Raw genomic sequence first — 57,671 nt, forward strand, 5'->3', positions numbered from 1 at the left:
AGGCAGGCATCCGGGCCGGCGACGTCGTGACGCGCTTCAACGACCTCGCCATCAGCGACCCGAACCAGCTCACGGCAGCGGTGCGTGAACAGGCGGCCGGCTCAACGGTCAAGATCACCATCCAGCGGAACGGCCGCGAACAGCAGCTGGACGTGACGCTCGGCGCAGCCGCAGAGCAGTAGCGCTGGCAAACCGTGCCGTCACCGCACACGACAGCTACTCCGTGGAACGCTCCGTCCTGAGCAACAACGCCCAGGTCGGCGTTAACGGGGCGGCATCGGGCCGCCCCTATATGGTTAGCTAGGAGCTACCCGTATCCCGGGCGTTCCGCGGCCATGACCTCACCCGGCTGGCTATCCACAAGCATGGAAGGCTGCTGTAAATACAGTGGAAGAGACATTGAAGATCATCGTCCTGGTCAAGCATGTGCCGGACGCGCAGTTTGACCGGCACCTCAGCGGCGAGGGCCACACCACGGACCGCGATGAGAGCATTCTGTCCGAGCTGGATGAATATGCACTGGAAGCCGCCCTGCAGCTCACCGAGGCGCGCGGCGGAAGCAAGGCGGGCAACAAGGTCATCGCCCTCAGCATGGGCCCGGCCGGCGCCGTGAACGCCATCAAGAAGTCCCTCCAGATCGGCGCGTCCGAGGGCGTCCACCTCACGGACGACGCACTCGCGGGTTCGGACGCTGCCGCCACCTCGCTGGCGCTCGCGGCCGCGATCCGCCGCATCGGCGCGGACGGCCCGGTGGACCTGGTCCTGACCGGCATGGCATCCACCGACGGCGAAACGTCACTCGTTCCGGCCCAGCTCGCCGAGCGCCTCGGGCTGCCCCAGGTGACCTTCGCGTCTTCCCTGGACGTTGACTCGGGACGCATCACGGCCCGCCGCGACGCCGACACGCACTCGGAGACGGTCGAAGCCCCCCTGCCGGCAGTGGTGTCGGTGACGGACCAGATCAACGAGCCGCGCTACCCCAACTTCAAGGGCATCATCGCGGCCAAGCGCAAGAGCATCACCACGCTGTCGCTGGCGGACGTTGGAGTCGATCCCTCCCAGGTGGGCCACGCCGGATCCTGGACCACGGTGACCTCGGCCGAGGAACGCCCGCCGCGCACCGCAGGGACGATCATCACGGACGAAGGCGACGCCGGCATCAAGCTGGTTGACTTCCTGGCCGCCCAGAAGCTGCTCTAAGAGGGATCACACAACATGGCAAACGTACTGGTATTCATTGACAACCCGGGCCAGGCTCTGAAGAAGAGCAGCCTTGAACTCCTCACCATCGCGCGCTCCCTGGGGGAGACGGCCGTGGCTCTCAACGGCGAACTGCACGACGGCGTCGCAGCCGCCCTCGGTGCGCACGGGGCCGTTGCCGTCTACCGGCCCTCCGCGCAGGACCTTGATGACTATCTCGTGGCGCCCAAGGCCGCTTACCTGGCTGAGGCCGTGAACGCGTCCGGAGCCACCACCGTCCTCGTGGAAAATTCACCCGAGGGCAAGGAAATCGCCGCGAGGCTGGGCGTCCGGCTGGGCGCGGGCGTCATCACCGACGTCGTTGCGGTCGACGCTGACGGCACCGCCCACAAATCGGTGCTGGCCGGCTCGTACAACACCGCGGCCAAGGCGACCACCCCGCACACCGTGCTGACTGTCAAGGCGAACAGCGTGACGCCGGAGCCGGCCGCGGCGCCCAGCGTCCCGGAAACGGTGACGGTTGACGTGCCTGCCGACGCAACCGCTTCGGCAGCGCGCATCACGGCCCGGGAGCCGAAGGCCGCCAGCGGCCGCCCGGACCTCACCGATGCGCGGATCGTGGTGGCCGGCGGACGCGGTCTCGACGGCGACTTCGGCCCGGTCGAGGAGCTGGCAGACGCGCTGGGTGCGGCCGTCGGCGCATCGCGTGCGGCAACGGACGCCGGCTGGATCAGCCACGATGCCCAGGTGGGCCAGACCGGCAAGACCGTCTCTCCGCAGCTGTACATTTCGGCAGGCATCTCAGGCGCCATCCAGCAGAAGGCCGGCATGCAGACGGCGAAGGTGATCGTGGCCGTGAACAAGGACGCGGAATCGCCCGTCTTTGAAATCGCTGACTTCGGCATCGTCGGTGACCTCTTCCAGGTCCTGCCGCAGGCGACGGAAGAAATCAAGAAGCGCAAGGGCTGAGTCCTTGACCTCCCATGCTGCTCCAGCACAGAGCCCGTTCAACCCGGACAAGCACCGGGTTGAGCGGGTGCTCTGTTTCGCAGCCCATCCGGACGACATCGACTTTGGCGCTGCCGGGACCATCGCCGCGTGGACGGCGGCCGGCGTCGAGGTGAGCTACTGCATCATGACCGACGGCGATGCCGGCGGTTTCGATCCGGCCCACCGGGCCGAAATCATCGCCATGAGGGCCGCAGAGCAGGAGCGTGCCGCCGCTCTCGTCGGCGTCACCGACATCCACTACCTCCATGAGCGGGACGGGTTCCTGGAACCGAACCACCAGGTGATGTGGGGAGTGGTGAAGCTGATCCGAGAAATCCGCCCCGACGTCGTGCTTTCCATGCATCCGGAACGCAACTGGAACCGCATCCAGAAGAGCCACCCGGACCACCTGGCGGTCGGGGAAGCGGTGACCCGGGCCGTCTACCCGGCCGTGGAAAACCCCTACGCGTATCCGGAGCTCGCCGAATCCGGCCTGCAGGCCTACAAAGTGCCGTGGCTGTGGCTCTATGCCGGGCCGGAGGAACGCGAAAACCACTTCATCGACGTCACGGAGCATGTGGACAGCAAGCTCGCGGCGATCCACGTCCATGTCAGCCAGCACCCCGACGTCGAGGCCATGGAAGCAGCCGTGCGGAACGGAATGCGCGTGAACGCGCGGCGCGCGGGCTTCCCGGACGGGCGGAGCGCGGAGGCGTTCCACGTCGTAACAATCAACGGGCCGGGCACGATCGCCGGCTTCTAGGATTGCCTCAATGTAATGCCTGCCATATGCTTGCCTCTGTTTAAATCATATTTATTCAGGAAGGCAGACTTTGATGGCGAAGACTGCACAGCAGCCGGTTCTGGTGATCATGGGCGTCTCAGGATCCGGAAAATCGACAGTGGCCGGCGTTGTTGCCGGCAGGCTCGGATGGGATCTCGCCGAAGGCGACGACCTGCACCCGGAGCGGAACGTGGCCAAGATGCAGGCGGGGGAGCCGCTGACCGACGAGGACCGGTGGCCCTGGCTGGAAACCATTGCGGACTGGATCCGGCAACACACCGAATCAGGGACTCCGGGCGTCATTACATGCTCGGCACTTAAGAAGCGGTACCGCGACATTCTTCGCGGCGAGAACGTGGTGTTCGTTTTTCTCCAGGGCAGCAAGGACAATATCTCGGGCAGGCTTGCCTCCCGGCACGGACACTTCATGCCTCCGGCCCTGCTCGAATCGCAGTTCGAGGCACTGGAAGAGCCCACCGAGGATGAGAACTACATCTCCCTGTGCGTCTCTGCCACTCCGGCCGAAGAGGCCCAGGAAATCATTGAACGACTGAATCTCGCAGCCGCCACCGCCGCTCCGGATCAGAACTAGGAATTCATCTTGAACTCTCGCATTGCAACGCAGCTTCCTGCTGCCGTCGAAGGCTGGACAGGCCACGACACCCAGCTGCTGGTCGTGGCTGGCCTCGGCATTGCCCTCATCGTGGTGCTGATCGCCAAGCTCAAGCTGCACCCGTTCCTCGCGCTCGTGCTGGGCTCGGCCTTCGTGGGCCTGGCATCCGGCGTGGAACTGCCCAAGATCATCACCAACTTCGAAGAAGGGGTGGGCGGCGTCCTCAAGGAGGTCGGGCTGCTGATCGCCCTGGGCGCCATGCTGGGCAAGCTCCTGGCAGACTCCGGCGGGGCCAACCGGGTGGTGGACACCCTGCTCGAGAAGGCAAGCGGCAACAAGGTGGTCTGGTCCATCACGCTCGTGGCCGTGATCATCGGGTTGCCGATGTTCTTCGAGATCGGCCTGGTGCTGCTGCTCCCCGTGGTGGTGCTGGTTACGCAGCGCTCCCGCATGCCCTTGATGCGCATTGCCATTCCCGCGCTGGCCGGCCTGTCCGTGCTCCATGGCCTCGTGCCTCCGCACCCGGGCCCGTTGATCGCCATTAGCGCCGTCAAGGCCGAGCTTGGCACCACGCTGGCACTGGGCCTGCTGGTGGCCATTCCCACCGTCATCATCTGCGGGCCGCTGTTTTCCAGGCTGGCCGCCAAATGGGTGCCCGTCGGCGCGCCGGCGGTTGCAGGCGGCATCGACACGGAACACGGCGCGGACACGACCGGCGTCAAGCGCCAGCCCACGTTCCTCGTCACGCTGCTGACCATCATCTTCCCGGTCGTGCTGATGCTCGCCAAGGCGGTCGTGGACATCGTCTGGCCGGACGTCCAAACGGCGCCGCCGGTCCGGATCTTCTTCGACTTCGCCGGCCAGCCACTCGTGGCCATGACCCTCGCAGTGCTCCTGGCCATCCTCACCTTCGGCTACGCCGTGGGCTTCACCGGAAACCGGATCACGTCCAAGATCGGCGCGAGCCTCGGGCCCATCGCGGCCATCCTGCTCATTGTGGGCGCGGGCGGCGGCTTCAAGCAGACCCTGATCGGCGCGGGCGTAGGCGATGCCGTCAAGAAGTGGGCCGAAGGCACCAACATGTCGGTGCTGGTCCTCGGCTTCATCGTGGCCGTTGCGCTGCGGCTGGCCACCGGCTCCGCGACGGTGGCCACGGTCACGGCGGCCGGAATCGTCGCACCGCTGGCCGGCTCGCTGAGTCCCACCCACGCCGCACTGCTGGCACTGGCGATCGGCGCAGGGTCGCTGTTCCTCTCGCACGTCAACGACGCGGGGTTCTGGCTGGTCAAGGAGCTCTTCGGCCTGACCGTGGGCCAGACGTTCAAGACGTGGTCCGTCATGGAAACGCTGATCTCGGTGGTCGGCTTCGGCTTCGTGATGCTGTTGTCGCTGGTGATTTAGCGGACGTGTAGCGTGCCGCCGTGCCTCAGCCCGCTGCCGGGCTGAGGCGTGAAGCCGCGTAGACCTTGATTCCCTCCAGCAGGTAGGAGGCAAGGCCTGCGCGGCTTTTGTCGTAGAAGGCGGTGAACCGCGGGTCCTCGGCGTACATCCGGCCCAGGCCCACATAGCTCTGGGCATCGGGCGTCCAGCTCACGCAGATCCACCGGTAATGGCGTTCGACGGCGGCCTGCACCCGCGCGTCGTCGGCCGGGAGGCCGGCGTCGAGGCAGTCGGCGAGCTCCTGGTTGATCGCCTCGGCTTCAGCCAGAAAGTTACGCTTTTCGGCATCGCTCATTGCCGCGTGCCGGGCCTTGCTGTCCTCCACGGCCTTGTCGCCCCACCGCTGGCGGGCCTCGTCCTCGTACGGGTTGCTGTCGAAATCCTTGAATATGTCTTCGCCGGACATGGCTTCTCCTTGCTCCAGTGCCGAAATGGTTGCTTCGACGGTCCGGGCCATCCGGTCCAGCCGGTCGCGTTCGGCCAGCAGCCACTTCCGGTGCACGCCAAGTGCATCCAGCTGGTTAGTCTGGCCGTCCAGAACCTCGCCGATGGTTTCGAGCCCCAGGCCAAGTTCACGAAGAAGCAGGATCCGCTGCAGGCGCAACAGCTCGGTCCGCGTGTAATAGCGGTAGCCGTTGTGCCCCGTGTATGCGGGCGCCAGCAGCCCCAGCTGGTGATAGTGCCGCAGGGTCCTGGAAGAGACCCTGCTCAGCTTCGCCAGTTCGGCGATGGACCAGCTGGGGACTTCTTCCTGCTTCATGACTCCAGCGTAGAAGTTGACGTTACGTCAACGTCAAGTGTTCAGGCGTTAAGCGTCGCGGATGCCACCGTGGGAAGCGTGGGGGCTGTGGAACCGCCGGCGGGCTCCACGGTGATCCCGAGCGCGGCGGCCGAATGGATGCCCTTGACCACGGCGGGCTTCGACAATGCCTCCGCATCCATCAGGCCCTGCGACACAGGCGATGTGCCGTCCTTCGGAATGAGCCACATCTGGTACACCTTGCCCTCGGGAGGAGGCGGGACATCCTTCATGCGGACTACCAACGCGTCCTTCGACGGCGCTATGGACACTATGGCTGTCCCTCCGCCGCTGACCTCGACGGTGGCCTGGCGCACGTCCTGCGCCTGGAGCACCTGCGTCAGCGGATCGTTCTGGTTGGCCACATAAGCGCCGACCCCAACGCCTCCGAGCGCGATGACGGCAGCAGCCGCAACGCCGATCAGCCAGTTCCGCATGCCGGCGGACCGGCGTCGGACATCCCGGCGTTCACGGGCCGCGGAAAGCTGATCGGTCACGGGCGGCACAGCCGCCGGTCCGGCAGGTGCGTCCTTCCTGACATTCGCCGGATGCGCCGGAAGCTGGGCCACGATGCGGTCGAACAGGTCTGCCGGCGGCTCCTCCTCGGCAGTGAACGTGGCGGCCAGTGTTTCCCTGGCCTGGCGGACGCGCTCGTAGAAGGCCTGGCGCTCTGCCTCCGGAGCAGCGTTGATATAGGCCTCGATGGCTTCGCGTTCCGCGTCACTCACGGCATCCAGCGCGTAGACTTCGGCGAGCTCGACGGCGCGGCCCGCCGCCAGGTCAGCGGAAATGTCGGCAGCGAAGGCACGGGGCAGCTGGCGGCCGTGTGCATCATTCGTATCGGTCATTTCAGCTCACCCCCAGACAGGTCTTCAATCGGATCAGTCCGTCGCGGATGCGGGACTTGATGGTGGGTACGGCCGCGTTGAGCTTTTCAGCGACTTCGCGGTAGGTGAGGCCGCCGTAATAGGCGAGCCGAACGGATTCCTGCTGGGTCTCGGTCAAGGTCTCGAGGCAGCGCACCACGGCCTCGGCCTCCAGCCTGCTGCCGACCTCATCGGACACGGAATCGTGGTCTATGTCCTGGCTGCTGGCACCGTACTTGGCCTCACGGTCAGTCGATGACTGCGACGACCTGACCTTGTCCACGGCGCGGCGGTGCGAGATGGTCATGAGCCATGCCAGCGGGCTGCCGCTGGCCGGATCGAATTTGGCGGCGTTCTGCCAGACCTGCAGGAACACCTCCTGCGTCGTGTCCTCGCTCAGTTCCGGATCGATCAGCACCCTGCGGGCCATGCCGAACACGCGGCGCGACGTGAGCTGGTAGAACTCGGCAAAGGACGCCTGGTCGCCGCCGGCAATCCGCGCGAGCAACGCTGCAAGCTGGCGGTTAAGGTCGACGGCGGCGCCGGGCGGCGCTGGGGCGCCAAAGTTCGGCGCATTGGGAGTTTCCATCACAGTCAAGCATAGGTCGCCGGAAGACAATGGCTGAGCACCCGAGCCGGAGACGGCACCGTCGTTCCGGGCAAAACGTAGTGCCGTCCTGCCCGCATTTACTCGTTTCACCTGCCGCTCCTCATTCCCGGGGATTTGCTCAGGAGTGATTCGGCGCCGGAGCGCGTCCGGATGGCTGGTGCGGTCAGGCAATTACGACGGCACGCCTACTTAGGCACGGTTACTGGGGCATGCGCCCGGGACCTCCCGGTCAGAGCTGGGCGCCGGCGAAGCCCTGCTGGCGCCAGGCCTCGTACACAGCGATCGATGCGGCGTTGGCCAGATTCAGGGAACGCAGCGACGGCAGCATGGGGAGCCGGACCCTGGACGTGACATGGGGATCGTACTTCAACTGTTCCGGCAGGCCCACCGACTCCGGGCCGAAGAGAAGGACGTCCCCTGGCCGGTAGGAAACGTCCGCGTAGGACACCTCGCCGTCGGAAGTGAAGGCGAAGACCCTCTCGGGCTGCAGGGCTTCCCAGGCGGCCTCAATGTCACGATGGACCGTCACCACCGCGAGGTCGTGGTAGTCCAGGCCGGCGCGGCGCAGCTTGGCGTCGGAGAAGTCGAAGCCCAGCGGTTCCACCAGGTGGAGCTCGGCACCGGTGATGGCGGCAAGGCGGATGGCGTTGCCGGTATTGCCGGGGATTTCAGGGGTGTGGAAGAGGATGCGGAACACGGTTCCATCCTATCGCCGGGGAAAATGCCGTCGGACGCACGTCCGTCAGTGCATGCCCCTGAGCAGCCTGGCCAGCACGGGCACATTGACGGTATTGGGCGCCGGGCCCCCGGCCAGGAACTGTTTGAGGCCCCTCGCCAGCCCCGCTGCATTGACCACCTGCACCACGTCCGATGCGCCACGGGACCGGCGGTGGTGATCGATGACCGGTTCATGCAGGTTGCCGTCCGGGCTATGGACCACGGTCCATCCGGTCACATTCAGTTCCGGAAAAATGTCCTGCATGCGCCTGACCACAGGGGCGAGCTGCGGGGGAGCGATGGACCTGCCGCCGTGGTTCAGTGTGTTGCCGTCCCACGCGTAGGCACCCTTGGGCAGGAGCATGGATCCGATCAGCGCCAGCCGGTAGCCGGAGAGCAGGGCGTGGTCGATGTGGCTGTTGTCGGCAGGTGACTGGAGTCCATTGATCAGGCGGGCCGCCGGGATGGCCGGGAGAACCTGCCGGTCGATCAGCTGAACGGTACGCATCTCGCGCTGGATCCTGGCTTCCGCACCGAAGATGCCGCGTTTCCTGGGCATCCCATGGATCTGTTGGCTGGCCAGACCGAGCGGGATCAGCGGCACGGTGCCCGGAACGTCAAAGGGCGGCACATAGACCGGTGCGTCACCCGAGGTATTCCGGGGAGTCCCGGGCCGGTGGATCGTGGCGGAGGCATGGCTGCCGGCGGCCGGAGCGTCGAAGTGCGCCTCGTCGGCGCCCGCCGGGTTCCGGTGGCGCGGCCCGCCCGCATAGGAGCGGTCGTAGGCTGCCCGTCGCCGGGGGTCGATCAGCGTTTCGTAGGCCAACGTGACCTGCCGGAAGGTTGCGGCGTCGCCGCCGTGATCGGGGTGGGAGGCGCGGGCGGCCCGGCGGTAGGCCACCTTGATCTCCTTTTCCGTGGCAGTCACGGCGACGCGGAGTACCTCGTAATGGGAACTGCTGCCCTCGGTCAAGCACGGTCCTTCGGTTGTCGTTGCCAGCGCAGTCTTGCAGCCTGTCTGCCCAGCATATCGGCCGGTTCGCCGGGCTAGTCAGACAACGTCCGGGGTCGTGCCCCGGGTTCCCGGTGCGTGGCTGCCGGAGTGCGGATGAAGGCACCGTCGAATGGATTCCATGCGTCCTGATCGCAGGAGTGCTCCCCGGCCCGGCCGGCACGCCGTGTGCCAGGCGATCAGGCGGGGCAGGCCGGACGTCTAGACTTTTCCGGAGACCGGGTCCGGCCTGGCCGGGTGTCCAGTGGGTGCCTAACGGGCGTCCCGGTTGCTGCCCGGCGTCAAAACGTCCGGAAGTCCAGTAGTTCCGTGAGCCTAGTAGTGAGGTGTGTATGCCAGCCCCAACCCGGAGTGGAATCCGCCGTTGCGGGCTGCAGGCCGTGGCCGCAGCGGCGGCTGTGGCGTTCCTCGGAGGTTGCAGCGTGGGGATACCCGATCCGGCTGTCCCGGCCACGGTGCCTTCCACCCGGCAGCCCGCCACTCCCACCATCACTCCGGGCCACGACGCCGCGGCGGTCGCCGCCCGCAATATGTCTTTTTCCGCCGGGACCATGCTCGCCCGCGGCGTTCCCGTGGGTCTGTCGGAGGGCCTGGCGGATGCGCCGGGGTGGAGGCGGTCGGGGAGCAACGCAGGCGGCACAAACCTCTATCTGAAGTCCGACGGCTGCCAGGCTGCGGCGAAAGTCCGCGTGAACCAGTGGCCGCTGGTCAAGGCTGATGACCGGGAATCCACGGCCGGGCTGTTCGCCTACCTCGACCCGACCATTCTGCCTAAATATCTCAAACCTGCGGCGCTGCGCTGGGGCGGGGAACCGGACAAGCACGGGCCGACGGTGGACGTCCTTGTCCTTGAGCGGGCGGCCCGGCCCGCGGGCAGGGCCGCCGTTGTGCTGGCAAGGGTTTTCGGAACGGCCGGTTCCTCCGTGTATGTATCGGTCTCATGCCCGTCGGCTCCGGCGCTCGCCGCCGCAAGGGCCGACGTCGAGCGCTGGCTGACCGTCGTTCCGCCGCCGGATTAGCGGCACGCGCCGGCCGGCGCATGCCGGCCGTTGTCCGCATGTTGGGGCTGCGCTGCCGTTACCGTTTTGCCGCTGTGGCGAGCCGGTTGAGGGCCAGTGCGCCCACGAGCAGTCCGAAGTCCCGCAGGGCTACGTCGTAGAAATTGCCGAGGATCAACAGGTTCACAATGATCCCGAACAGCCAGGCTGCGACGACCAGTGAACCGATCCGCGGGCGGAACGCGACCAGCAGTCCGGCGAGTATTTCGATAACGCCGACGGCGTACATGATGGTCTGCCCGGGCAGCGGCACCACGGACGTCACGACCGGCGCGAGGTAGCTTGTCCAGTCCGTGAGCACGTTGGTGAACTTGTCCAGGCCGAACAGGACGGGGGCCACCGTGAAGACGGTGCGGAGGAGAAGGAACGCCTGCCGGACCGTTTCCGGAGCCAGTGTTTCCGTGCGTCCGCGTTCCTTCAATGCTGTGGTTTTCATGATTGCTCCTTCTAAAAGTGGATATCTTGATTTTAGACCTCGCAGGGCTTCTTTAGCAACGAATCTTGTTTTTAGAGATACGCTTGAGTCATGACCCGTCAACCGAGCACCAGGCTTTCGTGGGCAGGCCGCCTCGCCGCCCTCGCGTCTCTGGGGGATGACACCCGGCGGCGGCTCTTCGAATTCGTCGCTGCATCGGCCTCCGCGGTGGGACGCGACGACGCCGCGGAAGCCTTGGACCTGCCGAGAAGCACCGCGTCGTTCCACCTGGACAGGCTGGTCCGCGAGGGTCTGCTTGCCGTTGAGTTCAGAAAGCTTGGCGGGAAAGGCGGCCCGGGCTCGGGCCGGCCGGCGAAGCTTTACCGCCCGGCGCTGGAGGAAGTGGGGGCGTCGGTCCCGGAGCGGAGCTATGACCTGGCCGGCGAGCTCATGGCCTCCGCAATCGAAGAATCGATGTCCGGCGGGGGGCCTGTCCGGGAAGCGCTGGTCGCCACGTCCTACTCCCGCGGCCGCGCTTCTGCCGGCGGGGGAGGGTCATTCGAGGACCTGCTCACCGGGATCGGGTACAGGCCCGCGCCGGACGGCAACGGCGGACTCGTCCTGATGAACTGTCCCTTCCACCGGCTGGCGGACGGGCACGCAGACGTGGTGTGCGCGATGAACGGCGCCTTCCTGAGCGGGGCCGCCGCGGCCTGCGGCGTGCCTGAAGACAAGGTGGAAGAGGACAGGACCGCCGGACGCTGCTGCGCCCGGATCCGCCCGTAGCTGTGCTCAGGCCACGGCTGTCTGCTCAGGCCATGGCCGGCTGCCGTGTTCGGCGCTTCGTGCCCGTGAGGAGCACACCGGAGCTGACCAGCTATCCGCCCAGTATTTTGCGGGGTGGTGACCGGAATGCCCAGGAGCACGGTGATCACCGCCGTGAAGACCACTATGGAGGCATTGCGGCAGGCGGGCGCAGTGGCAGCCGAGGGGAGAAATAGCCGCGGGTAGAATTTGGCCGCGGGTAGAATTTTAACCGTGCCTGCTTACCTGGATCATGCCGCCACCACGCCCATCGCCGCCGAGGCCCTGGCCGCGCTGACGCGTGAACTGGCGCGGACCGGAAACCCGTCGTCCCTCCACGGTGCGGGCCGACGCGCGCGGCGGTCCGTGGAGGACTCGCGGGAGATCATTGCCTCGGCGGCAGGGGCTCATCCGTCGGAGGTCATCTTCACCTCAGGCGGCACCGAGGCGGACAACCTCGCAGTCAAGGGTCTCTATTGGTCCCGGCGGGGCGAGGATCCGCGCCGGCGGCGCATCCTGTGCACCGCCGTCGAACACCATGCCGTTCTGGACACGGTCGAATGGCTGGAACGCCACGAGGGGGCCGAGGTGTCCTGGCTTCCGGTGGACCCGGAAGGCGTGCTGGACCTCGAGGCGTTTCAGGCCGAGCTGCTCCGGGATCCCGGGTCGATTGCCCTGGTCACCGTCATGTGGGCCAACAACGAGGTGGGCAGCATCCAGCCCATCCGGCAGGTCGTCGAGCTTTCCCGCGCGGCGGGTGTGCCCGTGCACTCCGATGCCGTGCAGGCGTTCGGGTCGGTTGCTGTGGACTTCAGGGCTTCCGGGCTGGACGCGATGTCCATTTCCGGCCATAAGATCGGCGGCCCCGTAGGCGTCGGGGCCCTCATCCTGGGACGCACGGTGAAGCTCACCCCCGTCCAGCACGGCGGGGGCCAGGAGCGCGACGTCCGTTCCGGCACGCTGGACACCGCGTCCATCGCTGCCTTTGCCGCCGCGGCCGAAGCCGCCGCCAAAAACCTCCCGGCGGAGTCCGCCCGGATCGCCGGCCTGCGGGACCGTCTCATCGCGGGGGTGCAGGAAGCCGTGCCCGCCGCCGTGCTGCGCGGAGCGCGCGGGCCCGGCAGATTGCCCGGAAATGCGCACTTCACCTTCCCCGGGTGTGAGGGTGATTCCCTGCTCTTCCTCCTGGACCTCGCCGGCGTCGAATCGTCCACGGGCTCCGCCTGCACGGCCGGTGTTCCGCGCCCGTCGCATGTCCTCCTGGCCATGGGACTGGATGAGGAAACTGCCCGCGGCGCCCAGCGTTTCACCCTGGGGCACCCGTCATCGGATGAGGACGTGGACGCGCTGCTTGCGGCCCTCCCCGGAGCATATGCCCGCGCCCGGCAGGCAGGAATGGCCGGCCATGAGTCCTCCATCCAGACTGCCGCCACCGTTGCCCGTCAGGGTTCGGGAATCAGCTGATCAAACGGGACTGCCGCATCCGCCAGGGTGGCCGCGGCCACTTCTGAGCGGGCCGAGATAAGGGCCTTGATGGTTTTCTGTGCGCCTGGCTTGCCGGAGCGCGGCCAGTTGACGTTCATCCCCGCCACCACACGCCCGTCCCGCCGCCAGAAGGCGACGAACTCCTTCGCTTCGAGGGAGCCGCGGATGACGGGAGCAGATCCCGCCGCGAGTGTGGGGAAACCTGAATACTCCATGCTGACGTCGAACTGGTCGGTGTAGAAGTAGGGAATGGCGTCCAGGGCGGCTTCCTGGCCGAGCATGGCCTTGCCCGCCACCTTGCCGCCGTTCAGCGCGTTGGCCCAGTGTTCGCTGCGGTGGTGCTCACCCGTGAACGGATGAAGCGCGTTGGCGACGTCGCCCGCCGCGAAAATATCCGGGGCGCTGGTCCGCAGTGAGGCGTCGGTGAGGACGCCGTTCCGGATCTCGAGGCCGGCCGAACTGGCCAGGGCGGTGTCCGGAACCACGCCCACAGCGATGACCACGACGTCGGCCGGCAGCTGCTCGCCCGAATCGGTCAGCACACCGGTGGCCCTGCCTGCCTGCCCCGTAATCTCCCGGGCGGACGCCGGCAGCCGGAATTGAACGCCGTTGTCCTCGTGCAGGGACCGGAAGAACCTGCCCAGGTCCGGACCGATCGCCCCGCCGAGCGGAACTTCCTCGAGCCCCAGCAGGGTTACTTCGTTGCCGTAGGTGCTCGCGGCCGCCGCCAGTTCCATTCCTATCCAGCCGGAGCCGATGAGGACCACCTTCCGGCCGCCGGCCGCGAGCTGCCCGCGCAGGCGGCGGCTGTCATCCAGCGTGCGGAACGTCGTGACGCCGTCGAGCCCGCTGCCGGGCAAGGGAATCTGCCGGGGCGTCGCCCCGGTGGCGAGCAGCAGGGCCCCGTACTGTTGCGACGTCCCGTCGGCGTAGCGGACCATATGGGCGGCAGGATCGACGTCTGTCACCGGAGTACCGAGGCGCAGGCCGACGTTGTTGTCGGCGTACCAGGTCTCCGGAACTACCTCGACGGCGTCCTCACCGGCTTTTCCCAGCAGGTATTCCTTGGAGAGCGGGGGCCTGATGTAGGGATGATGCGGTTCGGCTGCGGCGACGGTGATATTCCCCTGGAACCCTTCAGTGCGCAGCGTGCGCGCCGCGGTGGCGCCCGCCAGGCCTCCACCGGCGATGATGATGCTCTCAGGAGTCATGACCTGCTCGATTCGTCCGGTGGCCGCGAGCGGCCGCGTTCTAAAACCAGTACGTTTGACTTTAGAAGGGGGCAGTCGGCACGGTCAAGGGCATTTAGGGCCTGATTCGGCCGGGCGCTAGAATATACGGGCAAGCGGTGTGTCATCTGACGTGCGTGTCATCAGGGGTATGAACAGAGCTCCACACTGCGTTTCAGAATCCGGCGTTGCGAATCGCCGGCCGTGCCGCCATCAGACTACAGAAAGCCGAAATGCGAGTTCTAGCAGCCATGAGCGGCGGAGTCGACTCCGCCGTCGCCGCCGCCCGCGCCGTCGAGGCGGGGCACGACGTCGTCGGCGTTCACCTGGCGCTGTCCCGGATGCCGGGCACCCTGCGCACGGGCAGCCGGGGCTGCTGCACCATCGAGGACTCGCGCGACGCATGGCGCGCCTGCGACGTTCTGGGAATCCCTTACTACGTGTGGGACTTTTCCGAGCGGTTCAAGGAAGACGTGGTCCAGGACTTTATCGATGAGTACGCTGCCGGCCGGACGCCGAACCCCTGCATGCGCTGCAATGAGCGCATCAAGTTCGCGGCGCTCCTGGAGAAAGCCATCGCCCTGGGCTTCGACGCCGTCTGCACCGGCCACTACGCGAAGGTGATCAAGGACGCCGACGGCAACCCCGAGCTGCATCGCGCCGCCGACTGGGCCAAGGACCAGAGCTACGTCCTTGGCGTGCTGACCCATGAGCAGCTGAGGCATTCGATGTTCCCCCTCGCGGACACCCCCTCCAAGGCCGAGGTCCGGGCCGAAGCGGAACGGCGCGGCCTGTCCGTCGCCAACAAGCCGGACAGCCATGACATCTGCTTCATCCCGGACGGGGACACCGCCGGCTGGCTCGCCGAGAAAATCGAGATGACCACCGGCGACATCGTTGACGAAACCGGGTCCAAGGTCGGCGAGCACCCGGGGGCCAACGCCTTCACCGTTGGCCAGCGCCGCGGCCTCAAGCTCGGCCGGCCGGCTGCCGACGGCAAGCCCAGGTTCGTGCTGGAAATCCGGCCGAAGGAAAACAAGGTGGTGGTCGGGCCGGAGGCGCTGCTCGCCATCGACGAGATCCGCGGCATCAAGGTTTCCTGGGCAGGGCTGCCCATCGCCGAGGTGGGCACGGGGGCGGAGTTTGACTGCTACGCGCAGGTGCGCGCCCATGGCGATCCCGTCCCCGCGACGGCGCGCATCGAACGGATTGCCGATGACGCCGGAGTGCTTCGCGACAGCCTCGTGGTGACGCTGACGGATCCACTGCGCGGAGTCTCGCCCGGACAGACGGTGGTCCTGTACCAGGGCAGCCGTGTCCTGGGCCAAGCCACCATCGACGCCGCGCGTTCCCTGCAGCGCGCTGAGCTGTAGTAAGGCGCACCCCTGAATTGACCTGAGTTTCGGACCACGTAACGGCCGGCGGATTCCCGCCGGCCGTTTTTCGTACCCGCGAGTAGGTCCGAAACATTTCCTAGGCCCCAATATGGTAAATTTTGTGTCTCATCTCACAAGATGCCACGTTTCACCGGGCAACCGTCTGGTTCAATCAAGGCATCAGGACAGCGTGCCGCCCGCACGATACATGCCGGGCCGCGCGCGCACTCATCGAACAGAAAGTTCACAGATGGCAATGAACAAAAAGGCCTTGCAGGGCGCTATCGCGTTCGCAGGCATTTCCGCTTTCGCACTGACTGCCTGCACGGGCCCCTCCGGCGGCGGCGGAACATCCACCGGCAGCGCTGGCGGTGGCACCATCACGTACGGCACCACCGACAAGGTGGTTACTCTCGATCCGGCCGGTTCCTACGACGCCGGCTCCTTCATGCTCATGAACCAGATCTATCCGTTCCTCATGAACTCCAAGCCCGGATCTGCGGAGGCCAGCCCCGACATCGCCGAATCTGCGTCCTTTACGAGCCCCACGGAGTACACCGTCAAGCTCAAGCCGGGCCTTAAGTTTGCCAACGGCCACGCGCTCACGTCCTCGGACGTCAAGTTCTCCATCGACCGCGTGGTCAAGATCGCCGACCCCAACGGCCCGGCTTCGCTGCTCTCGAACCTGAAATCGGTCGCGGCCAAGGATGATTCCACGGTCGTCTTTACGCTTAAAGCGGCCAACGACCAGGTCTTCCCGAGCGTGCTCGGTACCAACACCGGCCCCATCATCGATGAAGAGGTCTTTCCGGCGAACAAGATCATGGGCGATGACGACATCGTCAAGGGCAAGCCCTTCGCGGGTCAGTACACGATCGAGAGCTACAAGAAGAACGAGCTCGTCAGCCTCAAGGCCAACCCGGACTACCAGGGGCTGCTCGGCAAACCCGCCAATGACGGCGCAAGCATCAAGTACTACGCCGACTCCAACAACCTGAAGCTGGACGTGCAGCAGGGCAACATCGACGTCGCCGGCAGGGTCCTGACGGCAACTGACGTAGCGGACCTCGAGAAAGACGCGAAGGTCAAGGTCCACAAGGGCCCGGGTGGCGAGCTGCGCTACATCGTGTTCAACTTCGACACCATGCCCTTCGGCGCAAAGTCCGCCGACGCCGATCCCAAGAAGGCCCTCGCAGTGCGCCAGGCCATGGCCAACATTGTGGACCGCGACGCCATCGCCACCCAGGTCTACAAGGGCACCTACCTGCCGGCGTACTCCGTCGTTCCGGATGGACTGCCGGGTGCGGCCCAGCCGCTCAAGGAAATGTACGGCGACGGCAACGGCAAGCCCGATGTTGAAAAGGCCAAGAAGGCATTCGCCGACGCCGGAATTTCCGGCACCGTCACCATCAAACTGCAGTACAACCCGGACCACTACGGCAAGTCCTCCGGCGATGAGTACGCCATGATCAAGGAACAGCTCGAGAAGTCCGGCCTGTTCAAGGTGGAGCTGCAGTCCACGGAGTGGGTCACCTACTCCAAGGCACGCACCGCGGACGCCTACCCGGTCTACCAGCTTGGCTGGTTCCCGGACTACTCCGACGCGGACAACTACCTGACGCCGTTCTTTATCCCGGGCAACTTCCTCAAGAACCACTACGAGAACCCGTCTGTCACTGACATCATCAAGAAGGAACTGGTCACAGCTGACAAGACCGAGCGCGAAAAGCTTCTCGGTGACGCGCAGTCGGCCGTCGCCAAGGACCTTTCGACGTTGCCGTTGCTGCAGGGCGCCCAGCTGATGGTGGCCGGCGCGGATGTCAAGGGCGTGGAACGAACGCTGGACCCGTCGTTCAAGACGCGTCTCGGTGTGATCTCCAAGTAGGACCTGACCCCATCAGGTCCTGTCCGGCTTAGGAGGCGGGACGCCTAGCCGGCGTCCCGCCTCTTCTGCTGGATGCACAGTAGATCCGGGGAGGCCCGTTGCCCCCGGAAACGTCAACTTTAGGCAGTAATGACAACTCTGATTGAGGCGCCGCCAACCGACGCCGACGGCCTTCTGCCGTCAAAGAAAAAGAAGTCCGGTGGGGGACTGGGCGAGTACATCATGATCAGGTTCCTTCTGATCTTTCCAACCATTTTCATCCTGGTCACCATGGTGTTCTTCCTGATGAGGATCACCGGTGATCCCATCACGGCCGCCATGGGCGGCCGGCTCCCCCCGGAGCAACTGCAGGAGCGGATCCACGCTGCGGGCTACGACCGCCCGCTCCTGATCCAATACTTCGAATACCTGGCCCAGCTCGCCACCGGGAATTTCGGAACCACCCTCTCTGACAACCGCAAGGTGACGGAGATGCTCGCCACCTATGGTTCGGCCACCCTTGAACTGACGATCAACGCCCTGATTGTGGCGCTCCTGGTCGGCATACCCTTCGGCATGATTGCTGCGCACCGCCGCGACCACCTGCCCGACGCCGTGCTGCGCGTGTTCGCGATCCTCTGCTACGCCACGCCGGTATTCTTCGCGGGCCTGCTGCTCAAACTGACGTTCTCAGTGTGGCTCGGCTGGCTTCCGGTGGCGGGGCGGGCCAAGACGTCCAGCGAACTGGCACTGACAGCCCTGCAGGCACCCACCGGCATCTATTGGCTCGATGCAATCCGCAGCGGCAATATGGCCGCTCTGGGCGACGTGATGGCGCATGCCGTCTTGCCCGCGACTGCCCTGGGACTCCTGACGGCCGGCATCTTCCTCCGGCTGGTCAGGACCAACGTGATCGGCACGCTCGGCCGGGACTACATCGAGGCAGGGCGGTCCCGCGGGGTCAGCGAGTTCCGACTCGTCACCAAACACGCCTATAAGCCTGCGCTCATCCCCATCATCACCGTGATGGGTCTCCAGATCGCCGTGATGCTCGGCGGCGCAGTGCTGACGGAAAAGACCTTCGAATGGCAGGGCCTGGGCTTCCAGCTGGCCAACTACCTGACAGCCCGCGACTTTGTTGCGGTCCAGGGCATCGTGGTGCTCCTGGCTGTCATCGTGGCCGTCACCAACTTCATCGTGGACATCGTGGCCGCGCTGATCGATCCCCGCGTGAGGTACTGACATGAGCACGAATGTTCCGGTGGAAACCACCGTGGATCACAGGGCGCCGCTGTTCAAGCGGCTCCCCGTCATTTCGCATTTCAACAAGAGTGTGGGGTTGCAGCGGGGGATGCTCGTCATTGGCCTCGTCCTGACCGGGACGTTCCTGTTGACCGCCATCTTTGCACCGCTGATTGCCCCCTACGGATATGCCCAGCTTTCCGACGCCGACGGCAGCTTCCCCACGCAGGAGCCGCCCGGCGGCAAGCATCTTTGGGGCACTACCGTCGGCGGTTACGATGTCCTTTCCCGGGTCGTGTGGGGTTCCCAGACGGCTGTCCTCGTGATCGTCGTGGCCGTAGTGCTGTCCATCTTCGCCGGCGTCATCCTGGGTTTGGTGAGCGGCTACATGGGCGGCTGGCTGGACCGCATCCTCGTCGTCGTCGCGGACGCCATTTATGCCTTCCCGTCGCTGCTGGTGGCCATTGTTATGGCCATCGTCATCAGCGGCGGCCAGTCGAGCCTCTTCGGCGGCGTCCTGGCTGCCGCCATCTCCATCACCGTGGTGTTCATCCCCCAGTACTTCCGGGTCATCCGGGCCGAGACCATCCGGCTTAAGGCTGAGCCCTTCGTCGAATCGGCCAAGGTGGTGGGCGCATCGAGTATCCGCATCATGAGCAGGCACATTTATGGGAACGCCACGCGGACGCTTCCGCTGATCTTCACGCTGAATGCCTCCGAAGCAATCCTGACCCTTGCCGGCCTTGGCTTCCTGGGATTCGGCATCGAACCCTCTTCGGCCGCTGAATGGGGCTTCGACCTCAATAAGGCCCTGGCGGACACAACCTCCGGCATCTGGTGGACAGGTGTATTCCCCGGTCTCGCGATCGTCTGGACCGTGCTGGGCCTCACCCTGGTGGGCGAGAGCATCAACGACCTGAACGATCCGCGCCTTCGCGGCCGCAAGAAGGCTGCCTCCGGCAAGGGCGGACCGGATTCGACCGCCGCTGCCCAGGCAGCCGTCGCAGCAGAAGTGAGAGGCTCATGACCGTTAATATCGACAGGAGAGGCACCGGCGCAGGCCCGGTCCTCGACATTAGCCACCTCGAGGTCACCTTCGCCACAGACGCCGGCGATGTGTATGCCGTCAAGGACGTCAGCCTCGAGGTCAACCCCGGAGAGGTCCTCGCCATCGTGGGCGAATCCGGCTCCGGCAAGACAGTCACCGCGAAGACCATCCTCGGCCTGCTGCCCGAAACGGCCACCCGCCGCGGAGCTGTGCTGATCAACGGAAACAACGTCATCAGCGTCAGTGCCAGGGAGCTCCGGCAGATCCGGGGACGGGACGTGGCAATGGTCTTCCAGGAGCCGTCCACGGCCCTGAACCCGGTATTCACCGTCGGCTGGCAGATCGCCGAAGGCATCCGGGCGCATGCAGGCGGTCCCGGCGGCAAGCGGGTCTCCGCCAGGGACGCGAAGGCCAGGGCCATCGAAGCCCTCCGCAAGGTGGGGATTCCGGATCCGGAAACGCGGGTCAACTACTACCCCCACCAGTTCTCCGGAGGGCAGAAGCAGCGCGTGGTCATCGCCGCTGCCCTCGCGCTGAATCCGGGCCTCATCGTGGCGGATGAACCCACCACGGCCCTGGATGTCACTGTCCAGGCCGAGATCCTGGAGCTCCTGCGGGATCTGCGGGACAAGTACGGGACTTCCATCGTGCTGATCACGCACAACATGGGAGTCGTGGCCGATCTCGCGGACCGCGTCGTGGTGATGTACCAGGGCGACGTCGTGGAGGAGGCGTCGGTAAAGACCCTGTTTGCCGAACCGCGGCAGGACTACACCAAGAAGCTGCTGGCGGCCGTCCCTCACCTCGGCCGAAATTCGGCCTCGGCAGGGATGACTGAACGGGCCCACCAAGCCGGCAAGGTATTGGTGGAGGCCAAAGGCCTGACCATCGAGTACCCGGGCCGGCTGGGCAGCCCCGCCTTCAAGGCCGTGGACGGGGTCAGCTTCACGGTGTCCGAGGGTGAGGTCTTTGGCCTCGTGGGCGAATCAGGGTCCGGCAAAACCACCATCGGCCGTGCCATTGCGGGGCTCAACCGCACAACCGGCGGAAGCCTCAGCGTGCTGGGCTACGAGATGCTCAACCTTAAGGAGCGGACCTTCAAACCGCTCCGCAAGGACATTGGATTCGTGTTCCAGGACCCGGCAGCGTCGTTCAATCCCCAGCTGACCATCGGGGACTGTGTGGCGGAGCCGCTGATCATCCACACAAAACCGTCGCCGGCGCAGGTCCGCAAGCGCGTAGGCGAGTTGCTCGAATCGGTGCAGTTGCCGGCGTCGTACGCTGACCGCTTTCCGCACGAGCTGTCCGGCGGGCAGCGCCAGCGAGCATCGCTGGCACGGGCCCTGATCCTCAACCCGAAGCTGCTGATCGCCGACGAGCCAACCTCCGCGCTGGACGTTTCGGTGCAGGCGAAGGTGCTGGAGCTGTTCAAGGAAATCCAGCAGGAGTTCGGGTTTGCGGCCCTGTTCATCAGCCACGACCTGGCTGTGGTGGACATGCTTTCGCACTGGGTGGGCGTGCTGTACAAAGGCAAGCTGGTTGAACAGGGGATCGGCCATCACGTCATGGGCGCGCCCCGGCACGACTACACCAAGCGACTCATCGCGTCGCTCCCGGTCCCGGATCCGGCCGAGCAGGCCAAGCGCAGGGAGGGCCACCGCGCCCTCCTGGGCATCTAGCCGCAGCTCCGGTAGAACAGGCCTGCCCATCCGCCACCCGTGGCGGATGGGCAGGCCTGTCTGCGTTCAGGTGATTGTGCGCAGCTTATTCGGAGACCACCTTGATGTTGAACACGCGGCCGCCCTGCCGAAGGAAGATGCGGAGCCACAGCGGAAGCCACATCTCCATCCCCCCGCGCCGCTTCGAGGGGACCCAGGTCCCTGATGTGTTCCGGCCGCCAGCCGAATTCCCGCAGGAGCCCGGCCACCACTTCCTTGGCCCCGGCGTCGTCGCCGGCCATGAACACGTCATGGTCGCCGCCGGCCAGGCGGTCCGGAGCCACCATGACGTCGGCCCGCATGGTGTTCAGGGCCGTGACCACGCGGGCCGTGGGGAAGGACCGCTGGATGGTTTCCGCGAGGCTGTCCGTATTCGAGATGGCGAGCGACGGCGGGAAGCCCGCCGAATGGTCCAGCGGATTCGCCACATCAATGAGCACCTTGCCGTCCAGGTTCCTCGTGCTGGCGGCGGCCAGCACTTCCAGCGATACGGCTCCGGGAGTCGCGTTGATGATCACTTCGCCGTCCGCGGCGGCGTCGAAGAACGTGGCGGCCTTCGCATGTGGGCCGGCGCCGGCGGCCCACTCCACCGCCGCCTCGGTGGGTGGCACTCCGGGACCCGATGGTGACATGGTGGCCCGTCTGGACCAGTTTTCCGGCCAGGGTCCTGCCCACCGGGCCGGTGCCAAGAACTGCAATCCTCATGTCCAACCTCCATCACTGGTCTGTTATGTAACGCTTACATTGTCCGCCCCTCCGGCGCAGTGGCGGATGCCCGGACCCGGCCGTGCGGACCCTGACATCGGCCGCTTAACACCGGCGGAGTTTCCGGCAGTGCCCATAGACTGGATCCATGACCGAGCTAAACCATGATCTGCCTGACACCGACTCCTACGACCCGGCCGCGAGTTCCCTCGCCGGGCACGTGGATCCTTCAGTGATGGCCGAGCTGCTGTCGATCCGGTCGAGCATCGACAACATCGATGCAACGCTCGTGTACCTCCTGGCGGAACGGTTCAAAGCGACCCAGAAGGTGGGCTTCCTTAAGGCGGCACACCGGCTTCCGGCGGGTGATCCCGGGCGTGAGACCGCCCAGATCGCCAGGCTGCGGCGGCTCGCCGAGGATGCACAGCTGGACCCCGCCTTCGCGGAAAAGTTCCTGAACTTCATCATCGGCGAGGTGATCCGGCACCACGAGGCGATCGCCGAGGACCACAACGCAGCCGGCGGCAACCACAGGCCCGACGGCGGCGGCGCGTCAGCCGGAGCCGCAGCAGGCCCGTCCGCAGCTGGCCCATCCGCCTCGTTCAGCGCCTAAGCCGTGACTGAAGCAGCAACGTCACCGCAACGGCAGGTGACCGCCACCGCCCTCGGGCCATGGCCCGGGCAGGACCCGGTCGAAGCCACCAGGATCATCCGCGGGGAACTTGGCAGCCCGCATCTTCCGTTCCTTGCCGAGCTCCCCGGCCGGGGAGTGGGCGCGGACGCCATCGGCCGGACGGCGTCCCTGCTCGTGGAGATGGCAGTGGATGTCCAGCCCCATGGCTGGCGCATCGTCGACCGGCCCGGGCGTGACCTCATCCGGGCCAGGTCGGCGCTTTCCACGGATATCAACGTGCTCGCCGATGTCGCCGGAGAAGAGGACGGCCAGGCTGCCGCTGAATTCAAGGTCCAGCTGCGGGGGCCGCTGAGCCTGGCCGCCGGACTGCACCTCCACAACGGCGAACGGGCCCTGATCGACTACGGTGCACGCCGCGACATTGCAGCCTCCCTTGCCGCCGGCGTTGGCGAGCACCTCACCCGTGTGTCCGCTGCCGTGCCGGGTGCACGGCTCGTGGTGCAGCTCGACGAACCGGACATCGCCTCCGTCCTGGCCGGCACCATTCCCACCTCCAGCGGCTACCGGACGCTGCGGTCCGTCGCCGGGCAGGAAGTGACGGAGCTGTGGCGCGTGGTGATTGACGCCGTCCGCGACGCCGGGGCCACCGAGATCGTCGTCGCCGTCCCGGAGATTGAGGCCCCGTTCGACAGGATCCTGGCGGCCGGCGCTGACGGCATTGCCGTTCCGCTGAAGGCGCTGACATCCCGCCAGTGGGAACAGTTGGCCGAAGCGGTTGAAGCCGGCAAGAGGGTCTGGGCCGGCGCCCTGCGCGTGGACAACCCTGCTGCCGAGCTGCCCAGGGTCGCCGACGTCGTGGATACGGTACGGCGCCCCTGGCAGCAGCTGGGGTTGCCGTTGGCGGCGCTGGGGACGCTCCGGATCACGCCGTCAGGTGGGCTTGAGGAGCACACGCCCAAGGCCGCGACGGCGGTGCTCACGCGCCTGACGCAGGCGGCCGACGGCCTGAACCAGCTGGCGCTCGGCTGAGGCGTCAGGTCCGTTGTTCCCAGCGGTCCGGCCTGGCATGCGACGGGAGGAAGCCTGGCGCCGAACTCCCGCCCTGATACGACTCCAGCCGGTAATCGAAGTGCCCGGCATAGACCAGGACCAGCCCGACCTGCGGCTGGATCACCTTCACCTGGATCCGGTGCCTGCCGTGCGCTCCTTCTGAGGGGTCCCACCACTGCTCGGCATAGGCTTTGGCATCGAGACGCGCCGGCAGCTGCACGCGCAGCGGCCCCAGGAACAGGCGGGACGCCTCGGAGACCCCCCGGAGCCGGCCCTCCGCCGTCGCGCTCAGGTTCAGGTCGGTGACCAGCCGTCGGTACCTGCCCACATAGTCCACGAGCCGCGCCGCTCCGGAGGGATCGCCGGGGCCGGCGGTGCGCACGCTGGTGGTGTCCTGGAAAATCCGGGTGCGGCCGGGAAAGAAGATCTGCCGGCGGGCGGTCAGGCTCGAGCGGCCGAACGGGTCCAGATGCGCATGGTTTTCGATCCGGAAGGGCACGCCCTCGCCGTACTCCGGAAAGAACGCCTCCTCGTTGGCGGTCAACCCCAGCAGCGGCCGCAGCCAGCGCTGCCGGCAGCCCACGACGTCGAACACGCCTTCGCCGACGCCGTAGCGGCCGGATCCGGGAGCCAACGAAAAGTAGTCCTGAAGTTCGGGCTGAAGGCGGGCGAAGCCGGCACCCATGGCCTGCTGGTAGATCGGCATGTTCACGGGGGACCTCCTGATGGGCTGATCTGCTGAACTGAATCCTAGCTGCCGCTCACAGCCGGCCCGCCGCCTTGAGCCGGATGTAGGTGTCAGCCAGCGCAGGGGGCAGCTGATGGGGCTCCGCGTCCACAACCTCCACGCCCAGGTGGCGGAGCTGCAGGCTCACCGCCGCCCGCTCCAGCAGGGCGCGTTCCGCAGCCGCCGCGCGGAACACTTGTGCCGCCGTCGTCCGTTCCCGCAGCATTTCGCCCAGCATCGGATCGCGGACTGAGGCCACCACGACTACGTGCTGCTGAGCCAGCCGCGCGGCCATCGGAATGAGCCCCTCCTCCGGAGCGCCGCCGTCGAGCGACGTCAGCAGCACCACGAGTGAGCGGTGCGCGGAAACGGCCCGGACCTGCCCGGGAATCTGTGCCCAGTCAAGCTCGATCAGTTCCGCTTCGAGGGGCGCCATGGCCTGCACGAGCTGACCCAGCAGGTTTCCGCCGGCAGCCGTTCCTGCCCTGGCACGGGTCCGGCGGTCGAAGGCGAAGAAGTCCACCCGGTCCCCGCCCCGTTCGGCGAGGACGGCCAGCAGCAGTGCCGCCTCGATTCCCGTGTCCAGGCGCGGTTCGTCGTTGATGCGCGCGGCAGCGGTCCGCGACGTGTCCAGCATGATCACCACCCGCCGGTCACGTTCCGGCCGCCACGTGCGGACCACGACGGCGGACCGCCTCGCCGTGGCGCGCCAGTCGATGGAGCGGACATCGTCGCCGCGGACGTAGTCGCGGAGGGAATCGAACTCGGTGCCGGCGCCGCGGATCTGGACGGCGGCTTTGCCGTCCAGTTCCCGGAGCTTCCGCAACTTCGAGGGGAGGTGGCGGCGCGAGTTGAACGGCGGCAGCACGCGGACCGATCCCGGGCACTGCACGGTTTTTTGGCGTGCGGCCAGGCGGAGCGGGCCGAAGGATCGAAGGGTGACGTGCGGCGCGGTGAGATCGCCCCTCCTGACGGGCCGCAGCCGGACGGTCAGACGCCGTCTTTCGCCCGGCGGGACCTCTGATTCCTGGACCGGGTTCACCGCCCCGGCGGACGGTTGCCAGGCGTCCCGAACCACTCCCCTCAGCGCCCGTTTCCCGGTGTTGTGAACCGTGAGCACCGACTCGGCGGTGCCGGCCAAGGTGACGTTGCCGGGCGCGGACCGCTCGACGGCAACGTGCGCCAGTGATGCGGCCAGGCCCAGGTCCAGCAGGACCAGCGCGGCAAGCACAAGGACCACCGCCAGCGCAGCTTCCCACCCGGGGAAAAAGAGCACAGGACACAGTCCGGCCAGGGCCAGGAGCACCAACCTCCCCGAAATTGCCATCGGCTCAGCGGGGGACAGGTACGGACGTCAGGATGCTTCCCAGGACATCGTCGGCCTGGACGCCGTCCATGAGTGCCTCGGGCCGGAGCACCACGCGGTGCCGCAGGCACGGAAGGGCGAGCGCCTTGACGTCATCCGGGGTGACGAAATCGCGGCCGGACAGCCAGGCCCAGGCCCGTGATGCGTTCATCAGGGCAGTGGCTCCGCGGGGCGATACGCCCAGCTGGAACGAGGGGGCTGAACGGGTAGCGCGGACAAGGTCCACGATGTAGCCCATGACTTCGGGCGCCACAGTCACGGCCGCCACAGCGCGGCGGGCCCGCTCCAGCTCGTCCGCGCCCGCCACCGGACGGATGCCCGCGGCGGCCAGGTCACGGGGGTCGAAGCCGGCGGCATGCCGGCGGATGACCTCGATTTCGGCGGAACGGTCCGGCAGGGGCATGGTCAGCTTGAGGAGGAACCGGTCCAGCTGCGCTTCCGGCAGGGGATAGGTGCCTTCGTACTCCACCGGGTTCTGCGTGGCCGCAACGATGAAGGGCACGGGAAGCAGCCGCGACACACCGTCCACGGAGACCTGGCGCTCCTCCATGGCCTCCAGGAGCGAGGCCTGGGTCTTCGGCGGGGTCCTGTTGATCTCGTCTGCCAGGAGCATGTTGGTGAAAACCGGCCCCTCACGGAAACTGAAGTCGGAATTGGCCGCGTCGTAGACGAGGGACCCGGTGACGTCGCCCGGCATGAGGTCCGGCGTGAATTGCACGCGCTTGGTGTCGAGGCTCAGGGCCGCGGACAGCGCGCGGACCAGCAGCGTCTTCGCCACGCCCGGGACCCCTTCGAGCAACACGTGGCCGCGTGACAAGAGGGCGATCAGCATGCCGGTGACTGTGGATTCCTGCCCGACGACGGCCTTGGCCACCTCGTGCCGCACATCGAGGAGTGCCTGGCGGACCGGGTCGGGCGCCCGGTAAGCGGACGGTCCGGTCAAGGTGGTCACCGGGGCATCGCCGTAGTTCCCGGGAACATCGCCGGTTGGTTGGTCGCTCATGTAGTGGTTACCTCTTTCTCTAGTACCGCAAGCTCCTGGGCCCAACTCACGAGCTGGGCTTCCGTTTGCGGGCGGCGGTGCAGGATGCGATATGTGTCGGCAGGGTCGCGGTCCAAGTGCCTGGCCGCGGCCGACGCCACGTCAGCGGATTCCACGCCAGCCCCAAGCCGAAGGGATCCGGCAAGGCGGACCAGGGTCCCTGCCCGGAGATTGTCCGCCGCCCGGTCCACGGCGTGCGCATCGTGGTACAGGCGGGCCCTGCCCTCGGCCGTTTCGGCGGCCTTGACGGTAACCGGCAGGGGCTCGAAGACCAGCGGCCCGAGGCGCCTTCCCCGCCAAAAGACCGCCAGCAGCGCCACGAAGGTGAGCCACGGGCCCAGGACGGCCGCCCAGTCCGGGGCGAGGTCGTCCAGGGTTTTGGGGGACGCCGCGGTGCCAAGGTCCGCCACGCCCGGCAGGTACCAGACGAGGTGACTTTGGCTGCCCAAGGTCCGCAGGGTCAGGGCCGCGTTGCCGTTTTCGTCCAGCAGGCGGTTGTTGATTATCGCCGTGCTGCCGAGGACCACCAGCTTTCCGTTCTCCGCCGAGGAGTAGAGCCCGCGCACGTTGCCGGCAACCCCGTAGCAGACACTGCCGCCGGTGTAGAGGAAGCCCTGGTCGGCGCTGACTGCCCCCGCCGCCTCGGCATCGGCAACGGAACACCCCGGCTCCAGCGTGGTTGCCGGCTCCGGAACCACACCGGCCTGTCGGACGGTGGCACCCAGACCGGACAGGGTGGCGAGGCGCGGCGAGACGACCACCAGGCGGTCGGTGGCTGCCAGCAATTGGGGGAGCCGTTCAGGCTGCAGGAAACCGCGCTGATCATAGAGCAGGACGGTGGATCCGCTGCCCTCCCGGCGGGTAGCAGCAATTGACGCCAGTGTTTGCTCGAAGGACTCGGACTGCTCGACAGTTACGCCATGGCGGCCCAGAATTTCAGCCGCGGCCTTGGCGCCGTTCGGTGCAGGGTTTCGGATGGACAGCTCGGTGGAATCGGCCCGCGGTGACAGTTGCATGGTGAGGATCACGGCGAGGGCGGCGACCATGGCCAGGCTAAAGACGAACCGCGCCCGGTGCCGCCGGATCCAGCGGGGAAACCTCCGCGCATCCACGCCGGGGACGGGCCCGCCGCTGACGGATTCGCTGCCGCCAGGTGGGTGGACCAGCTGCGGGGCTGTCACTTCGGCACCGCGAGCCCGGCGGAAGCGCTGTCCGCATAAGTCGGCGTGAGGGAGTCAAGGGTCGAGTCCAGGTCGGCCATGGCGGCGTGGTCGGCTGCCTCGGCGCTGCTGCTTCCGTAGCGCACGGAGTCAAACACGCGTGCCGCTTCTGCCAGCCTCCCGGCCGCCGGCCGGAACACGCGTGAGAGCTGTTCGGCAGCTTCGTCCGCTGTGCGGCCCGGCTGGGGCTCGAGGACCGCCCGGTCTTCGGCGGAGCGCACCAGGGCGCGAAACTGATCGACGACGGCGGCCGGCCAGTCGCCGCGGGCCGCTGCGGCTGCCGCTTGGCGGCGGTACGCTGCGGCGGTGACCCCGTCGTCGGCGTCGAATACTTCTTTCGGCGCCCGGCGACGGGTGTTGAGCCGCGGCCGGGCCAGGATGATGGCCACGCCCAGCAGGACAGCGATGCCTATGCCGATGAGAGGGGCCGTTGGAGTGCCCTCGGCCGTTGCCTGACCGTCGCCTAATGACTGCAGCCAGTCCAGGAATTGCCGCCAGAGTTCGGCAAGCCAGTCCGGTTCGGCATCCCTATACTCCCGTTTGGACAACTCCTCCACGGCCCAGCGCCGCGCCTCGTCCCGGTCGGGCTGCACAGGAGGTTCGGCGGCCAGCAGGATCAACGCGGAGCCGGGCCAATCGGCGGCGAAAAGCGCCTGCCGGGCGTTCATCCGCGCATCGGAGGAGCGCCCGACGGCGGGGGCCAGCCCGCCGCGGGCCCAGCGGAACCGGCGCCGTAAACAGGGACTCCGCGGCCAGGGACCCCGCCGTCGTCCGCCCCGGTTTCCAGCAGCCGGAGCAGCGCGATATCCAGGCCGTCCTTGCGCATGCGCAAGTCCATGTACAGCAGGGCCATGACTGACGTCTGGAAGGCGAATCCCACGGCACCGGCCAGGGCCGAAACAAGAGCAGAGGCCACGGCGACCACGACTCCGATGGCCGCGGCCTGGCCCGCGGCGTCGTGCGGGGCCACCACCCCGGTGAACAGCCCGGAAAGGACGCTGACAGGGATGAGGACTATCCGGGCGATGACACCCACGAGGAGGGATACAACCAGGATGATGCCGAAGATGCGCCACCAGTTCCCGCGGGTGATGCTCCAGGAGCGCCGGATCCCGTCCAGCGCGCCGAGCTCTTCAATGATGATGGCCGCCGGGGCGACGGTCAGCTTCACGGCTACCCACATGAAGGCCGCAAGGAACGCGAGCCCCAATGGAAACAAGATTGCGAAGGACAGCACGCCTGCCGTGCCGACCAGCAGGATGGCGATCCCCGCGAACAGCGCCATGGCCAAGAGACCGGCCGCAGCCGCGATGGCGGCCATCCGCACCAGCGCCCAGGCGCGTCCGCGCGCCAGCAGCCACATCTGCCGGAAGCCCGTGCGCCGGTTCAGGATGGACCTGGCCACGGGAACCACCATGGCACCTTGGAGAACGGCGGAAATGAACACGGTCAGGACAGAGAAAACCGCGATGGCGCCAGCCACCGCCAAACCGAAGCCGGCCAGCTCGGAATTGCTTTGGGTCTGCAGCCAGGCGCCTATCGACGCCTCGGAGGTTGCCCCCGCTGCCGTCAGGACACCGGCGGCGACCGCGCCCAGGGCCTGGGCAAGGAGGCCCGCACCGAGCATGGCTTTGGGGTTTCGCCTGATGGTTTGGAACGATCCGTCCAGGATCTCGCCGAACATCAGCGGCCGGAGCGGCACTACGCCGGGCTTCGGCGGTGCGGCATAGGCAGGGTAGCCGGCGGAACGGCCGTGTGGTGCGCCCCAAGGGGGCTGGTTTCCGGGGTGGTTCCCGGGCTGGGGGTTTCCCCATGGGGGTTGTGGGCCCCAAGGGGGCTGGTTTCCGGGTTGGGGGTTGCCCCATGGGGGTGGTGTGCCCCAGGGCTGCTGGTTTCCGGGTTGGTTCCCGGGTTGGGGGTTTCCCCATGGGGGTGGTGCGGCCCAGGGCTGCTGCGGCCGTCCGTCCTGGTTGTGGGGGGAAGCAGGGCCCCACGGCTGGCGTCCTGACTCCGGCGGCAGGTGCTCCGGCGGCGGGCTATTCGGGTCCTGCTGTGACAACCTGTTCCTCCCCAAGGTTCGCACCGGAAACGGCCGGGCCACTCCAGACTATAGTTCCGCCGTCGGGCATCCTAGCCTCCGGGAGATTTCACGGCCTGGCGGCGGCGCTACCAGCTACTTCCGGCCCTCAGGGGGCAATGTCTTCCCCGTCGAAGCCCGGCGTTGCGCGCACGGGAGCAGGGTGTTGACGCCATGCCGAGGATGCGGCCAATAAGACAAAGCAACAGCAATAAGGGAATATATAGCTATGAAGGCACGCATTCTGGTAGTTGACGATGACGAGGCACTCGCAGAGATGATCGGCATCGTCCTGCGCAATGACGGCTTCGAGCCTGTTTTTTGCGCCGACGGCGGGCAGGCCCTGGAAATCTTCCGCTCGTCGAAACCGGATCTCGTGCTGCTGGATCTCATGCTCCCGGGTACCGACGGCATCGAAGTGTGCCGGCAGATCCGTTCTGAGTCGGATGTTCCCATCGTCATGCTGACGGCCAAATCCGACACGTCGGACGTGGTCCGCGGCCTGGAATCCGGCGCCGACGACTACGTGCCCAAACCCTTCAAGCCGGCGGAGCTGGTCGCCCGCGTGCGGGCACGCCTCCGCCCGGGTGACCAGAAAGCGCCGGAGACGCTGCGCATCGCGGACATCACAATCGACGTCGCCGGCCACCTGGTGAGCCGCGGGGACGAACGGATTTCCCTGACGCCCCTGGAGTTCGATCTTCTGGTTGCGCTGGCGCGCAAGCCCTGGCAGGTGTTCACCCGTGAGCTGCTGCTGGAGCAGGTCTGGGGTTACCGGCATGCGGCGGATACCCGGCTGGTCAATGTCCATGTCCAGCGGCTGCGGTCAAAAATTGAACGTGATCCGGAAGCTCCGGAAGTAGTATTGACGGTTCGTGGTGTCGGCTATAAAGCAGGTTCCTGAACCACAGGGGCCCAATCCCTCTGATGCCCCGGTGGACTCCGCTCCCGGAGCCCACTCGCCGAACCCTGTAACGGCGGCCAAGACCCCTGACACTTCGCGCAAACCCGCTACCCACCCCGTGCCGGAGCACACCGACGCCTTTGGTGCCCGCCTCGCCAGGTTGCCGGCGCAGGTCCGGATCTGGCGGCGGCGTGCGCTCATCGTCGCCGTGCGGGTCGGCCGCCTGGTGCGGACCGGCCTGGACCGGTTCTTCCCGGGAATCCGCTACCTCCTGCATTCCGTGCAGCGAAGGTGGCGCCGGTCGTTGCAGTTCCGGACGGTCCTGACCACCCTGTTGCTGTCCATCAGCTCCTTTGCCATCGTGGGCGCCTACCTGTCCAACCAGATTGCCAACAACCTTTTCCAGGAGCGGCTGACCCAGGCGGAGTCCGAAACCCGCTACAACGTCAAGCAGGTGCAGGACACGTTCGACGGCGCGCAGGTCACCGACCAGTCCAGCGTGATCACCCTTGTCTATGACACCTTGAATGCCGTCGAAGGCAGGGGCTCCGTCATCCAGCGCCGCTACGTGTTCGAGGCGATGCCGGAACAGACCAAGCCCCGCAACCGCTGGGTCGAGTCCCGGGCGTCCGACCAGCTGACCATCAGCGTCATCCCGCCCGAACTCCGGGCCGCCGTGCAGAAATCGGGCAAAGAGCAGTTCTGGGCCTCCACGGAGTTCCCGGTGGGGACCGAAGACCGTCCGGGCATCGCCGTCGGAAACAAGGTCACGTTCAACGGCACCGTCTATGAGCTCTACCTGATCTACGACCTCAACACGGCACAACAAACGCTGAACGAGATCCAGAACGTGCTCTGGGCGGGCGGCGCAGCGCTGATCCTGATGATCGGCGGCATCGCCTGGTACGTCACCCGGAACGTTGTCAGCCCCGTGAGCCACGCCGCGGTCGTGTCCGAGAAGCTCGCGGCGGGCCAGCTGCAGGAGCGCATGGTGGTCAAGGGAGAAGACGAAGTGGCACGCCTGGGCGCGTCCTTCAACCACATGGCCGCCAGCCTTCAGGAACAGATCACGCAGCTGGCAACGCTCTCCCAGATGCAGCAGCGATTCGTCTCGGACGTATCCCACGAGCTGCGGACTCCGCTCACCACGGTGAGGATGGCGGCTGAGGTGCTTTTTGATGCCCGCCACGATTTTGACCCTATTAACAAGAGGTCGGCGGAGCTGCTCTACAACCAGGTGGAGCGATTCCAGTCGCTGCTGGCGGACCTGCTCGAAATCTCCCGGTTCGACGCCGGCGTCGCGATGCTGGACGCCGAGGCCACGGACATCGTCCAGCTCGTCTCCCACGTCATGGAAGGAGCCGCGCCCGTTGCAGAGGAGTACGGCTCGGGCATGACACTCAACGCCCCGGAGGGCAGTGTGGTGGTGGAAATGGACGCCCGCCGCATTGACCGGATCCTGCGGAACCTGGTCCTGAACGCCCTGGAGCACGGAGAAGGGCAGCCCGTCAACATCTCCGTGGCCTCCAACGAGACCGCGGTTGCCGTCACCGTCAGGGACCACGGAATCGGCATGAGCCCCGCGGAGGCTGCCCGGGTCTTCGACCGCTTCTGGCGCGCCGACCCTGCCCGGGCACGAACCACGGGCGGCAGCGGGCTGGGGCTCTCCATCGCCACGGAGGACACCAAGCTCCACAACGGCTGGCTGCAGGCCTGGGGCAACTCGGGCGTCGGCTCCAATTTCCGGCTGACGCTTCCCCTGAAACAGGGCGGCACGATCACGAAGTCGCCCCTTCAGCTGGAGCCCGCGGATGTAGGCCTGCCCGGCCACGGCGATCACTCCGTCCTCGTTCTGGGCAGCGCGGCCGCCGGGGTAGCGGACGCCGGCGAAGAAGTCGATGCCACTACGGAGGCCGACGAAGCCCGCGTACATGGAGGAGCCCGGGTGCCCGGTGGAACACACGTGCCGGGTGGAACCGGGACTTCGGGAGCGGCCGGAACGGGGAAGCGGTCATGACCGGCCGGAGGCCGAACCTCCGCGGCATAGTGGCGTGCGTTCTCGCCGTCGTGCTGCTGTTCCTGGCATCCTGCGCCCAGATCCCCAGGTCCGGACCCGTCGGCAAGAGCCGCGAGGAAGGCGCCGGAAATCCGAATGCGCCCGTTTTCTTCCCGCGGGCACCCCTGACCGGATCAAGCCCCGAGGCGGTGATCGAGGACTTCTACAGCGCCGGCAGCGGGTACGAGGATGACTACGCGGTGGCGCGGCAGTACCTCACCCAGGCGTCTGCGGTTGCCTGGAAACCCGACCAGCGGACGCTCGTCTTCCGTTCGGAGCAAGTGGTGAAAACCGGCGTCGAAGGTGTCTTCAACTACGAACTGGACGTCGCGTACTCCGTGGATGCCGACGGCGTGGCCACCCAGATGCCGGAAGGCACCAAGGAAAGCATCCCCGTCACCCTGGTGCAGGTCGACGGCGAGTGGCGGATCTCGAAAATTCCTGACGGCACTGCCATCCCCGAGGAAACCTTCCGGGTCATCTACGGCGCCTATCCGATCTATTTCTACGATCCGAGTTTCACGTATGCCGTTCCCGATGTGCGCTGGTTCATCAAGAAGAAAACCGTGAAGTCGATGACGAGTGCCCTGCTCGGCGGGCCTGCGCCGTATCTGAAGGGCGCCGTCGTCAGCGCCTTCCCCTCCGGAATGAAGCTGGCCCGCGAGTCCGTGCCGGTGGTTTCGGGAGCGGCCCAGGTGGACCTGTCGGCCAAGGAACTGACCGAGGCTTCCACCGAGGACAGGCTCCGGATGCAGACCCAGCTGGCCCTGACGTTCCGCAGCCAGCCTGACGTTATCAACGTCGAGCTCAGGGCCAACCAGGACCTTGTGCGCGTTGAGGACAACGGCTCGGTGTTGCCCCCTGTCCAGAACAGAAACGCCCCGGCACGCCAGATCGCGGTCAGCAACAACGAACTCGTGCGGTACGAAAACAACAGAATTTCGCCGCTGCCCGACATGCAGCCGGTTGCGGGGCTGAAGCCCCGTTCGCCTGCCGAGTCGCCGGTCTCCCAGTCCGTTGCGTTCCTGAACGGCAGCCGCACCACCCTGTATTCCATGGTCCCCGGGCAGCCCGCGCGTGCCCTGACAACCCGCACCACGCTGACCCACCCGTCCTTCAGCCTGCACGACTGGGTGTGGTCTGCCGGGCCGGGTGCGCAGGGGGTCACCGAGCTGACAGCCTTCCGTCCCACCGGAATAGCGGCAGGCGCCACAGTGCCGTCCGTGACGCTGACGCCGTCCTGGCTGGCGGGCCGCTCCGTGAAGGATTTCCGAGTCTCCCGCGAGGGGGTCCGGGCGCTGGTCATTTCCGAACAGAACGGCCAGACGCGTGTCCAGGTGACTGGCATCATCCGCAGTGCTGACGGAACGCCGAAGGAGCTGACAACGCCAATCACCCTGCAGGCAAGCGGCAGCCCGGATCAGGGCGTGTGGGTCAACGACACGACGGTTGTGGTGATGAAAGGCGCGGCGTCCGCGGACGTGACGCCGGAACTGCTGTCCCTCACCTCAGCCCAGCCGCAGAAGCTTGCCCCGTGGCCGGGGCTGGTGGCTCTCAGCGCCGGCAACGGACCCGAGGAGATCTTCGGGCAGTCCGCCGACGGCATTTTCCAAAGGCTGGGAAATGGCTGGTCCCCGCAGCTGAAAGGGCCCACGGACCCTTCATTCCCCGGCTGACCGTTTCCGGGGAGTTTCCACATAGAGCAGTCGGGCCCTTTTGGCGGACCATCCGGCCCGGCAGGCTTGGCGCGTGGGAGAGCAACGAGCGGGAGAGCCTGGCAGGGCGCCAACAGATCCCGACCTGCTGCCTCAGCCGGCGTGGTCCGCGAGGCACCGCGGCGAACACCGGCAAGGGATCCTGAAGGCCGCGGACCTGCTTGCGGGGGCAGCGGCGGAGGTTCTGGCCCTGGCGCTGCCCACCGAGTGCGTCTGCTGCGGCAGGGAGGACCTGGCTATCTGCGCCGGCTGTGAGCGCCGGCTCCGTCTCCTGACCCGGCATCCGTTCCGGGCAGAGTCCGCCGCGCCTGCACTCATGGATACGGACGGATCGATCATCCTTCCGGTGGTGGCTGCCGGCATCTACCGGGAGGAGCTGGCGCAGTCGGTCCTGGCCTTCAAGCGCCACGGACAGCGGCAGCTCCGGACTGTTCTTTCGAACGCCCTGGGACGCGCGATCGCCGCCGCTGCTGCCGGGGATCGCGGGATAGTGGTGGTGCCGGTGCCCAGCAGCAACAGCGCGTTCCGGAAGAGGGGATTCAGCCCTGTCCATTTACTGCTGGCCAAAGCCCTCCGCAGCAGCAGCCTTAACGGCATCAGTTGCGAGGACGCCTTGCGGAAAGTCAGGATCACCGGAGTGCCGGAAGCCCTGGCGGGCGGACAGAAGGGACTGGGCCGAGGGGACAGGGGCCGCAGGGTCCGCGGCTCCATGCGGGCAGTCCGGAGGACCTCCGGGGGCGGGCTGCGGGGCCGGCCGTGCATCATCGTCGACGACGTCCTGACCACCGGAGCGACCCTCGCCGAAGCTGCCCGGGCGGTCCATCAGGCAGGGGGAATTGTCCGCGGTGCCGTGGTCCTGGCGGCTACCCGCGCCCCCGACGCGCAGCCCTCACCGGCGTAGGACTTGGCATGCGGGGCCTACCGGAGACATACAAAAAAATAAACAGCGAAAGGATGAATAACTCGTTGCTATGAACTAACGTCGGGTATGGGTACCAAGATCAGTTGTACCTTTCGATAGCGGCTCGGAAAGGGGCTCGACTGTCATTCAGATCGTCCCCGGGAAGTGCCGCCGTCGTGTCACCGAAGTCATTTGGAGGGCACCATGGAGTTCATGATCAGCGGACGAAATCTGACGGTCTCGGACCGATTCCGCGAATACGCCGGCGAGAAGATCTCGAAGATCGAATCGCTTGGGGACAAGGTCCAGAGGGTGGACGCGAAGGTTTCGAAGGAAACGAATGCGCGCCAGACCGGTGACCAGCTCACAGTCGAAGTGACAGTCCTGGGCCGAGGCCCCGTGATCCGTGCCGAAGCAAGCGCCGCAGACAAGTTCGCCGCATTCGACCTCGCCTATAACAAGCTGCTTGAGCGGCTGCGCCGGGCCAAGGACCGCAAGAAGGTCCACCACGGGCGGCACACGCCCAAGGCGGTGCGCGAGGCAACAGCAACCTTGGAGCCCGCGAGCTCCAATGAACCGATCTACGTCGAAGCGAGCCACCGAGCCGAGCCTGCTCCGAAGCCGGCCGAGAAGTCGCCGTACGACGTGGACAACGACATTCCTGCCGGCGATTCGCCGGTACTGATCCGCCGCAAGGTGTTCCCGGCCGCCTCCCTTACCCTCGACGACGCCGTGGACAACATGGAACTTATCGGGCACGACTTTTACCTGTTCGTGGACAAGGCCACGAATGCTCCTTCCGTCGTGTACCGCCGCCGGGGCTGGACGTACGGTGTTATCACCCTGGACCATTACTGCGAGCCCGGCGAGAACACGCATGAAGAGAAGATCCACGCGTACCGCTCGGACGACGCGGCCGCGACTGCATAAGATGGTGCCCAAACAACGAAAGGGTTGACATGGGCGCATCGCTGAGCCTTTCACAGGCCCGGCGGATCGCCCTGGCAGCCCAGGGATTGGACAAAGGACGGCCCGCCGGCCCCGTGACTTCACGGACGGTGGGCCGGACTTTTGCCCGGATCCAGCTGGTCCAGATCGACTCCGTCAATGTTTTGGCAAGAAGCCATTTCCTGCCGTTCTTTTCCAGGCTCGGCAGCTATGACCGGGCCATCCTCCAGCAGATGGCCGGCAAACATCCCCGGCGCATGATGGAGTACTGGGCGCATGAAGCCAGTTTCATCCGGCCGGAGCATTTCCTGGATCTCGTGGCGTGGCAGAACCGCACGTGGGTGGGGGCGTCAGCCATGGATCCGGGGCTGCGCTCCGGCGTGACCGGCCGCATCCTTGAGGTGCTGGCCGACGGCAAGCCAATGACGGCAGCTGAACTCACCGCCAGGATCGGGCATGTGGAGGACCGCAAGCACGTCAACTGGGGCTGGAACTGGAATGCGGTCAAGCGGGTTCTGGAACACCTCTTTGAAGAGGGCGTCGTGTCTTCTGCGTCGCGGACGGAGCAGTTCGAACGCAGGTATGCACTGACGCGCAATGTCCTGCCCGGGCACGCGCTGGACGCCATGCCGGATCCCGCCGCGTCGATGGACAGGCTTATCGACGCCGCGGCACAGGCGCACGGGATCGGTACGGTGCGGTGTTTCGCTGACTATTTCCGGACGCCGCTCAAGGCCGCAGCCCTCTCGGTTGAGCACCTCGTGGACAGCGGACGGCTGGTTCCCGTCACGGTGAAAGGCTGGGACAGGAAGCTGTACCGCCATGCAGATGCACGGCTGCCGCGCACGGCTTCGGGCAGGGCCCTGCTCAGCCCCTTTGACTCCTTGGTCTTCGAGCGGCGCAGGCTTGAAGAGCTCTTCGGCTTCCACTATCGGATCGAGATCTACACTCCTGAGCCAAAGCGCCGCTTCGGCTACTACGTCCTTCCCTTCCTGCTCCGGGACCGCCTCGTGGCGAGGGTGGACCTCAAGGCCGACCGGGCCAGCGGCGCACTCCTGGCCAAGGCGTGCTTTGCCGAGCCGCACGCGCCGGGGGACACCGCCGTCGAACTGGCCGCGGAACTGCGGCTGATGGCCGACTGGCTCGGGCTGGATGAGGTGATTGTGTCCCCGGTGGGGGACCTGTCCGCCGGTGTCGCGGCGGCCGTCAAGGAGGCGGGGTCGCTGTATCCGCTCTGAGGGAACAGGCGCAACGTGCTGAGCGTCTCTCCCGTAGACTGAACACGCCAGAATTCGGCAGCATGAGACTGGGAGCAACTTCACGTGGCATCACTAATCGAAAAACTTCTCCGCACGGGTGACAAGAAAACCCTGAGGCAACTGCGGAACTATGCCGATTCCATTAACGCCCTTGAAGACTCATTCAAAACTTTCACCGATGCTGAACTGCGTGAAGAAACGGACCGGCTCCGGACCCGCCACCAGGACGGTGAAACGCTCGACGATCTCCTCCCCGAGGCCTTTGCCGCTGTCCGGGAAGCGTCCTCCCGCACCCTGGGCATGCGCCACTTCGACGTTCAGCTCATGGGCGGTGCGGCCCTTCACCTTGGCAACATCGCGGAGATGAAAACCGGTGAAGGCAAGACGCTTGTGGCCACCGCTCCGGCCTATCTCAATGCCCTGGCAGGCAACGGTGTGCACGTTGTCACCGTGAACGACTACCTCGCCGAATACCAGTCGGAGCTGATGGGCCGCGTCTACCGCTTCCTCGGTCTCAGCAGCGGCTGCATCCTTTCCAACCAGGACCCGTCGGTCCGCCGCGAGCAGTACGCTGCCGACATCACGTACGGCACCAACAACGAATTCGGCTTCGACTACCTGCGCGACAACATGGCCTGGGACAGTTCCGAACTCGTCCAGCGCGGACACCACTTTGCGATCGTCGATGAAGTCGACTCCATCCTGATCGACGAGGCCAGGACACCGCTGATCATCTCCGGCCCCGCGCAGGGTGACACCAACCGCTGGTACAGCGAGTTCGCGAAGGTCGTGCTCCGCCTGCAGACGGACCGCGACTACGAAGTCGACGAAAAGAAGCGCACTGTCGGCGTCCTGGAAAGCGGGATCGAAAAGGTCGAGGACTACCTGGGCATCCAGAACCTCTACGAATCCGCCAACACGCCGCTGATCGGCTTCCTCAACAACGCCATCAAGGCCAAGGAGCTGTTCAAGCGGGACAAGGACTACGTCATCCTCGACGGCGAAGTCCTCATTGTCGACGAACACACCGGGCGCATTCTCGCCGGCCGCCGCTACAACGAGGGCATGCACCAGGCGATCGAAGCCAAAGAGGGCGTCGAAATCAAGGCCGAGAACCAGACCCTCGCCACGGTGACGCTGCAGAACTACTTCCGCATGTACGGCAAACTCTCCGGCATGACCGGCACCGCGGAAACAGAAGCCGCGGAATTCATGAGCACGTACAAGCTGGGCGTCGTCGCCATCCCGACCAACCGGGACATGCAGCGGCTCGACCAGTCTGACCTCGTCTACAAGAACGAAGCCGTCAAATTCGACGCCGTCGTCCGGGACATCGCGGAGCGTCATGAAAAGGGCCAGCCCGTTCTGGTGGGCACCACGAGCGTCGAGAAGAGCGAATACCTTTCCCGGCTGCTCGCCAAGGAAGGCATCCGCCACGAGGTTCTCAACGCCAAGAACCACGCCCGTGAAGCCGCCATCGTGGCCCAGGCGGGCCGCAAGGGAGCCGTGACCGTCGCCACCAACATGGCCGGCCGCGGTACTGACATCATGCTCGGCGGCAACGCCGAGTTCACGGCCATCGCCGAGCTGGCCCAGCGCGGGCTTGACCCGGAGGAGAACTCCGAGGAGTACGAGGCCGCGTGGCCTGCCGCTCTCGCGGCTGCCAAGCAGGCCGTCAAGGACGAGCACGAAGAGGTGCTGGATCTCGGCGGCCTCTACGTCCTGGGCACCGAGCGCCACGAATCGCGCCGGATCGACAACCAGCTGCGCGGCCGTTCCGGACGCCAGGGAGACCCGGGCGAGTCCCGCTTCTACCTCTCGCTCACCGACGACCTCATGCGGCTGTTCAACTCCGGGGCAGCCGAGCGCCTGATGAACAGCTCCGTGCCTGACGATGTGGCGCTTGAATCCAAACTCGTCTCCCGCGCCATCGCGTCGGCCCAGGGCCAGGTCGAGGGCAGGAACGCCGAGCAGCGCAAGAACGTCCTGAAGTACGACGACGTCCTCAACCGCCAGCGCGAGGCGATTTATGGCGACCGCCGGCGGATCCTTGAAGGCGACGACCTCCACGAGAAGGTCCAGTACTTCGTTGAAGACACCATCATTGCCCTGATCGACGCCGCCACAGCCGAGGGCAACGGCGACGACTGGGACTTCGACCAGCTCTGGACGAACCTCAAGACGCTCTACCCCGTCAGCATCACCGCGCACGACGTGATCGATGAGGCCGGCGGAAAGTCGCGCATCACGGTTGAATTCCTGAAGGAAGAAATCCTGTCTGACGCGCGGCTCATGTACCAGGCCCGCGAGGAAGTCATCGGTTCGGAAAGCATGCGCGAGCTTGAGCGGCGCGTGGTCCTCTCCGTCATCGGCCGGAAATGGCAGGAGCACCTCTATGAGATGGACTACCTGAAGGAGGGCATCGGCCTGCGCGCCATGGCCCAGCGCGATCCGCTGGTCGAGTACCAGCGCGAAGGCTTCACGATGTTCCAGGGCATGATGGAAGCCATCCGTGAGGAAAGCGTCGGCTTCCTGTTCAACCTTGAGGTTGAAGTCACCCCTGCGGAGGACGTGGTTATTGCCGATGCCGCGGGCGGCCACACCGAACACCATGAGCCGCAGATCCGCGCTGCCGGGCTGCAAGCTCCCGAGAAGCCGGCGCAGCTGCAGTACACGGCGCCGGGTGAAGACGGCGGGGCCCAGACGCGCATTGAAGGCAGGTCCGCCGGGCGCTCGGGAAATCCGGCCAAGGCCGCATCGCAGGAACGCCGTGAGGCCAAGAAGAAGAAGCGCTAGGACTTAGAGCGGCTGAAAGTGCAAAGTGAGGGACCGGAGCAGTTGCTCCGGTCCCTCACGGCGTGTGGACCGGCTCACCCGATTTCCAGGGCGGTCACACGCCAGACCTGCTTGCTGCGTTCCAACCGGACGGCAACAGCGCGGGTCCGAAGTTCGTCCGTCACCACGGCGCTGGCTTCGTAGATGTCCGGTGTCACCTCACATGCCCGAACGGACCTGACCGTGGGGTTCCGGTGCAGGCGCCCCAGCTTGCGGGGTGCCCTGGCTGACTCGTGGCGGATCAGCGAGGCGCGGTGCTGAAGGGCCGTCAGGCAACGCTGGTCCAGCCGGCGCGCCAGCTGATGGATTGGCCGCGTGCCGGCAAGGACTTCAATTGCGGCCTGGACTGTGGCTCTCGTAATGGCGCAGATTTCACGCTTTTCCTCCGTCCCCGCAGCCCGGATGTACGGGGTGACCTGGGGCGTTGCGGTGCCCGCGCTCCGGACGGGAGTTAATGCAGTCATGATTCGGTCCTTTTGGTTGCAGTGGCATTGCGGGACGGTAGTTGCGCGGACGGATCACCCACCCGCGGTTCACAGGACAGGCGGCTTGAGGACCTGGCCGGGGAGGAGGACGTTTGGGTCCGCGCCGATGACGTTCCGGTTGGCGTCGTACCAGCGCGGCCATTGCACGGCGATTTCGACGTCGCTAGCTGCGGGGCCCAGCGCCCGGGCAGCGATGGTCCAGAGGGAATCACCGGCCCGCACGGCCACTTCCGCGCCTGCTGTGTCCGGGAGATTGCGGGCAGACCTGACCGGCACGGCGGCTACCAGCCGCGGTTCCGTGACCGGCGCGCGCGGCTTCCACTGCGGCTGGAGATCTGGTGCCCCGGGGGCCGGGCGGCCGACGACATCGGGCCCTGCGCCCGGCCGGGTCCGGCTGGCCGCTGCCGGGCCGGCTGTCGGTGCCCAGGCGGCCGACACTGCGGCCCGGCTGTTTGATGACAACGGCACACCGGGTGCTGAGTCCGCATGGGCGAGAGGTGCCCCTATCAGTTGCATGCCCAGGGCGGCGAGGGCCAGCCTGCGCATGAACACCGGGCTGAACCCTCCGGTGACCTCGGCCGCACGCGTCTGACCCGCGCGCTCCAACAAAGCAGCTGCCATGGCCGTGACCAGGGACAGCACCCACCACGACACGACCGCCAGGCCAGCAGCGCTGGCCACCAGGCCGAGGAGATCCTCGAACCCGAGGGACTGCCTATGGGAGGCGGAACGCTGCCATTGCTCCAGCAGGCTTCCGCCCGTAAACGCCAGGAAGAGCCCGAGTCCCAGAATGACCAGCGCCAGGGCTGCATCGGACCTGATCGGTCTGGTTGAATGTAGCGCCTCGGTCATTGCCGTCCCCCTCGTTTAATCTATTTTGATGCAGTTTGACTACGTTTGATGCTAATAACCACAGTTTGCATCACCTTTATGCTGGTTGTCTACGGATGCAGGGGGCATTGTTGATTGACCCTCCCGGCAGGCCCGCCTACGCTGACGCCATGCGATGGAATGCTCTCTTCGAGGACCTTGAGGCCCAGATAGCCGAGGCCGAGGTCCTGAACCGGGAAGCCGAGGTGGCCGAACGATCACGTGCGGAGTTGGCTTCCGTCGAGCTGGCCGAGCGGCTCCGGGGATCGCTGGGCCGGCGAATCGGCGTCCACCTTGCGTCAGGCACGGTTTTTGCCGGCATGTTGAGCCACGCGGGTGCGGAAACCCTGGTCATAGACGAACCCGGGCACCAGGTGCTTATTCCCTACGCGGCCGTGGGGCACTACGTGGGCATCGGGAGGTTCGCTGTCGGCGAATCGTCAGTGGTGCGCCGGAAGGTGGGCCTGGCAAGCGCGCTGCGGATCCTGGCGCGGGACAGGGCGGGACTGACCGTCGTGATGGCGGCGGGAGACGTGCGCATCACGGGCGTAATTGACAGGGTCGGGCGGGACTTTTTTGACCTCGCCATGACCCATGAGGGCGAGGCGCGCCGGGCATCAGGTGTCACGGACGTCGCTACGGTCCCGTTCCGGGCGCTGGGCGCACTGCGATCGATACGGGGCGGCGAGCTCTAGCCGGCCCGGAGATTCAGACCGACTTGGACTTGGCCTCTTCGATCATGCGGCTGGCCTCGGCGTAGCGCTCTTCAATGTACTGCTCGAGCATTTTCTCTTCTACGCGCCACTGACCGCGGCCGCCGACCTGGATTGCCTTCAGCTCGCCGCTGCGGACAAGTGCGTAGGCCGCGGGCGCGTTGATCTGAAGTTGCTCGGCTACATCTGCAAGGGTGAGGAAACGGGGCATAGTCCCATTCTGCCACCGTAGGCACTTGATGATGCCGTTATCCACAGTTTGATGATGTTTGCCCCTGTGACTTCCGGTTTGGCTAAGGATGCCGTAACAATGATCATGACCGGCGCGAACTGGGCGCCCGGCGCGTCAAGGGGGAGCAGTACGCATGAGTGTCAGTGCCACGGCCATGGGAGCCCGCCTCAAGAAGCCCTCCTGGAAGGACCCGCGGCTCCTGGTCGGCGTGCTGCTGGTTCTTGCCTCGGTCGTCGGAGTCATCTCGCTCGTCGGCAGCGCGGATCAGACCACCGAGGTACTGGCCGCCCGTGAGGCGATTGCCGTGGGACAGAAGCTCACGCCGGACAACGTGAGCCGGGTCAAAGTCCGGCTGGGGGACGTGGAACAGCACTACATTACGGCGGAGTCAGGGATGCCTGAAGGCATGGTCGCCGTGCAGCGGATCGGGAAGGACCAGCTACTGCCCCGGGAAAGCCTGGGCAGCGTGGATGCCTTGGACCGTAAGCCCGTAGCCATCACTGTTCAGGAGGCGCTGCCTGAGCAGGCGGTGGCCGGCACACGCGTCGACGTCTGGGTTTCGTTACCCGACGCGCGAAACGGATTTGCCGAGCCGCGGCTGCTGCTGCCGGGTGCTGAAATCGCCCAGGTCACATCAGGTTCAACTGCGCTGGGGTCCTCAAAGTCCACGGTCCTCATGGTCCTGGTGGGAGACGGACAGATGCCGGCTATCCTCGGGGCGCAGGCCAACGAGGCCAAGATCTCCGTCGTGTGGAATCCCGGGGGCGGCGCCAAGTGAGTATCCCGGTCGTGACCGTCGGGCAGGCCCAGGAGGATCTGGTCGGGGGACTGGAGAGGCTCCATGGGCCCGTCACCGTGGTCCGGCGGTGCACGGAGTTGGCGGAGCTGCTCGCGGCCTGCCAGAGCGGACTGGCCCGGGCGGCCGTCGTGGCCGAGGGGACTGAGGACCTGACCGCTTCCCTCGTGGACAGGCTAGGCGCCGTGGGCGTCGCCATCGTCGCCTTGACCGACAGCACCGAGGAAGCCTCCAGGCTCCGCGGCATCGGCGTCACTTCGGCGGTTTCCACGGTCGACTCCGCGGCGTTGGCCGAGCGAATTTCCGATGCGGTTTCCCAGCTCACGGGCAACCGACTCACGGGCAGCGGGCTCACCGGCGTCGGGCTCGCCGGCGTGAAGCAGCGTGAGCATGGATTTGCAGAGACCGGTGCGGCCTTGCGGCCCGAGACCGACGACGCCGACCCTGTTCCCGCGGTGGCCGGCACCGGCAAGATCGTGGCCGTGTGGGGACCCGCGGGCTCGCCGGGGCGGACCCTCGTGGCGGTGAATATCGCGGGCGAGCTTGCTGCAGCGGGAAAATCCGTTCTCCTTATCGACGCCGACAGCTACGGGGCCAGCGTGGCCGCGGTTCTGGGATTGCTGGACGAGGCAGCGGGCCTGGCCCAGGCATGCCGGTTGGCGGACCAGGGCCTGCTTGACCGCGAGACGCTGCTGCGCGTTGCCCTTCCCGTTGCCGCCACGGCGGGAAGTTTCCGCGTCCTGACCGGCATTACGCGGGCGGACCGTTGGACCGAGCTCCGTGCCGCCGCGTTGGCGCTTGTCCTGGAGCGGGCCAGGGAAGTGGCCGACGTCGTTGTCGTGGACACCGGCTTCTGTCTTGAAGCCGACGAGGAACTGAGCTTTGACACGATGGCGCCGCGGCGGAATGCCGCCACGCTCCGAAGCCTGGAAATGGCCGATACCGTTTTCGCCGTCGGAGCCGCCGATCCCATCGGCGTGCCCCGGCTGGTGAGGGGACTGGCGGAGCTCGAAACCGCAGTTCCGGGCGTAGCCCCGGCGGTCGTGATGAACAAGGTGCGTGCCACTGCGGTCGGCCGCTCGCCGGAACGGCAACTCCGTGAGGCTTGGGACCGGTTCGGGCCGGGAACCGGCATCAAGGCCTTCCTTCCGTCGGACCCGGGCGCCAGCGACGCCGCGCTGCTTTCGGGGTCGCTGCTGCTTGAAGCGGCACCGGATTCGCGCCTGCGCGCCGCCATCGCCAAATTGGTTTGTGCACCTGCCCAGCAAAAACGCGGATCCTCTGTGTTCTCTTCCACAGCAAAGCGAAAGCTAAGGGGTTAGGCTCACGTTGAGGGCTGCAACGGTGCGGCCGTGAACTTGTGATGGAGGCGTTTGTAGATGTCGTCTGGGTCCAGCGTGGAGGATCAGTCCCGTTCCTTGGGAGCCGAAGAGGGCTTCTTTGCGGACTACTATGAGCACCTCGCGGAGGAGGACGCCCGCGCGTATCCCCGTGAGCTTCTGACCGTCCGGGCTGACATGCACCGGCAGGTTGGAGCCATACGCCAGCCCGGAAAAGCAAACATCTCCATCGTCGATGAAACCGATCAAAGCGTGGTGTACATCGTCACTGATGACATGCCGTTCCTCGTGGACTCCGTCAACGCCGAGCTGGTCCGGCAGAATTCGGCCATTCACCTCGTACTCCACCCGATGTTTGTGGTCACGCGCAACCGCCAAAGCAATGAGCTGGTCAAGGTGAACCGCGTGCCGTCGAACATCGGATTCTCCAGTGGCGATACGGCAGCGCTGCCCAGCCTGTCGCACCTGATTGCACAAGGCGACAACGCCTCCCACATGGAGTCCTGGATTGCCGTGGAAATCGGCCGCGCGAGCGATGAAGCAAAGACGCAGCTGAGGGACGGCCTGGAACGTGTCCTCGGCGACGTCCGCGCAGCGGTGGAAGACTGGCCGAAGATGCGCAACAAGGCACTGCAGATTGCACAGGGCCTGGACAAAGTGGCCCATGCCTCACAAATCGCTGAGATCCGGCAGGCCCAGGACCTGCTGCGGTGGCTTGACGAAGGCAACTTCACTTTCCTGGGCTACCGGGAGTATGACCTCGTCAACGAGGCTGGCGAAGACGTTCTGGAACTCCGGGAGAGCAGCGGCCTCGGGCTCTTGCGCGCGCACGACGACACCCGCCACATCCAGCACCTCACTGATGCGGGCCGGCGGAAGGCACGGGAGAAGCGCGCCCTGGTCATCACGAAGGCAAATTCGCGCTCGACCGTGCACCGGCCCGCCTACCTCGACTACGTCGGCGTGAAGAGTTTTGACGCCGCTGGCAACGTGAACGGCGAACAGAGATTCATCGGGCTCTTTGCCACGAGCGCCTACACGGACTCCGTCAAGAACATCCCCATAGTCCGCGAAAAAGTCGACGCCGTTCTCCGCGGTGCGGGTTTTCCGCCCGATTCGCATTCCGGGAAGGACCTGCTGGGCATCCTGGAGACCTACCCCCGCGACGAACTCTTCCAGATCGAGATTCCCGACCTCGCCGCAACGGCCACCGGAATCCAGAGGCTGCAGGAACGCCGTCGGACACGGCTCTTCCTGCGTCCGGACATTTACGGAAGGTTCATGTCCGCCGTCGTGTACCTGCCGCGTGACCGGTACACAACGAATGTCCGGCTCCGGATTGAGCAGGAACTTCGCGAGACCTTCCATGCTGAGTCCATTGACTATGAGGCGCGGATGACGGAATCGGCGCTCGCCCGCCTCTTCTTCCGGATCCGGCTGCCCAAGGGTGCCGATGTCAGCCATGTCAACGCTGATGCCCTCGAGAAGCGGCTGGTCCGGGCCGCGCGCTCCTGGGGCGAAGGAATCAGCGAGGTGCTGCGTGACCGGCGCGCTGATGACGGGACCAAGGAGCTTGCCGCCCTCTGGGCGGAGGCCTTCCCTGCCAGTTACCGGGTGGACTACGAGGTTGAGGACGCGCTCGAAGACATCACCCGGTTTGAAAAGTACGGGGCCGCAGCCGAGCGGATGACCGGGGCGACCCAGGAACGCCCCGGCGTCCACGTCTATCTGCCCGAGGGCGCGGGCGCAACACTCGAAGAGGACGCCCGGGTCAAGCTCTACATGCTGGAGCCCAAGAGCCTGAGCCAGATCCTTCCTTACTTTCACAACCTGGGTCTCGAAGTGCTGGATGAGCGGCCCTTCGAGATCGAGACCGCTGACCGCAGAGACTTCTTCCTGTATGACCTGGGACTGAAGTACCCGGCCGGCGTAGAGCCGGTGTCCACCGGGCAACTGCTGGCGGATTCGTTCGGCGCGGCCGTTTCGGGAGCCGTTGAATCCGACAGCTTCGACCGGCTCGTGCTGCGTGAAGGCATGATGTGGCGGCAGATTGTTGTCCTGCGGGCCTACGCCAAATACATGAGGCAGATGGGCAACACCAACTCCTTTGAATTCATGGCAGACACGCTGCTATCCAACCCCGAGGTCACCCGCGGGCTCAGCGCTCTGTTCGAGGCACGATTCGATCCGGCGCTGACGGACCTGGAGCGGACTGAACGGCAGGAAAAAGTCCGCGCTGAGCTGTCGTCGTCCATCGAAGCGGTGGCGACGCTGGATGCGGACCGTGTCCTCCGGACGTTCACGAACCTGATCGAATCGACGCTCCGCACGAACTTCTACCAGGACAAGCCGTATGTGAGCTTCAAACTGGACCCTGCCAATATCGAGGGCCTGCCCTTTCCCCGGCCCAAGTTTGAAATCTGGGTCTACTCGACGCGGGTCGAAGGCGTGCACCTGCGCTTCGGCAAGGTGGCGCGCGGCGGCCTCCGCTGGTCCGACCGGCGGGAGGACTTCCGGACGGAAATCCTGGGGCTGGTCAAGGCCCAGACGGTCAAGAACGCGGTCATCGTTCCGACGGGCGCCAAGGGAGGCTTCTTCGCCAAGCGGCTGCCCGATCCCGCAGCGGACAGGGCCGCGTGGATGGCCGAGGGCATCGAAAGCTACAAGACGTTCATCCGCGGATTGCTGGATCTCACCGACAACCTGGTCACGAGCGCCGACGGTGAACGGCTAGTGCCGCCCGGGGACGTCGTCCGGCACGACGACGACGACTCGTACCTGGTCGTCGCGGCGGACAAGGGCACGGCCACGTTCTCCGACATTGCGAACGGGCTCGCAGCAGAATACGGCTTCTGGCTGGGCGATGCCTTCGCCTCCGGCGGATCGGTGGGGTATGACCACAAGGCGATGGGCATCACCGCCCGGGGCGCCTGGGAGTCGGTCAAGCGCCACTTCAGCGAGCTGGACCTGGATACCCAGTCCGAGCCGTTCACTGTGGTCGGGGTGGGCGACATGTCCGGTGACGTCTTTGGAAACGGGATGCTCCTCTCCAGGCACATCCGGCTGCTGGCCGCCTTCGACCACCGGCATGTTTTCCTGGATCCGAACCCCGACGAGGCCAGTTCCTTCGCCGAACGGCAACGGCTCTTCGAGCTGCCGCGGTCGTCGTGGGATGACTACGACAAGGGGCTGATCAGCGAAGGAGGCGGTGTCTACCCGCGCCAGGCCAAGTCCATTCCGGTTTCCCCGCAGGTCCGCACCGCCCTCGGCCTTCCCGAGGACACCACCCAGCTCAGCCCGCCTGAACTTCTGCGGGCCATCCTGCTTGCGCCGGCCGACCTGCTCTACAACGGTGGCATCGGCACCTACGTCAAGGCCAGCACCGAGACCCACGCCATGGTCGGCGACAAGGCCAACGACGCCATCCGGGTTGACGGACGCGACCTTCGCGTCAAGGTGGTGGGCGAAGGCGGAAACCTTGGCATGACCCAGCGGGGGCGTATCGAGGCGGCGCTGCAGGGCGTCATCCTGAACACGGATGCCATTGACAACTCTGCAGGTGTCGACTGCTCGGACCACGAGGTCAACATCAAGATCTTCGTGGACCGGATGGTCGCCGCAGGCAAGCTCGACGCCGGCGAACGTGCCGGGTTCCTTTCGTCGATGACCGACGAAGTGGCGCGTCTCGTCCTGGAAGACAACATCGATCAGAACATCCTGCTGCTCAACGACCGTCAGAAGGTGGCGGAATGGAGCCCGAGCTACGAACGGCTGATGGACTGGCTGGAAAAGACGGCGGACCTCAACCGCGACCTTGAAGCCCTGCCTTCGACCGTCGCCCTCCGCGAGCGGCTCGAACAGGGGCAGGGGCTTACTTCTCCTGAGCTGTCCGTGCTCGCAGCCTATGCCAAGATCGAGCTGGCTACGGCGCTCCGCGACAGCGATCTCGCCGACGACCCCTGGTTCCGGCGGACGCTTCGGCAGTACTTCCCGAAGCAGCTCCGGGAACGGTTCGACGCCGAACTGGACACGCATCCGCTGCGCCGCGAAATCATTGCCACGGTCGTCGCCAACGACATGATCAACATGGGCGGCATCACCTTCGCGTTCCGTACCATGGAGGAAACGTCGGCGAGTGAAGTCGCGGTGGCCAAGGCCTTCGTTGCCCTCCGCGAGGTTTACGAGCTGGACATCATGGTGTCCGAACTCAATGACCTTCCGGCGTCATTCCCCACCGAACACTGGAGCACGGTCCACCTCGACATCCGGAGGCTCCTGGACCGGGCCGTCCGCTGGGTTCTGGGCCAGGAAACCGCCTCCCGCCCCATCGCCGACATCGTCGACGAGTTCAAGCCGCTCATGGATCCGATGCGTGCCCGGCTCCTGGACTATGTGCGCGGCGACGACCGCGACCGGGTGGCCGCATGGCTTGAAAAGGCACGGGCTTGGGGGCTTCCTGAAGACCTTGCCCACCGCTGGGCCGAACTCTTTGAGAGCTTTGTCCTCCTGGACATTGCGAAGATCGCCCACTCCCGCAAGGAGTCGGCGGAAGACATCGCCCACGTGTACTACACGGTGTTTAACCGCTTCCATGCCGACTCCCTGCTCGAAAGGATCAGTTCCCTGCCGCGGGCGGACCGGTGGCAGGCGCTTGCGCGCGCCGCGTTGCGGGACGACCTGTACTCGACTGTGTCGGACATGACGACGGCGGTGCTTGAGTCCACTGACGCGAGCTTGCCGGCCGAGGATCGGCTCAAGGCGTGGGAGGCACTGAACGCGGAGCAACTGGGACGGGCGAAGAGCATGTTCGACGAGGTCAATGCCCTCGAAGCGGACGATATGGCGTCGCTGTCGGTAGCATTGAGGCTCTTGAGGTCAATCGTCCGACGCTAGGCATTGGCACGGCGTCGAAAACTGGAGGTGCAGTGGCAATCTTTACGGACCCCATCAGGGAACATGCTGATTTCGGGCCGGGGGATGCCGAGTGGCTGCACCTCCTGGTGGGCGACTGGCAAATGGTGGCCGACCTCGCATTTGCCGACCTCGCCCTCTGGTTTCCGCATCCGGATTACGGCTACGTGGCACTGGCCCACGTGCGGCCCTCCACGACGCATACGGTGTTCCATGCCGACTTCGTCGGGGAGGGCATCCGGTCGGATCTTCAGCCGCTGGTCGACAAAGCATGGGCCAGCCGCACTATAGAGCGTTCCAGTGAGACCAACTGGAGCAGCGACATGGCGTTGCGGGTGGAGGCGGTGCCGATGGTCAGGAACGGCCGCACCCTGGCCGTGGTCACCTCCCACATGGATCTCTCCAGTTCGCGGATGCCGTCCCGGCTTGAGCTGACGTACCGCCAGTGCGCCTATGACCTGCTCCGGATGGGCACACTGGGCCTCTGGCCCGACTTCGCCTCACCCACGGGCTCCCGCCGCGGGGCGCCCCGCGTGGGCGACGGTCTGATCCGCCTGGATGCCGAGGGGATCGTGCAGTATGCGAGCCCGAACGGGGTGTCCGCATTCCGGCGCCTCGGCGACGGTGAATCGCTGGAAGGCCGCTCGCTGGCGGAAGTCACCACAGGATTGCTGAGGGACCGGCGCATGGTGGATGAGACCCTGCCGCTCGTCGTCACCGGACGGATGCCGTGGCGCAGCGAGATTGAATCCCGGGGCGTCAGCCTGTCGCTTCGCGCCATTCCGCTCCGCGATGAGCAGCAGCGGTTCGGGGCGCTGGTCCTGTGCCGCGACGTGTCCGAGCTGAGGCGCCGTGAGATGGAACTCGTCACCAAGGACGCCACCATCCGGGAGATCCACCACCGCGTGAAGAACAACCTGCAGACCGTAGCTGCGCTGTTGCGGATGCAGTCCCGCCGGATGGTCAGTGATGAAGCAAAGCAGGGGCTTGAGCAGGCGATGCGGCGCGTGGCGACGATTGCGCTGGTCCACGAGACGCTGTCACAGGGCCTGACCCAGAGCGTTGATTTTGATGAGCTGATCGGACGGCAGTTCCGTCTCTCAGCCGAAGTGGCCTCGCCGTCCCAGCAGGTCAGGACGCAGAGGTCGGGGGTTTTCGGTGAGCTTCCCAGCGACTTTGCCACTCCCTTGGCGCTCGTGATCAACGAGCTGGTGACAAACGCCGTCGAGCACGGACTGGAAGGGCGGACCGGGACGGTCTGGCTTCTCGCCGACCGTTCGGCAGGCGACGACGGCGAGGAGCTGCTGACCGTCACCGTGGCCGACGACGGTGTTGGCTTGCCGGACACGCCGCACGTGGAGGGCCTTGGGCTTCAGATTGTCCGTACTCTGGTCACCAGTGAGCTGGGGGGCACCATCCAGTGGAAGGCCCGTGAGGGCGGCGGTACGGCGGTCCAGATAGTCCTCAGCCTCGCAAGCCGCTGAGGCGCGCGCCCCGCGGCGAGTAAAAATCCACAAAAAGCGACGGCCGCGGACCTTGGGTCCGCGGCCGTCGCCGAATCTGTTGAAGTGCCGTACTAGGAAGCGCGGCGGGCGCGGGCCGCCCGGCGCTTCAGCGCCCGGCGCTCGTCCTCGCTCATGCCGCCCCAGACACCGGCGTCCTGGCCGGACTCCAATGCCCACTGCAAACATGTGTCCACGACGGGGCACCTGCGGCAAACGCTCTTGGCCTCCTCAATCTGGAGAAGCGCCGGCCCGGTGTTGCCGACCGGGAAGAAAAGCTCCGGGTCCTTGTCGAGACACGCTGCGCGGTTACGCCAATCCATGCTGATCAGTCACTCCATTCCTGGGAAGTCATTTGCCACTTGTGAAAATATTCACTAGGGCCTACATAGGAAAGGGGCCCCGAGGGCCCCCTTGGTCATCTGGATCAAGCGTTTCATGTTAACGCTGTGTAAACAAGGGGTAGTGGTGCACGAAATCCCCCGGAAACGTGAGCGATGCATCACACCCTGCATCGCGCCGGAGGGCTGCCCCCACCGTCAGTTGACTATGTCGGGTAGTGTGCCAGTGTGTCAAGACCCCCAGGTGGCCCCTCCGATCCGTCCCCCGAGCCCGAAGGCAGCGGCTTTCCCGACCGTGAAAGCGGCTCGGAGCGGCCCGCGTACGCCGGGCCAAGGCCGCGGGCGGTCGCGATCATTTCGGCGATCGTTGCAGCCGAGGCCGCGGCACTGTTGGCCGCCGCCGCCTGGTACGGTTTCCAGCTCGTGGCCGGAGCGCCGGTCCTGTCCTTCTGGGGGGCCGTGTTTACGCTTGCCCTGCTGTTGGCATTCGCTTCCTGGTTGTCGGCCGTTGCCGTGTTTCTGTACCGGGGCTTCCGCTGGCCGAGGGCGGGTGCCCTGGTGGCCCAGCTGTTCGTGCTGACCATCGGCTTCCCCACGCTCACCGGCGGCTATCCGCTGGCAGGAGCAGCGATGCTCATCCCCGCGGCGGTCGCCATCGTGCTCCTGTTCGACAAGCGCGTCATCAGCTTCGCCTCCCGTGCCGCCGGTGCGCCCCCCGCGCTTTGAGCCCGGGCCCGGCACGGCGACTGGAACGGTGACTGCGCGAGCGATGAGTCAGGGCTGATTGAGCGTGCCGGCGGCCCCTCCGGATTCATCCGACAGCCGGCGGCCCTCCGGCTGACGGCCCGCCCGCTGACAGCTCCTCTGGACGGCACGCGGCAAGCTGAACCGCCATTGCCCTGCCGTCCGCGAGGAGGACGGCGCGTCCCGGGGGAGGATTCGGTTCCAGCTCATGCCTCAGCCCGAAAAGGTCGCCGTCCATGGGACTGCGCGGCGCAATCAGGATGCCGCTGCCGCAATTGCGGGCGGCCAGGGCAAGCGGGACGCGCTGCACCAGGGCCGGGCCGAAGCCGGCAGCCATGACGACAGTCCGGCCCAAGGCATTCAGCTCCAGCAACAGCTGGTGGGTGGCGGCAGGCAGCAGGTCTGCGTCGTCCACGACCAATACCGCATCCTTGGCAAGCACGCCCTTGGCGGCCGCAGCATGGGTCTCCGCCCAGTAGTCGGCCGGGTTTACCCCCGGGGCCGGGAGCAGCCAGCCCGCCACCCCCGGATTGAGGGCCGGCACCGTACGCAGAAATGACGACTTCCCCGAACCGGCCGCGCCCAGGACGGCAAGGGCGCCGCCGCACGGAACCCGCACGGAGACGGGAGCCAGCTCATCCCCACCCACGCCGATCCACAGCTTCAGGTTTCGCGCGCGCCCCGTCTGCCCCGCATCAGGAGTGTCCGGACCGGGCGTGCCCTTCGGGCTGCGAATCCGGGCGAGCAGCTCCGCCAGCGGGACGTGCAGGGGCAGGGGATCCACTCTGAAAGGCCTCGTGCGGGGGGACTCCTGCGGCAGGACTTCGGGGCCGGGCAGGCCATCGCGCGTGTAGAGCTGGCAGACGCTGCGCCGGTTCCCCGCGAGCGCACCGATCGCGACGGCGCGGCCGGGGACCGCCGGAACTTCAGGCATCTTCGGCCACGCCAGCCTGCTCTCTTCGGTGGCGCCTCGCGGAAAGTAGATCCGGTTGGGGACGGCGGAAAGGAAACGTGCGGTCACAAGCTCACGGTCTCCTGAAACGATGACGGCAATGCCGGCGCCGAGCCCGTCCCGGACCAAGCCGTGAACCAGGTCCTCGGCCCACAGCAGCTGGCCCGCCCGCAATGCGGAAACCCACGAGCCCCAGCCCGAAATCGCCAGTACCAGGGGAGTTGCCGGTATGGTCGCCGTCTGGCTCAGCCGCCGTGACATTTCTTCGCTCAGCCGTTCCAGGACCCGCACGCCACGGCGCAAGTCATGGAGATTGACGACCGCGCCGGCCCGGCACGAAGACGCCAGCGCGGCGTACGAGCCGTCGGCATCGAGGACGTAGAGGTGCGACTCCGTTGAATGGGTCACGAGCTGATCCAATGTGAGGGATAGTGCGTCGGCGGGATCAGCTGAGGTGCCGCCGATCAAGGCCAGATGGCCATCGGTCCCGGGACGCCAGTTGAGCCCGGCGAGGCGCTGTTCCTCGGGCAGGTCCAGCCACCCCAGCTCCAGGCACCAGCCGTCACCCCGCGGTGCCGTGGCGTCCGGCAGATCACCGGCGGGCCCGGCAGCCGCCGTCCCGTTCCTTCCCCGGGGCGGACAGGGCAGTACGTCGGGGAGCGGCATCGCCACGGGGCTGCGGACCGCGGCGCCGCCCAGCGCTTCCCACAGTGAACCTGTCAACGCCGCAATCGGCGTCACCGCTGCGGCCGGAGTCTGCGGCGGTGCTGCAGTCCCGTCGCCGGCAGCCGCCGACGCCGGCATCTCCAGCGCCTCGCAGGTCCGCAGCACGGTGACTTCGCAATCCCGCGCATCGGGTGGAGCGCCTGAGAGGCTCGCCGACTGAAACTCCTCCGGGGCTTCGGTTCCGCGCGCCAGAAACGCCCGGCCTGGCGTTTCAACGGCAATGCCGGCCGCGGCGTTGGTTCCTATGACGTCGGCAGACTCGTGGGCGGACTGCATGCGGAGGGCGATGCTGGTGGTGACGTTGGCACGGATATCTGCCGTGAGCGCGCCCTGCGGCCGCTGGGTAGCCATGACCAGGTGAATCCCCAGCGACCGGCCGATGGCCGCGATCCTCATCAACTCGCTCAGCGACTCCGGCGCATCCTCCACGAGGATCCGAAACTCGTCGATGATGAGGATCAGCTGGGGGAGCGGGTGCTCGTCGGCCGCCTTTGACAGTCGATAGGCTGCCAGGTCGGGAGCAGCGGCCGCGGCCAGCATTTGCTCCCGCCGGCGGACCTCGGCGCGCAGCGATACCAGCGTGCGATCGAGTTCGCCCCTGGTTAGGTCCGTGAGCATGCCCACACAGTGGGGCAGGGCCGCCAACGGACCCAGCCCGGACCCGCCCTTGAAGTCGAAGAAAAGGACATTCACCCGGTCCGGCGGGAAGCTGAGGGCCAAAGCCGCGGTAAGGGTCCGGAGCAATTCCGACTTCCCGGATCCGGTGGTGCCCGCGATGAGCACATGCGGACCGCCGGCCTCCAGATCCAGGAGCCGCACACCGTTGGCGCTGCGACCGATGGGAACAGTCAGGCCCGGCATCAGCCGGCCGCCGGCCCAGCGCTGGGCCGTTCCGGCCGCAGACGCCTCCAGAATGTCGGTGAGCGGACACGTGGCCGGCAGGGACGCGCCAGAATGTGGGGCACCTTCATGGGCGTGGCCGGATTGCCGGCAGTAGCGGTCGAAGACATTGAGCGGAACAAGATCGGGAACGAACCGCCGGGTTGATCCAGCGGAGCGAAACCAGGCCCGGCGCTCGCCGAGTTCAATATCGGTGTCCGCCGGGCGCGCACCGCGGTCCGTGAAGTGGATCAGCCGCCAGCCATGCCGCCGTGCGCCCTCGATCAGCCCGGCATCGGAAATGCTGGTCGCCGTGCTGCCGGCGATCAGGAGCACCCCCGGAACGCCTGCCGCAGCGGGATCGTCCGCCAGGACCGCCGCTGTGATCCCGGCCGCCGCATGCAGGGTGACGGCCGGCAGGTACCGCGCTGTCAGCGGCAGGACGGAAGCCGGTCCGTGAACCACAATCCGGGTCCCCCGGGCCAGCGGATATCCGGTGAGCTGCATGAGGACTGAGCGCATCATCCCCTGCACTTCCGTGTCCGGTCCCCGGACTGTGACAACGGGAACCCCAGGATCCAGAAGCAGCGGCACAGCTCCGAGGCCGGGGAGCCGGAAGTCCGGATCCTCAGGCTCAAACCGGACGTTGGCCAGTTGGTCTGCCGTTCCCAGCCGGAGCCAGACGCCGGAGGCCGCCCGTTGGGCGTCCTCCGGTGCCACCACGCTGGGCGAGTACAGTGCCAGCTCCGCGGCCGACGGCGCGGACCGTCGTCGTCGTTCCTTATCTCTTGACGCTGCCGCCGAAACTGCCGACCGCAGTTCGCGGCGCCGCCGCCGTCCCGCGACGACGGGGACCATTACCGTCACTGCCGATATGGCAGTGAACGCCAAGAACATCCACATCCCGGTCGCCAGTGCCAGCCCCACTCCGAGAGCGAGAGGCAGCCCGGCGCCGAGAAGGAGAGCCGCCCGGCTGCCCTGCTCAGCGGCGCGCGGAATCTTCAGGGGCTCCGCCACGGACAGTCCGGCGGAGCCCAGGTGAGAGTCTCGTGAACCCGGCGGCCCCGAAACCAGGACTGACAGGGTCGAGTTTCCGCACCGGATGAGTGAGCTGGTGGAAATGACGGCGTTCCTGACGCGTTTGCCATCCACTTCCGTACCGTTGACGCTGTCAAGGTCCAGAATTGTCATGGCCGTGTCCGAAACCTCGATCCTGGCGTGTTCCCGGGACAGGTCCGGATCCGGGATTGTCAGTTCCGCGTTGGTACGTCCGATCCGGTAGCTTCCGCGGCGCAGGGGCAGAATCGTCCCAGCACCCGGGCCGCTGTGCACGGCCAGCAACAAGGCAGCGGAAGCATCCGGGCCCGGCCTTGGCCTCGCCCGCATCCGGCGGCCGTCGACGAGGACCGCCCCGTTGACGAGGGGGACCTCGCCGACCGTCATGGCGTCGAGCGCCAGACCATTCACCGTCAGCTCGCGCGTTCCGAACGCGCGGGCCACCGCACGGTCCAGTTCCGCGCCCGGGCAGCCGGGCCGCACCCGGACGGTCAGTTCCACAGCCGCATCGGAGCGCACCGCCCCCGGGCCGCGGACCAAAGTGCAGTGCAGGGTCACCGGCTGGTCCTCCGTTCTTCGGGGCAACTTAGGCCCCACGCTAGCGCCGGCGCCGCCGTGACGGCTCGCCTGAATCCGGCTATGTGGATAACCGTGCACAGCCGCTCGCTGCAACCAGCCGGCCCCGTCGACGGGGAGTAGCGGAGTCGGCGTAAGGACGGGACAGCGGATAGTGTTAAGCAAAACCGGGTGCGGCAGCGTGGCTGCCGCCTGCCAGTCATGAGAGAAAAGGCTTCAGAATCGTGAAGATTGCTGTAATTGCGTTGGGGAAAATCGGGCTGCCGCTGGCTGTCCAGTTTGCTTCCAAGGGCCATGATGTTGTCGGCGTCGACGTCAACCAGCAGGTCGTGGAGCTGATCAACGCGGGCACGGAGCCGTTCCCCGGCGAAGCCCACCTGCAGGAGAAGCTTTCGGAACTCGTGCCGGCAGGCAAACTCCGCGCCACCACCGATTACGCCGACGCCGTGCCCGGCGCAGACGCCGTGGTGCTCGTTGTGCCGCTGTTTGTTGACGCTGAAGCGAAGCCTGACTTTGGCTGGATGGACGGTGCAACGGCTGAACTGGCCAAGCACCTGACGCCGGGAACCCTCGTGTCCTATGAGACAACCCTGCCAGTCGGAACCACGCGCTCACGCTGGAAGCCTGCCCTTGAGGCCGGTTCCGGGCTGGTCGAGGGCGAGGATTTCCACCTTGTCTTTTCCCCGGAGCGGGTCCTGACGGGACGCGTATTTGAGGATCTGCGCAAGTACCCCAAGCTCGTCGGCGGCCTGTCCGAAGCGGGCGCGGCGAAGGCCGTTGAGTTCTACGAATCCGTGCTGGACTTCGACGAGCGTGCCGATCTCCGCAGGCCGAACGGC

At 66.4% G+C, this 57,671-nt stretch carries 49 protein-coding genes and 2 pseudogenes (2 of these 51 cut by a window edge); 31 read left to right on the forward strand and 20 right to left on the reverse strand.

Going from position 1 to position 57,671, the window contains the following annotated elements; genetic code table 11:
• The 7 genes and pseudogenes from ASG92_RS21430 to ASG92_RS21455 all read left to right on the forward strand — a co-directional run.
• Positions 1 to 182, forward strand: the 3' end of a protein-coding gene (locus ASG92_RS21430) for a trypsin-like peptidase domain-containing protein (RefSeq protein ID WP_056633118.1). It extends 1,498 nt beyond the left edge of the window; 182 of the gene's 1,680 nt are visible here — the last part of the coding sequence; its start codon lies off the left edge, out of view; its stop codon occupies positions 180 to 182.
• 11 nt (positions 183 to 193) lie between these two features.
• Positions 194 to 259, forward strand: a pseudogene (locus ASG92_RS28630) (D-erythrulose-4-phosphate isomerase 1); the annotation flags it as partial.
• A gap of 140 nt (positions 260 to 399) precedes the next feature.
• On the forward strand, positions 400 to 1,200 hold the full coding sequence (locus ASG92_RS21435; RefSeq protein ID WP_056633120.1) for an electron transfer flavoprotein subunit beta/FixA family protein: 801 nt from the start codon (positions 400 to 402) through the stop codon (positions 1,198 to 1,200).
• A 15-nt stretch (positions 1,201 to 1,215) separates the two neighbouring features.
• Positions 1,216 to 2,169, forward strand: coding sequence for an electron transfer flavoprotein subunit alpha/FixB family protein (locus ASG92_RS21440; RefSeq protein WP_056633124.1), 954 nt, complete (start codon positions 1,216 to 1,218; stop codon positions 2,167 to 2,169).
• 4 nt (positions 2,170 to 2,173) lie between these two features.
• Positions 2,174 to 2,953, forward strand: a complete 780-nt coding sequence (locus ASG92_RS21445; RefSeq protein ID WP_056633125.1) for a PIG-L deacetylase family protein — start codon at positions 2,174 to 2,176, stop codon at positions 2,951 to 2,953.
• Between the two features lie 73 nt (positions 2,954 to 3,026).
• Positions 3,027 to 3,566, forward strand: a complete 540-nt coding sequence (locus ASG92_RS21450; protein ID WP_056633129.1) for a gluconokinase — start codon at positions 3,027 to 3,029, stop codon at positions 3,564 to 3,566.
• Between the two features lie 9 nt (positions 3,567 to 3,575).
• Positions 3,576 to 4,988, forward strand: coding sequence for a gluconate:H+ symporter (locus ASG92_RS21455; protein ID WP_240987244.1), 1,413 nt, complete (start codon positions 3,576 to 3,578; stop codon positions 4,986 to 4,988).
• A 25-nt stretch (positions 4,989 to 5,013) separates the two neighbouring features.
• On the opposite strand, the gene ASG92_RS21460 is transcribed toward ASG92_RS21455, so the two are convergent.
• The 5 genes from ASG92_RS21460 to ASG92_RS21480 form a co-directional block, all read right to left on the reverse strand.
• The gene (locus ASG92_RS21460; protein WP_056633130.1) at positions 5,014 to 5,787 is read right to left on the reverse strand and encodes a MerR family transcriptional regulator; all 774 of its coding nucleotides are present in this window, start codon (positions 5,785 to 5,787) and stop codon (positions 5,014 to 5,016) included.
• Positions 5,788 to 5,828: 41 nt separating this feature from the next.
• Positions 5,829 to 6,674 carry an anti-sigma factor gene (locus ASG92_RS21465; RefSeq protein WP_056633133.1) on the reverse strand — a complete coding sequence of 282 codons (846 nt, stop codon included), beginning with the start codon at positions 6,672 to 6,674 and terminating at the stop codon, positions 5,829 to 5,831.
• 1 nt (position 6,675) lies between these two features.
• The gene (locus ASG92_RS21470; protein WP_056633136.1) at positions 6,676 to 7,281 is read right to left on the reverse strand and encodes a sigma-70 family RNA polymerase sigma factor; all 606 of its coding nucleotides are present in this window, start codon (positions 7,279 to 7,281) and stop codon (positions 6,676 to 6,678) included.
• Between the two features lie 250 nt (positions 7,282 to 7,531).
• On the reverse strand, positions 7,532 to 7,999 hold the full coding sequence (locus tag ASG92_RS21475; RefSeq protein WP_056633139.1) for a tRNA (cytidine(34)-2'-O)-methyltransferase: 468 nt from the start codon (positions 7,997 to 7,999) through the stop codon (positions 7,532 to 7,534).
• A 45-nt stretch (positions 8,000 to 8,044) separates the two neighbouring features.
• Positions 8,045 to 8,992: a J domain-containing protein gene (locus ASG92_RS21480; RefSeq protein ID WP_056633142.1), complete on the reverse strand. Its 948-nt coding sequence runs from the start codon at positions 8,990 to 8,992 to the stop codon at positions 8,045 to 8,047.
• Positions 8,993 to 9,363: 371 nt separating this feature from the next.
• On the opposite strand from ASG92_RS21480, the gene ASG92_RS21485 reads away from it, so the two are divergent.
• Positions 9,364 to 10,050, forward strand: a complete 687-nt coding sequence (locus tag ASG92_RS21485; RefSeq protein WP_056633145.1) for a hypothetical protein — start codon at positions 9,364 to 9,366, stop codon at positions 10,048 to 10,050.
• Between the two features lie 58 nt (positions 10,051 to 10,108).
• On the opposite strand, the gene ASG92_RS21490 is transcribed toward ASG92_RS21485, so the two are convergent.
• A complete protein-coding gene (locus ASG92_RS21490; protein ID WP_056633146.1) occupies positions 10,109 to 10,525 on the reverse strand; it encodes a hypothetical protein in 417 nt (138 codons plus the stop codon).
• Positions 10,526 to 10,615: 90 nt separating this feature from the next.
• Here ASG92_RS21490 and ASG92_RS21495 point away from each other — a divergent pair, with 90 nt between their 5' ends.
• Positions 10,616 to 11,290, forward strand: a complete 675-nt coding sequence (locus ASG92_RS21495) for a helix-turn-helix domain-containing protein (protein WP_056633149.1) — start codon at positions 10,616 to 10,618, stop codon at positions 11,288 to 11,290.
• A gap of 252 nt (positions 11,291 to 11,542) precedes the next feature.
• The gene (locus tag ASG92_RS21500; RefSeq protein WP_056633151.1) at positions 11,543 to 12,772 is read left to right on the forward strand and encodes a cysteine desulfurase family protein; all 1,230 of its coding nucleotides are present in this window, start codon (positions 11,543 to 11,545) and stop codon (positions 12,770 to 12,772) included.
• Here ASG92_RS21500 and ASG92_RS21505 read toward each other — a convergent pair.
• Positions 12,751 to 14,004: an FAD-dependent oxidoreductase gene (locus ASG92_RS21505; protein WP_056633154.1), complete on the reverse strand. Its 1,254-nt coding sequence runs from the start codon at positions 14,002 to 14,004 to the stop codon at positions 12,751 to 12,753. The genes ASG92_RS21500 and ASG92_RS21505 overlap by 22 nt on opposite strands.
• A gap of 251 nt (positions 14,005 to 14,255) precedes the next feature.
• On the opposite strand from ASG92_RS21505, the gene mnmA reads away from it, so the two are divergent.
• The 5 genes from mnmA (at position 14,256) to ASG92_RS21530 (ending at position 21,231) form a co-directional block, all read left to right on the forward strand.
• Complete coding sequence (gene mnmA / locus ASG92_RS21510) at positions 14,256 to 15,395, forward strand: tRNA 2-thiouridine(34) synthase MnmA (protein WP_056633158.1); 1,140 nt, start codon at positions 14,256 to 14,258, stop codon at positions 15,393 to 15,395.
• 253 nt (positions 15,396 to 15,648) lie between these two features.
• Entirely contained in the window at positions 15,649 to 17,283 is a 1,635-nt protein-coding gene (locus ASG92_RS21515; RefSeq protein WP_056633160.1) for an ABC transporter substrate-binding protein, read from the forward strand.
• A 129-nt stretch (positions 17,284 to 17,412) separates the two neighbouring features.
• Positions 17,413 to 18,504, forward strand: coding sequence for an ABC transporter permease (locus ASG92_RS21520; RefSeq protein ID WP_056633163.1), 1,092 nt, complete (start codon positions 17,413 to 17,415; stop codon positions 18,502 to 18,504).
• A gap of 1 nt (position 18,505) precedes the next feature.
• Positions 18,506 to 19,531 (forward strand): ABC transporter permease, encoded by a 1,026-nt coding sequence (locus tag ASG92_RS21525; protein ID WP_056633169.1) that lies wholly within the window; start codon positions 18,506 to 18,508, stop codon positions 19,529 to 19,531.
• Positions 19,528 to 21,231 carry an ABC transporter ATP-binding protein gene (locus tag ASG92_RS21530; protein WP_056633171.1) on the forward strand — a complete coding sequence of 568 codons (1,704 nt, stop codon included), beginning with the start codon at positions 19,528 to 19,530 and terminating at the stop codon, positions 21,229 to 21,231. Before ASG92_RS21525 ends, ASG92_RS21530 begins: the two co-directional genes overlap by 4 nt.
• On the opposite strand, the gene ASG92_RS21535 is transcribed toward ASG92_RS21530, so the two are convergent.
• Together ASG92_RS21535 and ASG92_RS30480 are read right to left on the reverse strand one after the other, a co-directional pair.
• Positions 21,228 to 21,881 carry an NAD(P)-binding domain-containing protein gene (locus ASG92_RS21535; RefSeq protein ID WP_346763005.1) on the reverse strand — a complete coding sequence of 218 codons (654 nt, stop codon included), beginning with the start codon at positions 21,879 to 21,881 and terminating at the stop codon, positions 21,228 to 21,230. The genes ASG92_RS21530 and ASG92_RS21535 overlap by 4 nt on opposite strands.
• A gap of 40 nt (positions 21,882 to 21,921) precedes the next feature.
• A pseudogene (locus ASG92_RS30480) lies at positions 21,922 to 21,975 on the reverse strand (hypothetical protein); the annotation flags it as partial.
• 148 nt (positions 21,976 to 22,123) lie between these two features.
• On the opposite strand from ASG92_RS30480, the gene ASG92_RS21540 reads away from it, so the two are divergent.
• Together ASG92_RS21540 and ASG92_RS21545 are read left to right on the forward strand one after the other, a co-directional pair.
• Entirely contained in the window at positions 22,124 to 22,588 is a 465-nt protein-coding gene (locus ASG92_RS21540) for a chorismate mutase (protein WP_240987245.1), read from the forward strand.
• A gap of 3 nt (positions 22,589 to 22,591) precedes the next feature.
• On the forward strand, positions 22,592 to 23,638 hold the full coding sequence (locus ASG92_RS21545) for a hypothetical protein (protein WP_056633173.1): 1,047 nt from the start codon (positions 22,592 to 22,594) through the stop codon (positions 23,636 to 23,638).
• 4 nt (positions 23,639 to 23,642) lie between these two features.
• Here ASG92_RS21545 and ASG92_RS21550 read toward each other — a convergent pair whose 3' ends face one another.
• From ASG92_RS21550 to ASG92_RS21575, 6 genes are read right to left on the reverse strand one after another with little or no spacing between them, the layout of a single operon-like run.
• Entirely contained in the window at positions 23,643 to 24,371 is a 729-nt protein-coding gene (locus tag ASG92_RS21550) for a DUF4166 domain-containing protein (RefSeq protein WP_056633176.1), read from the reverse strand.
• Positions 24,372 to 24,420: 49 nt separating this feature from the next.
• A complete protein-coding gene (locus ASG92_RS21555) occupies positions 24,421 to 25,713 on the reverse strand; it encodes a DUF58 domain-containing protein (RefSeq protein ID WP_056633179.1) in 1,293 nt (430 codons plus the stop codon).
• 4 nt (positions 25,714 to 25,717) lie between these two features.
• Positions 25,718 to 26,755 carry a MoxR family ATPase gene (locus ASG92_RS21560; protein WP_240987246.1) on the reverse strand — a complete coding sequence of 346 codons (1,038 nt, stop codon included), beginning with the start codon at positions 26,753 to 26,755 and terminating at the stop codon, positions 25,718 to 25,720.
• A complete protein-coding gene (locus tag ASG92_RS21565) occupies positions 26,752 to 27,975 on the reverse strand; it encodes a DUF4350 domain-containing protein (protein ID WP_240987247.1) in 1,224 nt (407 codons plus the stop codon). The genes ASG92_RS21560 and ASG92_RS21565 overlap by 4 nt, the downstream gene beginning before the upstream one ends.
• Positions 27,972 to 28,682: a DUF4129 domain-containing protein gene (locus ASG92_RS21570; RefSeq protein WP_056633183.1), complete on the reverse strand. Its 711-nt coding sequence runs from the start codon at positions 28,680 to 28,682 to the stop codon at positions 27,972 to 27,974. The genes ASG92_RS21565 and ASG92_RS21570 overlap by 4 nt, the downstream gene beginning before the upstream one ends.
• Positions 28,679 to 29,716: a hypothetical protein gene (locus ASG92_RS21575; RefSeq protein WP_157372376.1), complete on the reverse strand. Its 1,038-nt coding sequence runs from the start codon at positions 29,714 to 29,716 to the stop codon at positions 28,679 to 28,681. Before ASG92_RS21575 ends, ASG92_RS21570 begins: the two co-directional genes overlap by 4 nt.
• Positions 29,717 to 30,320: 604 nt before the next feature.
• Between ASG92_RS21575 and mtrA the strand changes: the two genes are divergently transcribed.
• The 7 genes from mtrA (at position 30,321) to secA (ending at position 40,670) form a co-directional block, all read left to right on the forward strand.
• Positions 30,321 to 30,995, forward strand: a complete 675-nt coding sequence (gene mtrA / locus ASG92_RS21580) for an MtrAB system response regulator MtrA (RefSeq protein ID WP_056633186.1) — start codon at positions 30,321 to 30,323, stop codon at positions 30,993 to 30,995.
• Positions 30,996 to 31,113: 118 nt separating this feature from the next.
• The gene (gene mtrB / locus ASG92_RS21585) at positions 31,114 to 33,012 is read left to right on the forward strand and encodes an MtrAB system histidine kinase MtrB (protein ID WP_240987264.1); all 1,899 of its coding nucleotides are present in this window, start codon (positions 31,114 to 31,116) and stop codon (positions 33,010 to 33,012) included.
• Positions 33,009 to 34,727: an LpqB family beta-propeller domain-containing protein gene (locus ASG92_RS21590; RefSeq protein ID WP_056633189.1), complete on the forward strand. Its 1,719-nt coding sequence runs from the start codon at positions 33,009 to 33,011 to the stop codon at positions 34,725 to 34,727. The genes mtrB and ASG92_RS21590 overlap by 4 nt, the downstream gene beginning before the upstream one ends.
• A gap of 73 nt (positions 34,728 to 34,800) precedes the next feature.
• Positions 34,801 to 35,667, forward strand: coding sequence for a phosphoribosyltransferase family protein (locus ASG92_RS21595; protein WP_056633194.1), 867 nt, complete (start codon positions 34,801 to 34,803; stop codon positions 35,665 to 35,667).
• A gap of 204 nt (positions 35,668 to 35,871) precedes the next feature.
• On the forward strand, positions 35,872 to 36,597 hold the full coding sequence (gene raiA, locus ASG92_RS21600) for a ribosome-associated translation inhibitor RaiA (RefSeq protein ID WP_056633198.1): 726 nt from the start codon (positions 35,872 to 35,874) through the stop codon (positions 36,595 to 36,597).
• A gap of 29 nt (positions 36,598 to 36,626) precedes the next feature.
• A complete protein-coding gene (locus ASG92_RS21605; protein ID WP_056633201.1) occupies positions 36,627 to 37,853 on the forward strand; it encodes a crosslink repair DNA glycosylase YcaQ family protein in 1,227 nt (408 codons plus the stop codon).
• An 84-nt stretch (positions 37,854 to 37,937) separates the two neighbouring features.
• Entirely contained in the window at positions 37,938 to 40,670 is a 2,733-nt protein-coding gene (gene secA / locus ASG92_RS21610; RefSeq protein ID WP_056633205.1) for a preprotein translocase subunit SecA, read from the forward strand.
• A gap of 74 nt (positions 40,671 to 40,744) precedes the next feature.
• Here secA and ASG92_RS21615 read toward each other — a convergent pair whose 3' ends face one another.
• Complete coding sequence (locus ASG92_RS21615) at positions 40,745 to 41,173, reverse strand: Rv3235 family protein (RefSeq protein WP_240987248.1); 429 nt, start codon at positions 41,171 to 41,173, stop codon at positions 40,745 to 40,747.
• 69 nt (positions 41,174 to 41,242) lie between these two features.
• A complete protein-coding gene (locus tag ASG92_RS21620; RefSeq protein ID WP_056633207.1) occupies positions 41,243 to 42,046 on the reverse strand; it encodes a LysM domain-containing protein in 804 nt (267 codons plus the stop codon).
• 149 nt (positions 42,047 to 42,195) lie between these two features.
• Between ASG92_RS21620 and ASG92_RS21625 the strand changes: the two genes are divergently transcribed.
• Complete coding sequence (locus tag ASG92_RS21625) at positions 42,196 to 42,759, forward strand: hypothetical protein (RefSeq protein ID WP_056633805.1); 564 nt, start codon at positions 42,196 to 42,198, stop codon at positions 42,757 to 42,759.
• Between the two features lie 13 nt (positions 42,760 to 42,772).
• Here ASG92_RS21625 and ASG92_RS21630 read toward each other — a convergent pair whose 3' ends face one another.
• Positions 42,773 to 42,988, reverse strand: coding sequence for a helix-turn-helix domain-containing protein (locus ASG92_RS21630; protein WP_056633210.1), 216 nt, complete (start codon positions 42,986 to 42,988; stop codon positions 42,773 to 42,775).
• A 154-nt stretch (positions 42,989 to 43,142) separates the two neighbouring features.
• Here ASG92_RS21630 and ASG92_RS21635 point away from each other — a divergent pair, with 154 nt between their 5' ends.
• The 4 genes from ASG92_RS21635 to ASG92_RS21650 are packed head-to-tail and all read left to right on the forward strand — an operon-like array spanning position 43,143 to position 51,540.
• Positions 43,143 to 43,787 (forward strand): SAF domain-containing protein, encoded by a 645-nt coding sequence (locus ASG92_RS21635; protein WP_056633213.1) that lies wholly within the window; start codon positions 43,143 to 43,145, stop codon positions 43,785 to 43,787.
• Positions 43,784 to 45,127, forward strand: a complete 1,344-nt coding sequence (locus ASG92_RS21640; RefSeq protein ID WP_056633216.1) for a chromosome partitioning protein — start codon at positions 43,784 to 43,786, stop codon at positions 45,125 to 45,127. Before ASG92_RS21635 ends, ASG92_RS21640 begins: the two co-directional genes overlap by 4 nt.
• A 57-nt stretch (positions 45,128 to 45,184) precedes the next feature.
• The gene (locus ASG92_RS21645) at positions 45,185 to 50,038 is read left to right on the forward strand and encodes an NAD-glutamate dehydrogenase (protein WP_056633220.1); all 4,854 of its coding nucleotides are present in this window, start codon (positions 45,185 to 45,187) and stop codon (positions 50,036 to 50,038) included.
• A 32-nt stretch (positions 50,039 to 50,070) separates the two neighbouring features.
• Positions 50,071 to 51,540, forward strand: coding sequence for a PAS domain-containing sensor histidine kinase (locus ASG92_RS21650; protein ID WP_056633223.1), 1,470 nt, complete (start codon positions 50,071 to 50,073; stop codon positions 51,538 to 51,540).
• Between the two features lie 92 nt (positions 51,541 to 51,632).
• Here the strand turns inward: ASG92_RS21650 and ASG92_RS21655 are convergent, their stop codons facing one another.
• Complete coding sequence (locus tag ASG92_RS21655) at positions 51,633 to 51,881, reverse strand: WhiB family transcriptional regulator (protein WP_003804966.1); 249 nt, start codon at positions 51,879 to 51,881, stop codon at positions 51,633 to 51,635.
• A gap of 246 nt (positions 51,882 to 52,127) precedes the next feature.
• Here ASG92_RS21655 and ASG92_RS21660 point away from each other — a divergent pair, with 246 nt between their 5' ends.
• Positions 52,128 to 52,625 (forward strand): hypothetical protein, encoded by a 498-nt coding sequence (locus tag ASG92_RS21660; protein ID WP_082579653.1) that lies wholly within the window; start codon positions 52,128 to 52,130, stop codon positions 52,623 to 52,625.
• 85 nt (positions 52,626 to 52,710) lie between these two features.
• Here the strand turns inward: ASG92_RS21660 and ASG92_RS21665 are convergent, their stop codons facing one another.
• Positions 52,711 to 56,814, reverse strand: coding sequence for an FtsK/SpoIIIE domain-containing protein (locus tag ASG92_RS21665; RefSeq protein ID WP_082579654.1), 4,104 nt, complete (start codon positions 56,812 to 56,814; stop codon positions 52,711 to 52,713).
• 242 nt (positions 56,815 to 57,056) lie between these two features.
• Here ASG92_RS21665 and ASG92_RS21670 point away from each other — a divergent pair, with 242 nt between their 5' ends.
• Positions 57,057 to 57,671, forward strand: the 5' end (the start) of a protein-coding gene (locus ASG92_RS21670; protein ID WP_056633230.1) for a nucleotide sugar dehydrogenase. Its footprint extends 675 nt past the window's final position; 615 of the gene's 1,290 nt are visible here — the first part of the coding sequence; its start codon is at positions 57,057 to 57,059; its stop codon lies beyond the right edge, outside the window.

The organism is Arthrobacter sp. Soil736, assembly GCF_001428005.1.
GTDB lineage: Bacteria > Actinomycetota > Actinomycetes > Actinomycetales > Micrococcaceae > Arthrobacter.

Excerpts from the sequence above, each read along its gene's own strand:
- ASG92_RS21560 (WP_240987246.1), bottom strand. The coding sequence starts at position 26,755 with ATGAGCGACCAACCAACCGGCGATGTTCCCGGGAACTACGGCGATGCC.
- ASG92_RS21645 (WP_056633220.1), top strand. The coding sequence starts at position 45,185 with ATGTCGTCTGGGTCCAGCGTGGAGGATCAGTCCCGTTCCTTGGGAGCC.
- ASG92_RS21555 (WP_056633179.1), bottom strand. The coding sequence starts at position 25,713 with ATGGCAATTTCGGGGAGGTTGGTGCTCCTGGCCCTGGCCGGACTGTGT.
- ASG92_RS21570 (WP_056633183.1), bottom strand. The coding sequence starts at position 28,682 with ATGAACGCCCGGCAGGCGCTTTTCGCCGCCGATTGGCCCGGCTCCGCG.
- ASG92_RS21470 (WP_056633136.1), bottom strand. The coding sequence starts at position 7,281 with ATGGAAACTCCCAATGCGCCGAACTTTGGCGCCCCAGCGCCGCCCGGC.
- ASG92_RS21505 (WP_056633154.1), bottom strand. The coding sequence starts at position 14,004 with ATGACTCCTGAGAGCATCATCATCGCCGGTGGAGGCCTGGCGGGCGCC.
- ASG92_RS21515 (WP_056633160.1), top strand. The coding sequence starts at position 15,649 with ATGGCAATGAACAAAAAGGCCTTGCAGGGCGCTATCGCGTTCGCAGGC.
- ASG92_RS21530 (WP_056633171.1), top strand. The coding sequence starts at position 19,528 with ATGACCGTTAATATCGACAGGAGAGGCACCGGCGCAGGCCCGGTCCTC.
- ASG92_RS21635 (WP_056633213.1), top strand. The coding sequence starts at position 43,143 with ATGAGTGTCAGTGCCACGGCCATGGGAGCCCGCCTCAAGAAGCCCTCC.
- ASG92_RS21625 (WP_056633805.1), top strand. The coding sequence starts at position 42,196 with ATGCGATGGAATGCTCTCTTCGAGGACCTTGAGGCCCAGATAGCCGAG.
- mtrA (WP_056633186.1), top strand. The coding sequence starts at position 30,321 with ATGAAGGCACGCATTCTGGTAGTTGACGATGACGAGGCACTCGCAGAG.
- ASG92_RS21540 (WP_240987245.1), top strand. The coding sequence starts at position 22,124 with ATGACCGAGCTAAACCATGATCTGCCTGACACCGACTCCTACGACCCG.
- ASG92_RS21490 (WP_056633146.1), bottom strand. The coding sequence starts at position 10,525 with ATGAAAACCACAGCATTGAAGGAACGCGGACGCACGGAAACACTGGCT.
- ASG92_RS21525 (WP_056633169.1), top strand. The coding sequence starts at position 18,506 with ATGAGCACGAATGTTCCGGTGGAAACCACCGTGGATCACAGGGCGCCG.
- ASG92_RS21630 (WP_056633210.1), bottom strand. The coding sequence starts at position 42,988 with ATGCCCCGTTTCCTCACCCTTGCAGATGTAGCCGAGCAACTTCAGATC.
- ASG92_RS21590 (WP_056633189.1), top strand. The coding sequence starts at position 33,009 with ATGACCGGCCGGAGGCCGAACCTCCGCGGCATAGTGGCGTGCGTTCTC.
- ASG92_RS21520 (WP_056633163.1), top strand. The coding sequence starts at position 17,413 with ATGACAACTCTGATTGAGGCGCCGCCAACCGACGCCGACGGCCTTCTG.
- ASG92_RS21440 (WP_056633124.1), top strand. The coding sequence starts at position 1,216 with ATGGCAAACGTACTGGTATTCATTGACAACCCGGGCCAGGCTCTGAAG.
- ASG92_RS21485 (WP_056633145.1), top strand. The coding sequence starts at position 9,364 with ATGCCAGCCCCAACCCGGAGTGGAATCCGCCGTTGCGGGCTGCAGGCC.
- ASG92_RS21450 (WP_056633129.1), top strand. The coding sequence starts at position 3,027 with ATGGCGAAGACTGCACAGCAGCCGGTTCTGGTGATCATGGGCGTCTCA.
- ASG92_RS21615 (WP_240987248.1), bottom strand. The coding sequence starts at position 41,173 with ATGACTGCATTAACTCCCGTCCGGAGCGCGGGCACCGCAACGCCCCAG.
- ASG92_RS21495 (WP_056633149.1), top strand. The coding sequence starts at position 10,616 with ATGACCCGTCAACCGAGCACCAGGCTTTCGTGGGCAGGCCGCCTCGCC.
- ASG92_RS21605 (WP_056633201.1), top strand. The coding sequence starts at position 36,627 with ATGGGCGCATCGCTGAGCCTTTCACAGGCCCGGCGGATCGCCCTGGCA.
- ASG92_RS21655 (WP_003804966.1), bottom strand. The coding sequence starts at position 51,881 with ATGGATTGGCGTAACCGCGCAGCGTGTCTCGACAAGGACCCGGAGCTT.
- ASG92_RS21620 (WP_056633207.1), bottom strand. The coding sequence starts at position 42,046 with ATGACCGAGGCGCTACATTCAACCAGACCGATCAGGTCCGATGCAGCC.
- ASG92_RS21460 (WP_056633130.1), bottom strand. The coding sequence starts at position 5,787 with ATGAAGCAGGAAGAAGTCCCCAGCTGGTCCATCGCCGAACTGGCGAAG.
- mnmA (WP_056633158.1), top strand. The coding sequence starts at position 14,256 with ATGCGAGTTCTAGCAGCCATGAGCGGCGGAGTCGACTCCGCCGTCGCC.
- raiA (WP_056633198.1), top strand. The coding sequence starts at position 35,872 with ATGGAGTTCATGATCAGCGGACGAAATCTGACGGTCTCGGACCGATTC.
- ASG92_RS21465 (WP_056633133.1), bottom strand. The coding sequence starts at position 6,674 with ATGACCGATACGAATGATGCACACGGCCGCCAGCTGCCCCGTGCCTTC.